Raw genomic sequence first — 57,671 nt, 5'->3', positions numbered from 1 at the left:
ACGCGCGCGCCCGTGCGCCGTGGGTGGCCCTATTGGTCTTCCGCGAGGGCGAACTGCCGGACGACACCGCGGCCACCGGGGACACCGTGCTGCGCACCGTCGCCAAGCTGATCCGGCCCGACGAGCAGGACGACGTGGTCGGCCCGAAACTCACCGACGGCGGGATCACCCCCGGTGTCGCCGAGAGCAAGTGCACCACCATCGACGTGCCCTGGGAGGTCTTCCGGCGGGTGGCGCCGACCCAGGAGGAGATGTACTACCTCGCCCACGTCCGTGATGTGGTCCGGCCGGTGCGGCGGGCCGACGGGGAGGTGTTGACGGAGGGGAAGTACGCGGTGATCACCGCCAATCGTTTCCCCCGCGACGAGGGCCGCTATGTCGCGCACCTGGTCTCGCTGGAGGGCCACGAGGCCCAGTTGCCGCCGGACGCGGCGCGCGCGGCGCAGCGCGGGGTGCGGCTGGTGTCGCTGTCCTCGTGGTCGTTCACCACGGACCTGACCAACTCCCTCGACATCCCGGACATGCTCCGGCACCTGGTCGAGCCGAGTCGGTCCGGCGGCCCGGAGGACCTGGCGCTGCGGATCAATCCGCCGAAGGGGACGCCCGCCGACGACGCGGAGAAGTACGCGCGGGCCCGGTTGGCGCTCGGCTACGCGTCGGTGCCCTTCCGGACCCTCTCCGGCGAACTCACCTACGCGTGGTATCGGGGACCGGCCACCCCCGTGACCGCCCCGAAAGTCCCCGGCCAGGCCGCCGAGCCGGGGCGGACCACCGCCGATCACGCGCTGATCTACGAGGAGGAGCACGGCCTGTTCGACGTCAGCTATGCCACCGCGTGGACCCTGGGTCGGACTATCGCGCTGGCCGACCCCGACTATGCGGCCGAGGTCACCCGCGCCCGCCGCGAACTGGCCAACCGGGCCGCCACGTTGTGCTCGATGGCCGGCGACCCGGTCCGCGCCCGGACCGACCCCGACACCGGCCGGAACCTCGCCGCGCTGCACGAACTCGCCGCCGACGGAGGCCGATCGCTGGCCGCCGCGCTGCGTGGCCCGGTCGAGTCGACGCCCGCGCCGAAGGTGGCCGGCCGCCGCCGACTGAGCCGGGTCGAGGGCCGCGCGCTGCTCGCCGAGGAGCGGTCGGTATCGCTGCTGCGTACCGTGGCCGTGCGCAACACCGGCGACATGCCGAACTGGCTGGACGAGTTGGGCCTGCTGCGCGGCATCCCGTTCTGCTACCTGGTACCGGATCCGAGGATGTTGCCGCCCGAGTCGATGCGACTGTTTCGGATCGACCCGTACTGGCTGGATGCCGTCCTGGCCGGGGCGAGCGACATCGGCGTGCACACCACGCAGGACCGCGACCTGGATACGCACCTGCGCGCCGTGGTCGGCCGCGCCCGCCGGACCGATCTGCTGCCCGGCGCGGGCCTGCTGATCAACTCCGAACTGGTCCGGGCCTGGCCGGACTTCCCGCTCGTCGCGAAGACCGCCGGCGGCGCTTCGATCGCCGAACTGCGTCAGGACCGACTGTCCCCGAACGTGATCCTGTACCTGTTCCGCGATGTCCCGGACCTGATCGAGATCCGCGAACCGGGCCAGGGCATCCACTTCGGCATCGACGAGGGCGACCGGATCGGCCTGCGCAGCCTGGGCGGCGAACCGGATTACGAACTGGGCGAATCCAACGGGAAGTTCTTCCCCGACCCGGAAAGCGCGCCCGGGGACACCGTGTTCACCAAGTACCTGCGCGATCGGCCGGACAACGGCACCCGCGACGTGCTGCGCCTGTTCGGCGCCGGTGGCCTGGTGCCGGACCTGGCCGGTGCGTTCGGGAAGGACGACCTCACCCCGTCCCAGTTCGCCATCCAACTGATCAACTCGCCCGTGCTCCAGTCCCTGGTGCCCAAACCGCCCTCCTTTCCGACCGGCAGCACCGATACCGCCACCGCCGCCACCGCCGCCACCACCATCACCACCGGGAGCTCGCGATGACGGACCTCGACCCCGACCTGATCGTCCCCGTCCGGCTGCACGCCCTGGTGGTCAACGACACCGTCAAGGAGGGCAGCGCCTTCATGCGGTGGCAGCCCAACTTCGACGCGATGCTCAAGACCAGGCAGGCCGCCGAACCCGAGCCGGGCAAGGACATCAAAGGCGTTGCGTACGGCGTGCACCTGCAATGGCAACTGCCCGAGGCACTCACCTCCGGGCAGTACGACCCGGACACCGGCGAGACCACCTTCCCGCTGGTGCCCAACCGCTGGCTGGTGGTGCGCCACCACACCGTGCCTTCGCCGCGTCCCGGCGCCGGGCAGACCCGGGCCGCGGCGTGGCTGATCCACAGCGACTACCTGCAACGCACCAACGGCATCCCCGGCAAGCAGGGCTCGTCCCCGTTCCTGAGCGAACACCCGGACACCGGCGCACTGCGCGAGGACTTCATCGGCCGTGCACACGATCTGCGCACCGGCGGCTGGACCGAACCCGCGCCGGTGGAGCCGTTCCTGACCGCGATCGGCCCCGGCCTGCCCGCGTTCGCCGGTTTCCAGCCCTACCACCAGAACGTGTTCTCCTTCCACGACACGCTCGACGACCTCAAGGGCAGCGGACACAACGTGCCCGCGCCCACCACGCTGAGCTACTTCGCGCTGGGCTGGTACGCCGACGACACCGCCGAGTTCCTCCGCCGCGCCGCCACCATCCCCGGCCTGCTGCCGCCGGGCAGGACGGGCACCGACGATGTCATGCGCGCGCTGGGCTGGGCCCTGCCCGGGTACACCGACCTGCCCGAGGAGGTGACCCCGCCGGCCGGCCTGCGCCGCTCGGTGTACAGCGGCGCCGCGCTCGGCATCCCGTGGACGTACTACGACTGGTTCCCCGACTCCGACATCCCCGAGCAGCCGCAGGATCTCCCGGTCACCGTCGGGCACAGCATCGGCGACGCGCTCGGCGACATCACCGCGCGTGTGTCCAGCGACGCGCGGACCGGGGAACTGGTCAAGGCGCTGTTCCACGGCACCATCGACGGCTTCGACCAGGCCGACGGGGACCGCGACCTGGACGAGGTCACCCGCCGCGCCTGGTTCTCCGCGTCCGCGTCCGGCTACACATGGCAGATCGTGCCCCGACCCACCGAAGGCCCCGAACCCGCGCGGGCCGGGCCCGGCCGGACGCCGGCCTGGCTGGACAAACTCAACCGCGACCAGCGCCGCTACGACGCAGCCGGACGCGAACTGGCGCACGTGCAGGAGCGGTTGCGCACGCTGTGGTGGCTCAAGGGCCTGCCCGGTGACCATCCCGAGGGCTTCGACGCCGCCGCGGCGAACCTGCTCGACCCGAACCGCGCCGGCAGCCCCGCCGCGCGCGCCGACACGCTGCTCGCCGAACTGACCGGGCTGCGCGAGGACATCCCGCAGGGCACCACGTCCGAAGAGGTCCAGAAGGACATCGACCGCTTCGCCGCCGAACAGCACCTACCCGCCCACCTCGAACTGCGCCGGGTCGCCGAACCGCCCTTCCATCGCACCAGCGACCCGGTGGTCCTGATCGCCGACGGGGGCGTCACCGAGCCGCTGACCCGCGACCCGGAGCAACCACTGCCCTGCCGCACCGGGTCCGGGCTGCTCACCGCACTGCGGGTGAACGGCCAATGGGACGACACCACTACCGCCCCGCCACCGCTCGACAAACCCGAACCCGGCCCGATCGACGTGCCCAACCTGCCGGCGCCCGGACCCGCGCTGCTCGCCGAGTTCGCCCTGCTCGACCGCGCCGCCCGCACGGCGGCCACCGACGACCCGGACCGGCGCAGCGCGCTCGCGGTGGCCCTGGCCGCGCCGGAGCAGCACACCCGAGGGGTCCTTGCCGAATACACGGCGGTGTGGCGGCAACCGTGGTTGCCGATGTACCTGCAATGGGACCTGCGCTACCACCCCATTCCGTACCAGGAGGAGGGCGGCAGGCGGAACTGGACGTTCACCAAGGCGGGCGACTACCGGTGGGAGGGCACCGGCGCACGCCCCGGCAACGGCCAGGACGGTCCGGAGTGGATCCCGTTCACCGCGCGTGCCTTCCTCACTCCGAGCGCGTCGTACGTGCTGATGCGGCAGATCGATCGGCTGATCGACACCTACGCCGACGACCCCGTCGAGGTCGAACGGCTGCGCAGGTTGCGCGAGACCTACGCCGATCTGGACATCCTGACCCAGACCCTGGACGGCTTCAACGACGCCCTGCTGATGCGCGACATCGGCGCCCGGAACGCGACCCCGGCGGCCGAGGTGCGATTGCTCGGCGAGGCCGGGCACGTCGCCGCGCCCGGAGTGCCCGGCGACGACGTCGAGTTCAGCTTCCAGCCGGTGCGCGCGGGCCAGTTCTACTTCCGCGACCTGCGGATCATCGACCGGTTCGGGCGGTCCGCGGTGATCGCCAACACGGATGGCGACGGGCACCTGCAACTGCACCTGCTGACCCCGGACAGCACCCGGCCCAGCGCGCCGCTGGCCCCGGACATCGAGGCGCCCGAGCGCTTTGCGCAACTGCCGCCGCGGCTGCTCCAGGACGCCCGGGTACGGATGCGGACGGTCTCCGGGCGCACCGAGGTCGAGCCGCCGGCGGGCCGGGCGGTGCGGGTGGGCGATCCCGACAGTCCGCTGGTCGGCTGGGTGTTGATCAACCGCTTGGACGACAACCTGCTGGTGTACGGGCCGGCCGGCGAGGCGTTCGGCGAACTGCGGATCATTCGCACCGCCGGGAGCACCCGCGAGACCAGGTGGACGCCGCTGCCTTCGTCCCCGTACGCCGACGCGAACGACGAGCGGTTCGGCCGCGAACACCCGAACCTGGCCGGTTTCGTCCGTGCCCTGGTCGGCCCGATCGGTCCGTACTCCGCGCTCCTGGCCACCATCGATCAGGGCGTGGAGGGGATCACCGACACCGCCGCCCGGGACGACCGCGCGCCCGCGCGACTGGTCGGCCGTCCGGTCGCCCTGTTCCGGATGCGGCTGGACGTCGAACTGCGCGGCGATCCGCTGAGCAACCCCGGCTGGAAGTACGCCCTCGGCACGTCGGACGAGCGGTATCCGCACTACCGGTGGCCGATCCGGCTGGGCGATCCGGAGCAGCTCACCGATGGGCTCCTGGGGTATTACGCCAGTGCCACCGGGCCGGGCGGGCGTACCGACTACACACGTCTGCATGTGGGCGAGCGCGCGGCGGACGATCCCTACCTGGTCGAGATCGGCAACGGCGCGGGCCTGGAACTGCCCGCCAGGCCGGACGGCCCGGAGTCGGTCTCGCACCATCTGACCGTCCTGGCCGATCCGCACAACCCGATCCACGCGACCACGGACATCCTGCCGGTCACGAATGTCGAGTTGCCCGCCGATCTGGTGCATCAGGCGCTGCTGCGGATCCGCGCCGCGTTCCGGCTCAACCCGCTGCTCGCGCCGACCCGGATCCCGCCGACCGACCCCGCCCGGCGCAACGGCGGCGGATATGTGCGGATCGGTACCTTCGGCGACGAACAGCCGCTGCCCGAGGAGATGTTGGTGATGGTTCGACCCGCCGCCTGGCACGGGACCTGGACCTGGGCCGAGCCGCGCTCGGCGGCGGACGGGGACTGGCAGGAGCGGGCGCTGCTGGCCGCCGATGGCGATGTGCACTCCGACGACCCGGTCCCGCACGCGCGCGCCGGCTATCTGCTCCTGCAACCGGCTCAGAGCGCCGCAGAGGAGGAACTCGCGTGATCATGCACTCGGCGGAGGGTGACACGGTACTCGGCTACACGCTGACCCCGGTGCCCCGACTGGTCAACGTCAGCACACCGCAAAAGCCCGAACTGCTGCGCCTGGAACTGACCATCAAGGGCAGCGCGGACACCCCGGTCTATCTGAAGCGGGTCGACATCGCCCTCCCGCACGGCACCGGCGAGACCGACCTGACCCCGACCGCCGTCACGTCGATCAAACCCATCTGGGACCACGAGACGCCACCGGACCAGAAGTGGGCCACGGAGGCGAAGATGGTCGACGGCAAGGCCGTCGTCTCCTTCGACAGCAGTCGGCAACCGGTCTGGGCGGACGGCGAGTTCACGGTCACCCTGATCCTTTGGGACTTCTACGTCAACGAGACGGTCGGCACCGCCGACATCGTGATCACCGAATGGACCTCGCCCGACGAGGACTCCGCACCCACGTCGAAGACGACGAACTTCTCGCTGGACAAGTGGCCGGCCGAGTTCACCTTCGCCAACTTCCGCCCGAACAAGGTCACGGTTGCCAACGGAGAGGAGGTCACGCTGCGTTGGGAGCGTAGCCGAGGTCCGCAGTACACGATGTACTGGGAGGGCGGCTCCCAACGGGTCGACAACCTCAGCTCGTGGCCGTCCGGGCCGCTCGATCACACCGTGGGCTTCATGCTGGTCGCCGTGGACGGCAGCGGTCCGACCAGGCGGACGTATGCGCTGACCACCGCCGTCACGGTGACCGAACCGAACCTGCTCGTCGGCAACCTCGATGTCAACGGGATCACCCAACTTCAGGGTCCGCGACAGGAGTTCCCGCTCCCCGGAAGCGGCAACTCGCAGTACTACAAGGCGGCCACGGACGGCATGCTCGTCGGCTACCTCTCCGGGCGCAGTGGTGCGCCGGGCTCGACACTGGCCGCCACGGTGTACCGGGCCGGGAACAACGAGTACACGATGCGCTTCACCTCGGAGAACCCGGCGTCGGCGCCACCCAAGGAGACCCCGATCAGCGTGCCGGTGCCGCAGGACGCCGAGGTGCTGCTGTACTTCGGTGGGCAGAGCGGCGACACCCTCGACCTGGTCTGGTTGCCGCAGGGCACCGGGAAGTTCGAGGTGATGCCGCGATGACGCCGGGGGCCGAGCCGTTGCTCGCATACTCGCTGACCACCGACCCTGATCCGCCCCGGATCGGCGCCTCGGCCACGCTGCGGCTGGTGGTGCGTGGCGGTGCGCGGCCCGCGTACTGCCGGCGGATCACACTGAGCGTGCCCACCGGTACGGGGGCCGCGGCGCTGACCAACAACCCGGCGGCGATCCGGGATGCGCCGGTCCAGGGCGGCAATCACCAGGACCAGGGCGGCGGTTGGACCATTGCGCGGTCTACGCCGAGCGGGCGGGCCGAGTTCACCGCGACGCCGCGCGCGGCACGGGGTTGGTTGCCGGGGGTCACCCCGCTGACCCTGGAGTTGGGCGACATCGCGGTCAACGCGGCGATCGGCGGCGCGACGTTGACCGTCACCGAGGAGAGCAGCGCCGACGGGACGACGTGGGCCACGCGTAGCACTTCGCTCCCGGTGCCCAAGTTCGCCGCCGGCTTCGTCTTTCGGGGCTTCGCCCCGGACCGGATCCACGTGGACAACGGCGAGTCGGTCCGGCTCACCTGGGAGGGCTCGACCGCGTCGTATGTGATGCGGTGGGGGCATCTGGGCGTCGACGACGTGAGCAACGTCAAGGAGTGGGTCTCGCCGCCGCTGCACGACACGACGACATTCCGGCTGGCCGCATTCGTCCCGGGCAGCGGCGCCGAGAAGGTGCTGACCACGACCGTCACGGTCTTTCGCCCGCACCTGTTCGTGGGGGATCTCCGGGCCCGGCGCAACGTCCGGCTGATCGGCGCCGACCAGCGGCTGAACCCGGTGCCCGGCGGCGCTGCGCTGCGGCTGCGGGCGCCGACCGATGGCACCCTGGTCGGCCATGTGAAGGCCAAGGTCGGTGCGGCGCCGGCCACGGTTCGGGTCGCGGCGGACGAGTATGTGCAGGTCTTCACGTCGGACAATCGGGACGCGTCGCGGGTGCCGGCGGAGACCCCGTTCCACGTCCCGATCCGCCGGGGCGCCACCGTGGCGATCAGCGCCACGGGGACCGCGGCCGACGACTTCGGGCTCACCTGGTTGCCGAAGGGGACCGGCCTGCTTACGCCCGTCGACTGATCGGCCGGTTGGTGGCCGCCGGGACCTGCCGCTCGCGCAGTAGCAGGCCGGCGGTCACCGCGACGAAGACGGCGGTGAGGCCGTGGATCCCGAGCGCCTTGGCGGCCGAGCCGTCGTGGCTCAGCACGATCACCATGTCGCCGGCCGGGATGAAGGTGACGGCGAGCAGGGCCCACCCGAGGGCCCGGCGGTAGCCGGTGAGCAGGAGGGCGAAGACGACCAGGCCGGTGCCGAGGTCGCGGACGCCCTTGACGGCGAGGAACGCGGTGCCCTCGTGCTCGGGCCAACTCGGCAGGCCGAAGCCGGACGCGGTGGATTGTGGGGCGATCAGGTAGGCCAGGCCGATGTAGATGATGAAGAGGCCGCCGAGTGCGGCCAGGGTGGTGGTGAGGGTCTTGAGGTTCATGGTGCTTGCTCTCCCCGTGTCGTTTCGGTCTCGTTGATGGGAAGCGCCGTGCGTTTCCCTGGGAGAACACTCGCCCGGGGCTCCTGGAAGGCGCATGGAAGCGACTTGGAGCGGGTGGGGTGGGTTGACGGAGAAGTAGTTAGCTGCCATATTAGTTGATGTGGAACACGAACCGATGCCTGAGGAAACCCCCACGCTCGACCAGGCGGCGTACCAGATCCGGCGCTATGGGCTCGATGTCGACCCGCAGGCCGTGCTGGTCGCCGTCCGGCTGATGGCGGCGGGGGCGCGGCTCGGCCAGGCGGTCGAGGTGCACTTCGCCCGGTTCGGGCTGTCCGCCGGGCGCTATCGCCTGTTGGCCGCGCTGGAGGACGCCGATGGGGAGATGACCCCGTCGGGCCTTGCGGACGTGCTCGGGGTGACCCGGGCCACGGTGACCGGACTGCTCGGCGGTCTGGAACGGGAGGGGCTGGTGCTGCGCCGGCCCTCCGCCGAGGACGGGCGCTCCGCGGTGGTCGTGCTGACCGCTCGTGGGGCGACGAAGATGCGGGAGCTGGCTCCCGAGCACTTCGGTCGCCTGCAGGAGATGGTGGGCGCGCTCGAACCCGAAGAGCGCACCGTCTTCCTCGAGTTGCTGGGCCGCCTGGTCCGGGGCTTTCCGGCCCTGACGCAGGAGTAGCGGTCCCGGATCGTACACAGCCGTCCCGGCGTCGCCGGGCCGGCTTTCGCTTGACCATATAGTTAGGGAGCTAACTAGATGTCCGAAACGGAGACCGAACCCCGTATGCGACAAGGCCGTTCGTCAGCCCGGGGCTCCGGCCCGCCACCCTTCACGCTGTGGCGGGAGGTGCTCGTCGCGTACCTGGCACCCGCCCTGATGGCGGGCGCCGGGGGAGTGATCGGCGGGCAGCAGGACCTGACCATCGCCGCCTGTACGTCGATCGCCGGCACCTCGGCGCTCGTTGCCACACTGGTCGGCAGCCGGCTGCAACGCCGGGCCGGGCGGCGGTCGTGGCTGACCTCGTGGCCTCGGATCGTGCCGACGCTCGTCCTGGCCATCGGGGTGACGGCCTTCGCCGCCCTGGTCGGCTGGTTCGTCGGCGGCCACGTGCCCGAGGCGATCATCCCGCACAGCGGCCCGTGGCCCGGCCGACTGCGCCTGGACCTGCCGATCTCGGCGGCCCTGGCCACCACCATCATCACCTGGCGCTGGCGCGGATCCCTGCGCTCCGCCGGGTAGGCCGCACCACCTGCCCCAATCCCCTGCAATCCTCGGCAATCCTCGAAAGGCATGTACACACATGATCGTCGTCATGGGCGCGACCGGAGCCACCGGAAGTGCCGTACTGGACCGCCTCGTCACCCTCGGCATACCGAGCCGGGCGCTGAGCCGCGACCCGGCCGGCCTGCGGGCCGGGCTGAGCGCCGAGGCCTGCGCCCTGGTCCAGACCCACGCCGCCGACGCGGCCGATCCCCAGTCGCTGCGTGCGGCGTTTGTCGGGGCTAGCCAACTCTTCCTCGCGATGGCCAACAGCCCGGCGCAGGTGGCGCACGAGACCGCCGCCATCGCGGTCGCCGCCGAGTGCGGCGTCCGACACATCGTCAAACTCTCCGCCCCGGCCGCGACGCCGGACTCCCCGGTGGCCTTCTCCCGCTGGCATCACGAGATCGAACAGGCGCTGGACGCAAGCGGGTTGCCGCACACCGTGCTGCGGCCGTACGCGTTCATGCAGAAGCTGGTCACCCTCGCGCCGCCGATCCTGGCCGAGGGGGTCGTCCTGGGCGCGCTGGGCGCCGCCGCGTGCAACTACGTGGACTGCCGCGACATCGGCGATGCCGCCGTCGAGGTGCTGACCCGACCGGACCTGGTGGGCGAAACGTACACCCTCACCGGGAGCCGTACCTTCACCTATCCCGAACTGGTCGACCTGCTGAGCCTGGTCCTCGACCGCCCGATCCGCTACCTCGACCTGCCCCCGCAGGCAATGTACGAACACCTGGTCCGCCGCGCCGGCCTCCCGGACTGGCTCGCCGCCCACGTCGTGGAAATCCAGCAACTGGCCGTACACCGCCCGGAATCCCCCACGGACACGGTCGAGAAGCTCCTCGGCCGCGCCCCGCGCACCGTGGAAGCCTTCCTCTCCGAGAACATCCACCAATTCCGTTAGGAGACAGGCGGGTTGAAGCGGGAGTAGTCCGGCTCGCTCCAGCGCAGCGGGACCGCGTCGGGGATTTCCACCACGTCGGTGACGGTGAACTCGACGAGCCGTTGGGCGCCGGGGAAGCGGGCGATCTCGTCCGGGTCCCAGATGGTGCGGGCCGAGCCGGACAGGTGGAGCGTCGTGCCGGTGTCCCAGTCGGGGACCAACAGCCCGGCGGATGAGTTGAGTTCGAGGTTGCCCAGGGTCAGGAACATGGCGTTGCCGGCGTAGTCCGGCCAGCGCAGCACGGTCGGCGACAGGACCTGGATGAAGCCCGGATTGCCGCCGCGATGCGAGGCGTCGGTGTTGCCGAGTTCGTCCGAGGTGGCCACGAAGAACGTGTCCGCAGTGCTCAGGGTGAGCTGCTGCTTCATGGTGAGGGCGGTGCCTCGGGTGACCGTGCGGGTTGCGTCGCGGGTGGCGGCCTGCTGCGCGGGCTCGGCGTCGTTCGGGTCGCGCAGGATCCGAAAATTGCGCCTCTGGATGTACTTGGGGCAGTTGGAGATCACCTGGTCGGGCTCGACGCGCAGGCCGCCGGCCATCGGGGTCGCTCGGCCGTTGATCCGCATCCGCCGCCGGGACGCGGGCTCGATGGCGATCATGCCGACCAGGGCCGGGCCGCCGCCGAGGACCTCGGCCAGCGGGTCGTCGGCGAGGGGGAGTGCGTCGACGGTGAGCGTGTGCGGGTCCGGGACGCTCAGGAAGCCGGGATCGCCGGTCAGTTGCGATGCCCAGATCCGGCCGGCGGCATCGGTCCCGCCCACGATGATCATCGGCTGCTCGGCGAGGAATGCCGCGGCGACCGGCGGGATGACCGCCTTGATGACGGCGAGTGTGTGCGCGGCCTGGCGGGTCAGCTCCGCGCGATCCTGGACCGCGCGTTCCCCGCGGTGGTACTGGGTTGCCACGGCATTCCCTCCGAATGTGGAGTTACGGGTTTCGGTGCGCCGGGTCTAGAAGAAGCCGCAGCTCGGCGCGCCGGCGGTGGGTGCGTCGGCCGGGTCGGCGCCGGTCGGGGCGTAGATCTCCAGGCGGATCCCGTCCGGGTCGGTGAAGAAGATGCCACCGGAGGTGCCGTGCTCGCCGTGCGGCACGACCCCGTCGTACTTGAACGGCGCGTCCAGCCCGCGCAGCACCTGCTCGGCCGCCTTCACTTCCTCGACCGTGTCCACCTGGAACGACAGGTGGTGCAACCCCGGGTCGGCCGTGCGGAATTCCCCTTCGCTCTGCTGCCACAGGGTGACCAGGAGCCGCCCGTCCCGCCCGAGGAAGGCGAACCGCCGATCCACCTCGGTGCCCTCGGCCACCACGTCGAACTCGAACACGGCCCGGTAGAAGGCCACGGAACGATCCAGATCGGTGACGTTCAGCCCGACATGCCCGGCCTGAAGTGTCTTGAGGTTGCCCATCGTTGCTCCCTTGGTCGGGTGGATCACCGGAAATGTGCGTGCGCAGGCCGGGAGGTGGCCGCTCGGCGACCCCAACTACTCTACTAATGATTACACAGCGATCGATCCATTAGAAGTAGCGGGTGTGTCAATTTTCCCTACTCGGAGATCGGCTCGGACGCGTTTCCCGACGGCCGGCAGGTCCGTTCCCCAGCGGCCACCGGACAGTTCGTTCACCATGTGCAAACCCCGTCCCGTCTCGGCATCGCGATCCGCGGCGCGCAGCAGCGGCACCGCGTCCGAGTGGTCCGCGACGGCGATCCGTACCCGGCGGGTTGTCGGCCTGTGGCAGATGCTCACCCGAATCGGGCCCCGGTCGACGTGCGTGACGGCGTTGGCCACCAGCTCGGTGACGACGAGGCCCGCCGCGTTGTCGAGGTCGACGTCGTCGAGCCGCCAGGCACGCAGCGCATCGGATACGAACCGGCGGGCGATTGCCGCGGATTGTGGTTCCCTCGGCAGTTCCTGCGCGTACCCGTGTCCCTCGCATGCCGCGTGGCCCGTCAGTGGGAGCACGCCGATCGGGCTACGCATCGGGACGACCCCCGTTGCCGTGGGCCCGCGCGCGCCCCAACACGACGAAGGCGGTGAGCCGTTCGGGCGAGCAGAGCACACCCGGACCGGCGAGCGGCGCGACCCACCACGGCCCGTCCTCGCTCGGCTCGTACCGCCCGGGCGCGGGCACCAGGATCATGTCCGACTGCGGGTGCACCCACGCGCCCGGCGCCCGCCACGACCCGTGCACCGTCGTCGGGAGCAGTGCCGTGTAGGTGGCCTCGTCCCCGCGCCCTCGCGGGTGGTGGACGACCGGGCCCCTCAGCGCCTCGGCAAGCGGCCCGGCGCACTCGACCGGGCTCCGCCCGCCGGCCGCCGCGTGCACGACGTCGACCGCCAGGTCCACGGCCGCGAAGTGTTGCCCCGGGCGCAGCCAGGCCGCCCCCGACTCGAACCACTCCGTCACGGCCTGCGGCACGGACGGCGCGGCCTCCAGCAACCAGGCACCCGACGCCACCAACGTCTCGGCCCGGGTCCGGCCCGCCGCCGGCGCCGGTGAACTCGGATATCTTGCCGCACTGTTCATGATTGCCCCCAAGCGGTACTTCTTCGCATTGCGACGTGTCAGGTAATGGAACCGGCGCTACGGTGATCGGGTCACCACGGAATCGGGACACAACCGCTTAATGCGCTTAACGCCCTGCTTGGGAGGGTGTACTCACCGTGAACAACCCGCGCGTACGCAACGAGTTCCATCGAGCCGTCCAAGAGACCGGCCTCACCTACGCCCAACTCGCCGCCGACATCCGCCGCACCGCCGCCGAGGGCGGAATGACCCTGCGCACGAACAGCTCCGCCATCACGCACTGGGTGAACGGCAAATCACCCGCACCGGAAACCGCCGTCCACATCGCCGAGGTCCTCTCCCGCCGCCTCGGACGGCACATCACCCCCGTCGATCTGGGCTGGACCACCGGCACTTCGGACCGGACCGATACCTCGCTCGGGACGACCATCGGGCCCGACCCGATCGAAGTAGTACGACGCATCGGCGAAGCCGACATCAACCGACGCCAGGTCTTCACCGCCGCCGCGTACAGCGTCGCCGCCGCAGCCCTGCCCCTCGGCCTCGGACAAACCGCCGAAGCCGCCGAAGCCCGGCAACGCACCGCAACGGGCGGGCGGTTCGGTCGATCCGACATCGCCGCCGTCCGCGCCATGCTCCAGGCGTACACGAGCATCGACGAGCGCCAAGGGGGACAGCACGGCCGGTCGGCCGTCGTGCAGTATCTCCGCTCCGACGTTGCCGATCTCACGCATGGTCGCTTCGCCGGCGAGGCCGACCATCGCGACGCGCTCACCACGGCCGCCGCCGTTACCTATCTCGCCGGTTGGAAAAGCTACGACGCCGGCGAACACGGGCTTGCCCAGCGCTACTACCTCCAAGCGTTCGCCCTCACGCGTGCGGCCGACGACCCGTTGCACACCGCGTGGATCCTGCGGACCATGGCCAACGGGGCGATGGACATCGGTCGACACGAGCACACTCTCGACCTGGCCGACGCCGCGCTTTCCCTCGTCGCAGGCCGTTCCGAGCCCGGGCTGTTGTCGCTCTTCGTCAGCACGCGCGCCCAGGCCCTGGCGACCGTCGGACGTGGCCCCGAGGCTGTTGCCGAGATCCGGCGGGCCCAAGACCTCACGTTTCGGGGCGAGGACGAGGAACTACCGTTCTGGGCCGGGATCTGGTGCTCGCATCGGGGCACCGTCGCAAGCACCGGCGCGAACTGCTTTCGCAGCCTGCGAGACCATGCGAACGCGGAGAAGCAGTACGCGGGAGCGGCGAGCAGCTTCGACGTGGCCACCGGCAAGGCCCGGGTCACTGCCCTCACGCTCTCCTACCTCGGCAGGGAGCAGGCCGCGCAAGGTCACCTCGAACAGGCATGTGGTACCTGGGGCCGCGCCCTGGACTACTTCGGCGGCGTCCACTCCGACCGAGCCGCGCAACAGGTCTCGGGTATTCGCCGACAACTCGCCGTCTTCGAACGCCGAGGCGTCGGCCCGGCCGCCCACCTCGACCAGCGCGCCCGCCACTGGCAACTTGCCCACGCCTGACGGGGATTCCGGCTGCCGCGGTGGTCGCGGTCGCGTGGCTTCGAGGGACCGGCCCCTACCCCAGTACGCGCCACCACCACACGATCGACGGGACCTCCGGCGGTGGGCGTAGGCCGGGGTCGGTCGGGGTGTCCGTCCAGCGCGGGCCCGGTGCGGGTGTCGCGTCGGCCGTTGTGTAGCGCGGTACGGCTGCGCCCCATTCGGCGTTGCCGCGGATCGTGTGGGCCAGGCCGTCGAGGTAGGCGCGGCCGGCCGGCCCGAGGTCGGGGCGGGCCCGGTCGCGCAGGCGCAGGAATACGGACAGGGCGCCGTCGCGCAGCCGGGTGGCCCGGTCGACGGCCTCGGCCGCGGTCAGGCCGTGGCGGACTCGCAGGACGCCGTACACGTTCTGGTCGCCCTGGCCGTCGTTCGTCTCACGGGCCGCCGACTGCCGGTCGTTGTCCAGCGCGGCGGCCAGGATCGCCGCCTCGGTCGCCGCCCGGACCGCCGGCGCGCCGGCCTCGGCCTCGGACATCGGCTCGCCGTGCGCGTACTCCAGGAGCGCGCAGGTCGGCCCGCCGCCCGCCGAGTGCAGCCGCATCGCCACGTAAGAATCGAGGTCGGGTACGTATCCTTGCGCACGGTTGGTGATTTGTTCGGCCACGCCGCCCAGCCAGGCCCGATTGGCGTGGGCGAACCGCCGGGTGAGGAGTGCGTCCGGGTCCGCGCCCGCGCGCAGTCGGCGGCCGATGTCGGCCACCGCCGTCTCGAACCGGTCGGCATCGGGCTCGGCCGACCCCCGGACCAGGGCGCGCTGGGCCCGGTCGGCGGCGACCAGGAATCCGGCGGGGTCGCTGCTCAGCGGGCCGTTGTCACAGCGCGCGTCGTCGAAGGCGAACCCCCAGTAGGTCCACAACACGCACGGCAGCAGCCGCTCGGCGCTCGCGTGCGGCGCGCATCGGGCGAAGAACTCCGCGGCCCGGGTACCCGCCAGGCGGGCCCGGGACCGGGCGTCGGCGGTCAGCCCGATCTCGTCCGCCCAGGCCAACGCCTGTCTCTCCACGTCGAGTACGGCCGGATTCAGCGCACCGGGCAGGGGACAGAACACGGGCGGGGCCACCGGGCTCGAGTCCGTCGGAACCCGACCGTGATCACGGATGTCGCGCATGGACCGTTGGACCACCCTTCGCCGAGGGCCCGTCGGAGCTTCCCCGACGGTTGCCCGCTGCGACGACGCTTTCCCAACGAACGGCACGCGGAACCCGCCGGCTCGCGAAGGTCATCCGGGCGGAGGCAGCGGATCCCCCCGACCCGCGTCCGGGTCGTGCAGGGCGGCGAACCGCACATCGCGGTCCAACGCGTGGAAGGCGTGGGTGAGTTGCTCGTAGTGTTCACGTTGCTCTTCGAGCTGCGGGGTGACCTGTACCGTGCCCGGCCGGCGACTCGAATCGACTCCGGACGCGGGGGCCGGGGCCGGGTCCGCGAACAACATCGTGGTGTAGGTGGTCCCGGGTTCCCGGGGATCGCCGGAGCGTGGGAAGACGATGAAGTCCCACGACTGGGCGCCGGCCGTGGCCGTGCCCGGATCGCGCAGCAGCAGGGCGTACGCCGGGGGTTGTCGCCACACCTGGAGCGGGGCGAGTACGGCGAGGCGGGTGCCCACCGCGCGCCACTGCGGCGCCGGGCGGCCGATGTGGTGCAGGTCGGAGAACAGTTCCCGGCGCAGCTTGACATAGCGCGGGGCGACCGTGGCCAGGCCCTCGACCGCCGCGGCCACGTCCATCCGGCTGTCGCAGTGGCCGATGCTGCCCTCCCGGTTTTCCAACTCGCGGCGTACCCACGCGCGCAGCACCGGGTCGAGTGCGCCGAGGCGGTATGCGTCCTCGGCACACTCGACGGTGAACAGCGCCGCCGCGTACAGGCCCCGATACTGCGCCCACAGATCCACGTTCCCGTTCTCCCCACGCTCGGTCGCACCACCGCCCGGTCAGGATAAGGCGGTTGCCGTGCGATCAGTGGCAGTACGGGGACTCGGTTTCGACACCGGGGCCGACCCCAACACCCACGCCGGCTCAGGCGATTCGCTTGTAGTAGAAGCTGCCGTCGCGCAGCGCGCCGGCCGGGTCGGTCGCGTACTCCGGTACCACGCCGTAGTGGGTCCAACCGGACGCGCGGTACATGTGGTCGGCGGTGCTCTCGGCCTCGGTGTCGAGCAGCAGCAGGGTGGAGCCGGCTTGCGCGGCGGCCTGTTCGGCGGTGGTGAGCAGGGCCCGGCCCAGGCCCTGCCCGCGCGCGTTGCGGTGCACCATCAGCTTGACCACCTCGGCCCGATGCCGGCTGTTCGGCCTGTGGTCGAGGGCGAGACCGACGGTGCCGGCCAGGCCGTTCGGGCCGCGGGCGATCCAGACCCGGCGGCTGCCGTCGGCCACGGCGGGCTCCAGGGAGCGCCACCAGGCCGCCGCCGCGGCGTGGTCGAGGGGGGCCAGGAAGCCGACGGAGGAGCCGCCGGTGACGACGTCCACGAGGAGGTCGGCGAGGTCCGCGGTGGTGCTGCGGAAGTCTTCGGCGGTGAGTGGGGTGATGGTCATGGTGTGCAACGCGGGCCTCCGTTACGGCAGGACGAGGATCGGATCGGGGACTTGGCTTACGGCAGGACGATCAGCAGCGCGTATCGCACGGGGTCGGGCCCGGGGCAGCGGAAGCGTGATCGGGACCACGAGCGAAAGCGCAGGCAGTCCCCGGTGCGCACCTCGTGCACCCGTGCGCCCGTGGTGATCTCCAGGACGCCGTCCAGCACCCAGATGTGGTGTTCGAGGCCCGGGATGGACGGCCCGTCGTAGGCGATGTCCGCGCCGGCGCGCAGCGTGCCCTCGACGACCTCGCCGCGCAGTCCCGGGTGCGGTGGGGAGACCGAGCGGCGGGTGAAGCCCGAGGTCCGGTCCTGCCATACGTCCTGCCGGTCGGCCCGCACCAGTTGCGGCGGCTCCGACTCGACCTCGGCGAGCAGCTGCGACATGGTCCGTTCGTACACCGCGCACAACCGGCCGAGCAGCGCCGCCGTCGGGCTGATCTCGGCGCGCTCCAGGCGGGACAGGGTCGACCGGCTCACGTCCGTACGGCGGGCCAACTCGTCCAGTGACCAACCGTGTTCGGTGCGCAGCTCGGCGAGGCGATCGGCCAGGCGGGCCTCGATCGGATCGGTGTCTCTCATATTTGGGACTGTATCCCAGATATGAGACGAGCAGATCAGCGGCCCCGGTGTCGCCCCCGGGATGATGCCTGCGCGGGGACCGTGGCGGGCGTGGCCTTCGCGGATTTCCCAGGCTTCGCGGCCTTCACGGTCTTCGCGGGATTCCCGTTCCCGTGATCGGCCGCTGCCAGGACCGCCGCCAGCGCCGTGGTGACCGGGACCGAGGCGACCAGGCCGATGCTGCCGACCAGGGTGCGGGCGATCTCCTCGGCGACGATCTCGCTGGTGGCCACGTCCAGGACGTCCCGGCGGGCGATCGAGAACAACAACATCAGCGGCAGGGCGGCGCCCGCGTAGGCCATGACCAGCGTGTTGACCGTCGACGCGATGTGGTCCCGGCCGATCCGGATGCCCGCGCGGTAGAGCCGACGGGCCGTCATGGTCGGGTCGGCCTGCTTGAGTTCCCACACCGCCGAGGTCTGGGTGACCGTCACATCGTCGAGTACGCCGAGCGATCCGATGATGAATCCGGCCAACAGCAGGCCGTGCAGCTCGATGTCGGGATACAGCACGTGTACCAGGCCGGTCTCGTCCGAGGTGTTGCCGGTCAGGTGTGCCCAGCCGATGAAGAGTTTGCCCAACACCCCGATCAGGGACAACGATACGAGCGTGCCGACCACCGCGACCGAGGTGCGGGTGGAGATGCCGTGACACAGGTAGAGCGCGACGAACATGATCGCCCCGCCGCCGACCACGGCGACCAGCAGCGGATCGGAGCCGTGCAGGATGGCCGGGAGGATGAAGAAGGACAACACCGCGAAACTGATCGCCAGTGCGATCAGCGCGGTCACCCCGCGCAGTCGGCCGACCACGATCACCGCGAGCGCGAACAGCCCGGCGAGCAGCAACATCGGTGGGCCGCGCCGGACGTCGATCACCGAGTAGCGCAGGTCCTCGGGTGCGCCGGGGGCGTAGGAGAGCACGACGTCCTGGCCGACCGAGTAGTGGCGCACCTGGCCGGGGTGGACCACCTCGTTGAACCTGCGGCCCTTGTCCGCGCCGGAGGTGACCTCGATGCCGACCCGGCGGCAGTCGGCGGCGGGGCCGGACGCGCCGGGCGCGCCGAGGGTGGGCGGGGGCCAGGGGACACCGCCTGGGGTGGCGCCGGCGTCGGGCGGGGCTTTGCTTCCGGATCCGGTTCCGGCTCCGGTTCCGGAAGGGTCGCCGCCCGTGAAGGCTTCCGCGTCGGCCTGGCCGCAAGGCAGCGCCTCGATCCTGGTGACCCGGCCGTCGCGGGTCTCCTGGTCGAAGCCGACGCCGGTCCGGGGGTGCGCCGGTGTGCCGTTGGGCCAGAGCAGCACCAGGCCGACCACGATGGCGGCGGCGAAGGGGATCAGTACGGCGATCACCAGGCGGCGCAGCCGGATCGAGACGGGGGTGGCCGGGCCGTGCGCATGGCTGTGGCCGTGGCCGTGGCCGTGCCCGTGGTCGTCCCCGTGGCCATGCGCGGCACCGTGTCCGCGTCCGGGGCCGCGCGTGTGCTCGTGCTCGTGCTTGCGCGTATGGGCCGGTGGATCCGGTGGTCCGTGGCCGGCCGGCTCGGCGGTCTCGTCCGTACCGCCGTCGTCCCCGCGTGTCCTGCCCATCGTGCCGCCCCTCCCGATCCGGTCGACGCGTCATCGTGCCGGGATCTCGGCGGGAAGCGTATCGGGCCGGCCGAGCCGACCCGGGGGATCCGAGGCGGTTGGTCCGCGCGTACCGATCCGCCGAGAGCCGGCGCAAGCAACTTGCGGCGGATCGCCTGCAAGGCGCAAGATTCTTGCCTGCCGGTCAGCCGTTGGCCCGGTGTTCTTGCGTGGGCAGCGCCGAGAAGTGGAGGCCGGGCAATGGCCGAGATCGACAGCATCGACCACAACATCCTGCGCATGTTGCGCGAGGACGGGCGGCGGACGTTCTCCGAGATGGCGGGTCAGATCGGGTTGTCCGTCGCGGCGGTCAAACGGCGGGTGGACCGGCTCCGCGAGGAGGGCGTGATCACCGGCTTCACGGTGCAGATCGACCACGCCAAACTCGGCTGGGGGGTCGAGGCGTTCACCGAGCTGCGCTACCCCGGGAGCATGCCGGTCAGCGAGATCGTCCGGACCGCCACCGATACGCCCGAGGTGCAGGCGGTGTATACGATCGCCGGCGATCCGGATGCGCTGATCCACGTTCGGGTGCGCGACATCACCCATCTCCAGCAGGTGATCGACCATCTGCGCCGCAACGGCAACGTGACCGGCACCAAGACGCTGATGGTGCTGGGGTCGTGGACGAAGGAGGGCTGAGCTCCTCCGGTAATTCGGTTGAGTCCCGGCCTAGGGTTTGCTCATGAGCGAACGCACTTTCCGAGTCATGGTCCGGGGCGCCTTCGACGGGTTGACCGAGGAGCAGCGGGCGGAGCTGCTGGCGCGGGCCGCCGAGCACGACGTGTTGCGGGCCGAGTTCACCGCCGAGGGGCACCTGACCTACGACCTGGCGGCGCGGCCCTTCTTCACCTTCCGCTTCCTGGACGCGGGCGAGGCCGAGGAGGACATCGTCCCGGCGACCGCCCGGGCGCTGGCGGCGGCGGAAAGCTGGCTGACCGAGCACGGCTACGGCTACAAGAACCTGAAGACCCAGGCCGAGGACCTCTCCCAGGCCGCCCTGTCCAAGCGCCAACGCAAGGCACGGGCAGCGGGTTAGTGCGGCGCCCGGCGACGTTCACCCCGTCGACGGCGGTGGCGGGCGGCAGTCGGGGCGCCGGCGCAGGACCCACGTGTCCCGCCTGCCCCACGCGCCCCGCCGGGACCTACCGGGCCGCGAACGGGAACGCGTCGCGGATTGCCCAGTCGCCGTCCTCGTTGCCGACCACCAGGTGCAGTTCGTCGACTCGGGCGGTCAGCGGCAGTCGGGCGGCCACCTTGTCGGCCAGGGCGCGCAGTTCGTCCGCTCCCTGGCCGAGGGCGACGGTCAGGTGTGGGCCGACGTCGTCCGGATCGTCCAGGTACGCGCCGCCGTAGGGCAGGAAATCCGGCCAGCGTGTGGTCACCGCCTCGGTCAGGCTGGACACCGGCTCGGCCGGCTCGGGGGCCAGCCACAGACCTCGGTGGAACTGGCCGACCCGCGCGAAGACCAGGTCGAGTGCGGGCCGCGCGGCGGCGATCGCGGCCAGCGCGGTCAGGTCGTCGGGGCCGATCTCGGCCGGTGGCAACCACGGGTAGAGGACCGTGACATGCGCGGGGATCTCGTCCGCGGCGCGCGGATCGTAGCGTTCGCGCCAGGGCTCGACGGCCTGTTCGACGTCGGGAACCAGCAACACCAGGGCACTTGTCGCGTACCGTTCGGCCATCCCCGCAGTGTACGGTCCGCGCCCGGGCATGCCGCCGGATGATCGGATCCGCGCGTCGAAGTGTGCCGAAGTGTGTCGAGGTGTGCCCCCGGCGGCCAAATGTTTGCCGATCCGAAACCGGCGGGACCCAAGCGCCGGGCAAGCCGGACACGATAGACCTGGATTCGCCGAAGGCAGGCCGCCGTACCGGTTCACTCTCCTCGACCGGATCGGCAGTCCTCCCACCGGCTGCTTTCGGCCAACCCGAAGTCGTCGGGGAAAGATGCTAGGCACAGTCAATGCTTTCCTCCACGATCTCCACCGGAAGCACATCGTCTGCGTCGCCGACCACGAGTCGGCATGAGGACACTTCAGGAGAGTCGAGTCGATGAGTCCAACCGCTTTCCCCGCACTCTTCCCCGCACTGGATCCGGCCGCATCCCTGGCCGATCTGGTCGATGACCGGATCGTGCACGCACCCGCGTCGATCGCCCTGGTCGCCGGCGAACACCGAATTTCCTACCGCGAGTTGGGCGAGCTGGCCGACCTGGTCGGCGCGCGCCTGGCCGCCGCCGGGGTGGCCAAGGGCGCCCTGGTCGGCGTCTGCCTGCCGCGCACCCCGCACCTGGTCGCCACGCTGTTGGCGGTGTTGCGGGCCGGCGCGGCGTACGTACCGCTGGACCCCGAATACCCACGCGACCGACTGGAGTGGGTGATCGAGAGCTCCCAGGCACCGTTGGTGGTCACCGACCGCGCGCACGAGCACCTGCTCGCCGACTCCTCGGCGACACTCGTGTACATCGACGCGCCGCCGCCCGCCGACCCCGTCCCCGCCCGGGCCCGGACCGGCCCGGAGGACCTCGCCTACGTGCTCTACACGTCCGGATCCACCGGACGCCCCAAGGGAGTTCGGATCGAGCACCGGGGCGTCGTGGCGATGTTGCGCTGGGCGGCCGACACCTACCGGCCGGACCAGGCCCGCGGGATGTTGTTCTCCACCTCGGTGTGCTTCGACATCTCGGTCTACGAGCTGTTCTTCCCGCTCGCCGTGGGTGCGACGGTGATCCTGGTGGAGAACGTCCTGGCCCTCGCCGACGCGCCCGCGCGCGACGAGGTGACCCTGATCAACACCGTGCCCAGCGCGATCGCCGCGCTGTTACGCGGACCCGGACTGCCGAGCGGGGTGCGGACGATCAACCTGGTGGGCGAGGCGCTGTCCCGCCGGGTGGCGGACCAGGTCTACGCCTGCCCGCAGGTCGAGCAGTTGTACAACCTGTACGGGCCCACCGAGGACACCGTCTACTCGACGTGGGCCGTGGTGGACCGCGACGACCGGGCGGAGCCGCTGATCGGCGTCCCGGTCCCGGGTACGACGGTGCATGTACACGACGAGCAGGGGCAGTTGGCGGCGCCCGGCGAGCTGGGCGAGCTGTATCTCGGGGGTGTGGGCCTGGCCCAGGGCTATCACGGCCGTCCCGACCTGACCGCCGAGCGTTTCGTCACCGTGGCGGGCGAGCGCCGGTATCGCACCGGCGACCTGGTCCGGATGCGCGACGACGGCGCGTTGGAGTATCACGGCCGGGTCGACCACCAGGTCAAGCTGCGCGGCTTCCGGATCGAACTGGGCGAGATCGAGGCGGTGTTGACCGGCCATCCGGCGGTGCAGTCGGCCGCCGTGGTGCTGCGGGAGGACGCGGCCGGTCCCTACCTCGCGGCGTTCGTGCAGTGCGTCGCCGGGGCCGGCCAACAAACTTCGACGCAGCCGAGTCCTGTCGAGCTGCGGGCGCACTGCCTGACCCGGCTGCCCGCCTACATGCTGCCCGACGCGGTGGCGTTCCTGACCGAGCTGCCGCTGAACATCAACGGCAAGATCGACCGCAAGGTGTTGCCCGACGCGTCCCGATCCCGGGCGGTGACCGTCGAGTTCGTGGCGCCGCGCACCCCGACCGAGACCCGGATCGCCGAACTGTTCGGCGACCTGCTGGGCGCGTCCCGGATCGGCGTGCACGATCCGTTCCTGGACGCCGGCGGCAACTCGCTGCTCGCGGTGGGATTGCTGGCCCGGATCGAACGGACCTGCGGGGTACGGATCCCGCTCACCGACTTCTTCGCCGTACCCACCGTGGCGGCCGTGGCCGAGCGGGTGGACCTCGCGGAACGGTCGGGCGACGCGCTCGCGCCGGCCGTGCTCCCGCCGCATCGCGAGCCGGACGCACCGGTCCTGGTAGGCACGGTGCAGCGGGAGTTCGTGATGCACGAGCTGGTCCTGCCGGGCAGCGGACTGTACAACGTGCCGCTGCGCTTTCGGGCCACCGGCGCGCTTGACCTGACCGCACTCGGTCGGGCGTTGACCGAACTTGTGCGCCGACACGAGGTGTTGCGCACCGCGCTGGGCCACCGGGCCGGTGAGTTGGTGGCCGAGATTCGACCGCCGTACCCGGTCGAGGTGGAACTGATCGAACTCCCGGACGCGGACGAGGACCGGGTGTACGCGGCGCTGCGCGCGGAGGGCTCTCGGCCGCTGGACCGGTCGGGTGGCCGGCTGCTGCGCGCGGTCGCCGTCCGGGTCCGCCCGGATCTGCACGAACTGCTCTTCGTGGTCCACCACATCGCGATCGACGGTTGGTCGATCGGGGTGTTCCTGAACGACCTGGCGCAGGCATACCGGGGACTCCCGCTCGCCGAACCGGCCCTGCAGTACCGCGATGTGGCGCGCTGGGAGCGGCGCTACGCGGACGCCAAGCAGGACGAGGCGCGCCGCTGGTCCGGCCGGCTGCGCGAGCTGGAGGGCGAACGTTGCCTGCCCGGGGACCGGACCCACGCCGACCCGTACGACCCGAGCGGGGCCCGGCTGGCCCGCCGCCTGGACGCCGAACTCGTGCGTACCGCCGAGGAGTGGGCGGCGGGCGAGGGGGTCAGCCTGTACATGACGCTGCTGGCCGCGCTCGGCGTGCTGGTGCACCGCTATACCGGCCATACCGACCAGGTCGTGCTGTCTCCCTTCGCGGTCCGGCCGTTGCCCGAACTCGAAGGTGTGCTCGGGCCGTTGCTGAACACGGTGCCGGTGCGCTTCCGGGTCGAGGGTGGTGACACGTTCCGCGAACTGGTGCAGCGGGTACGTCCGGTGGTGCTCGACGCGCTCGACCACAGTGCGCTGCCCTACCTGGAGCAGCTGCGCTTCGTGGGCGTCTCCGACGCGGAGCGGGCCAGTCCGATCTCGCAGATCCTGCTCGCGGTGCAGAACCACCCCGGCGCGGCGGTGGAACTGCCGGACCTGACCCTGGAGTTTCTGGAGGAGGTGGACAACGGCGGGGCCAAGACCGACCTGTCGATGTTCGTCGAGTTCCCGGCCGCCGGACCGCTGCTGTCCATCGAGTACCGCACCACCCGCTACGCGGCGGCCTCGATCGACACGCTGATCGACCACCTGCTCGGCATCCTGGCCGAGGCGATGGCCGCGCCGGACCGGCCGATCGCAGAAACGATCATGCTCGATCGTGCCGAACACACCCACCTGGTCGAGGCGGGCAACCCCGCTCCGACCGTACAACCCGACCTACGGCTCCCGGAACTGGTCGCGGCCCAGATCGCCCGAACTCCGGACACGATCGCCGTCTCGGCCCCCGAAGGCACCCTCACCTACGCCGAACTCGACGCGCTGGCCCAGCGATTGGCGCACGTGCTGCGCAGCCGCGGGGCCGAACGCGGCACGCTCGTCGCGGTCGCCATGCCGCGCTCCCACCGGCTCCCGGCCGCGCTGCTCGGCGTACTGCGCACCGGCGCCGCCTACCTGCCGATCGACACCGACCAGCCGCCCGCCCGCACCCGGGCCCTGTTGGCGGACGCCAAGGTCACCCTGATCGTCAGCGCCACCGGCAGCCCGTTGCCGGCCGATCCCGGCTACGACGTGGTCCTCGTGGACGGCGCCGAGGTCGGTACGGCCCCGACCACCGCCCTGACCGGACCTCGGGCCGAGGCGGAGGACCCGGCCTACCTGATCCACACCTCCGGCTCGACCGGGCGGCCCAAGGCGGTGATGGTGCCGCATCGGGCGATCGTCAACTTCCTGCTCTCGATGGCCGACGAGCCGGGTCTGACCGCCGCCGACACGATGGCCGCGATCACCACGCTCACCTTCGACATCGCCGCACTGGAGTTGTGGCTGCCGCTGGTGGTCGGCGCCCGGGTCGAGATCGCCGACCGGGACACCGCCACCGACGGCCGCAAACTCGCCGACTGGCTCGACCGCCGAGGGGTGACGGTGGCTCAGGCGACCCCGGCCACCTGGCGGATGTTGCTCGACGCACACTGGCCCGGCCGCCCCGGGCTGGTCGCGCTCTCCGGTGGCGAGGCACTCACCGGCGACCTGGCCGGCGCCCTGCTCGACCGCTGCGCGAAGGTGTGGAACATGTACGGCCCGACCGAGACGACGGTGTGGTCCACCCTGCTCCCGGTGGACCGTACCCACGCCCGGCTGCGGGTGGTGCCGATCGGCTGGCCGATCGCCAACACCCGGGTCTACGTCCTGGATCCGGCCGGTCGACCGACACCCGTCAACGCCCCCGGCGAGTTGTGCATCGCGGGCGCGGGCGTCGCGCTCGGCTACCTGGACCACGCCGGGCAGACCGCCGAACGATTCGTGCACGATCCGCTGGGCGCGCCCGGAACGCTGATGTACCGCACCGGCGACATCGCCTGCCGGCGGCGCGACGGCACCCTCGAATACCACGGCCGGGCCGACCACCAGGTCAAGTTGCGCGGCTTCCGGATCGAACTGGGCGAGGTGGAGGCGGGATTGACCGCGCTGCCCGGGGTCACCGGCGCGGTGGCCACCTTGTGGAACGGGCCGGCCGGACCGGCCCTGGTCGGCTACGTGGTCACCGACGAGCCGCTCGTGGCCGACGAGTTGACCGCCGCGCTGGCCGAACGGCTGCCCCGGCAGCTGATCCCCGGCCTGCTGATCCCGCTGGACGCCCTGCCGCTGACCCCGGCGGGCAAGGTCGACCGGGCCGCGCTGCCCAAGCCGCGCCCCGGCGGCAGCGGCGCGCCACCGCAGGGGGACTGCGAGGAGATCCTGGCCGAGATCTGGCGGGACCTGCTCGGCGCCGAACGCATCGGCCGCGAGGACCGGTTCCTCGCCCTGGGCGGCAACTCGCTGCTCGCCCTGCGGCTGATGATGCTGATCAGCGAGCGCTTCGAGATCGACTTCCCGCTGCGGGCCGTCTTCGAGTCGCCGACGATCGCCGCGATGGCACGACGGGTCGAGGACCTGCTGCTGGCCGACCTGGACGAGCTGGACGGGTTGCCCGGGTTGGCGGCTCTGGACGCGCTGGACATGTTGGACGGACCGGACGGGCTGGACGGGCTCGACGGGCTGGACGGGTTTGCCGATCCGAATGGGCGGGACGTGGGATGACCGACTCCGAGGAAATCCTGACCACACGCCCCGAACCGGACCCGGAACAGGCCCGGCGCGAGGCGCTCCGCCGCCGGCTGGCCCGAGCCCGAGTGGCCACGCCGCGCGCCGAGTTGTCGCCGAGGCCCGCCGACGTACCCATGCCGCTGTCCGCGGCCCAGCGTCGGATGTGGTTCCTGGCCCAGTACGAACCGGACGGCGCCGCGTACAACATGCCGCTCGTCCTGCGCCTGACCGGGCGACCGGACGAGGCCGCCCTGGCCGCCGCGTTGACCGACGTGGTGGCGCGGCACGATGTGCTGCGCACGGTGTATCCCAGCGTGGACGGCCATGTCCTGCCCACCGTGCAGGACGTGGACCGGTTCCGGGTGAACGTGCTCGACCTGGCCGAGGCCGAGGTGGCGGCGGTGCTGACCGCCGAGGGTCGTCGACCGTTCGACCTGGCGAGCGAACTACCCATCCGGGTGACGCTGTTGCGCTCGGACGACCGGTATGTGTTGAGCCTGATCCTGCATCACATCGCGGCCGACGGCTCGTCGATGGGCGTGCTGTTTCGCGAGCTGACCGCCGCGTACACCGCGCGGCTGGCCGGACGGGCGCCCGAACTGCCGCCGCTGCCCGTGCAATACGCGGACATCGCCTATCGGCAGCAGACCACGCTGGCCGCCGAACTCGACCGGCAGGAGGCCTGGTGGCGGACCCGGCTGCACGGGGTGTCCGGGACGGCCACGGTGCCGGTGGACCGACCGAGACCGGCGGTCGCGGATACCCGTGGTGAGCGAATACGGGTCGCGTTCGGCGCCGAGCGCTCGCGGCGGATCCGCGGGTTGGCCGAACGCACCGGCAGTACCACGTACATGGTGTTGCTGAGTGCCCTGCAAATCGTGCTCGGCCGCTACAGCGGGGTCTCGGACGTCACGGTGGGCAGTCCGGTCGCCGGTCGCACCCATCGCAGCACCGACGCCCTGATCGGCTGCTTCGTCAACACGCTCGTGATGCGTACCGACCTGTCGGGTGAGCCGACGGTGCGCGAACTCCTGGCCCGGGTCCGGGAGGACACGCTGGCGGCGTTCGGGCGGCAGGAGTTGCCGTTCGATCGGCTGGTCGACGCGCTCAAGCTGGATCGCGAACTGGCCTATACACCGCTGTTCCAGGTGTTGTTGAACGTGCACAACCAGGCGCCGACCCAGCCGACGCTCCCCGGCGTCGAGGTCGAGTTTCGCGATACACACACCGGTGCGGCCAAGTTCGACCTGTCGATCGCCGTGCTGGATACCGCGCCCACCGACGAACTGCACGCCGATCTGATCTGGCGCAGCGCGCTCTACGACGAGGCGACCATCCGGCGCACGTTCGGCCATCTGACCACCGTGCTGGACGCGATGGCGGCCGAACCGAACCGGGCGGTGGCCGAGTTGCCGCTGCTGACGGCCGGTGAGGAGCGCGCGCTGGCCGGGTGGAACGACACCGCCCGGGAGTGGGATTCGATCGGCACGCTGCACGGTCTGATCGAGGAGCAGGCCCGCGAGACTCCGGACGCCCCCGCCGTCCGGAGTGCCGACGGGGTGCTCAGCTACGCTGAACTCGACGCCAGGGCCGCCACGTTGGCCGGTCGACTGACCGCGCTCGGAGTGGGCCCGGATCGGGTCGTGGGCCTGTTCGTGGAGCGGTCGACCGCGCTGATCGTGGGGATGCTGGGCATCCTCAAGGCGGGCGGCGCGTATCTGCCGTTGGACCCGCTGTATCCGGACGAACGGGTGCGTGGGCTGCTTGCCGCCGCCGATGCGGTCGCGGTGGTGGCGACCGACGACCTGCGGGCGCGGGTGGGCGACGTGCTGCCGGTGGTCGGGCCGGACTGGGTGGATCGGCCTTCGGATCGGGCTTTGGACTCGGACTCGGGTTCGGCTTCGGACTCGGGTTCGGCTGCGCCGGTGGCAGCGGCGGTGCGGCCGGAACACCTTTGCTATGTGCTCTTCACGTCCGGATCCACCGGTGCGCCGAAGGCGGTTGCGGTCGAGCATCGTAACTATCGGAACTACCTGTACGGCCTGCGGGAGCGGGTGGGGGCGGGGCGGGCGGCGGACGGGCGGCCGTGGAACTGGGCGCTGGTCTCGACGTTCGCCGCCGATCTGGGCACCACCAATGTGTTCGGGGCACTCACCTCGGGCGGCTGCCTGCATGTGCCGACGCGGGATCAGGCCACCGATCCGGACGCGTTCGCCGGCTATCTGACGGCGCATCGGATCGACGCGATGAAGCTGGTGCCCAGTCACCTGGAAGGGCTGACCGCGCACGGCGACCCGGATGCTCGGTCGGCTCGCCTCGCCGAGGTACTGCCGCGCGAGTTGCTGATCTGCGCGGGCGAACCGCTGCGGCCCGATCTGGTGGAGCGGATCCGGGCGGCCCGACCGCAGTTGGCGCTGCACAACCACTACGGGCCGACCGAGACGACCGTGTCGATGCTCGGGGCACCGGTGGATGTGCTGCCCGCCGGTGCGGCGAGCGCGCCGTTGGGCCTGCCGTTCGGCAACGTCGGGGCGCATGTGCTGGACGCGAGCCGGCGGGCGCTGCCGGTGGGCGTGCCGGGCGAGTTGTACGTCACCGGGGCGGGGGTGGCCCGGGGATATCTGGGTCGGCCGGACCTGACCGAGGAGCGTTTCGTCGAGCTGGCGGGCGAACGGGCGTACCGCACCGGCGACTTGGTTCGGCGACGGGCGGACGGGTTGCTCGAATTCCTCGGCCGGGCCGACCAGCAGGTCAAGATCCGTGGTTTCCGGGTCGAGATCGGCGAGGTCGAGGCGGAACTGACCGCGCTGCCGGGGGTCCGGGAGGCGGTCGTGGTGGCACGCGGGGAGGGGGCCGCGCGCAAGCTGGTCGGCTATGTGGTCGCCGATCACGGTGCCGGCGCTCCGGACGGTGCGGCGATTCGGGCGGCCACCCGATCCCGGCTGCCGGATTACATGGTGCCGTCGGCGGTGGTGGTGCTTGACGCGCTGCCGCTGACGGGGAACGGCAAGGTGGACCGGGCCGCGCTCCCGGAGCCGGACCTGCGTCCGGTGGAGGGCGGTTGGGTGGCGCCCCGAACCGACACCGAGCGGGCGGTGGCGGCGGCGTTCGCCGAGGTGTTGGGTGCGGCGGTCGGTACGCCGGCGGGTGCGTCGGGCGCTGCCTCGGGCGCGGCGTCGGTGGGTGAGGTCGGTGCGGGTGACGACTTCTTCGCGCTCGGCGGCGACAGCTTTTCCGCGGTGCGGGCGGTGCGCACGATCGGGCGGGGACTGTCGATCATCGACCTGTTCCAGCAGCCGACCGTGGGTGAACTGGCCGCGCTGCTCGACGAACGCGCGGCGGCTGCCGGGGCGGGCGTGGCCACACCACCGCGCACGCTGCTGCACCGGCTCACCCGCGCGGCCGGGCCGACCACGTTGAACCTGGTCTGCGTACCCTATGGCGGCGGGAGTCCGATCACCTTCCAGCCGCTGGCCGATGCGCTGCCGGCCGGACTCGGCCTGTACGCGGTGGAGTTGCCCGGTCACGATCCGAGTCGGCCGGACGACGAACCCGAGGAACTGGAGGCGCTGGCCGACCGGTTGACCGCGCAGATCACCGGGACGATCCATGGTCCGATCCTGCTCTACGGCCACTGCCTGGGCGGTGCGCTGGCGACGGCCCTGGGCGCCCGCCTGGAGGCGGCCGGGGCCGAACTGCGGGGCGTGGCGCTTGGCGGGACGTTCCCGGCGGCGCGGCTGCCGGGGCGGTTCGCGGAGTGGCTGGCGCGGCGGTTGCCGGGTGATCGGCTGCTGTCGGACCGGGCGTATCTGGACTACCTGCGGGCGATGGGCGGCTTCACCGACGTCTACGACGAGGCCGAACAACGCTTCCTGATCCGGGCGTTGCGGCACGACGTACGACAGGCCGAGGACTTCTACACGCGCGCCTACGGCGACGAGCGACCCACGCCGATGGTCGCGCCGATCCTGTGTGTGGTGGGGGACAAGGACCGGGCGACGCTGCTGTACGAGGAACGCTACGCGGAGTGGGAGCACTTCGGGCCGCGCGTCGAGTTGGCGGTGATCCCTCGGGCCGGGCACTACTTCCTCAAGCATCAGGCGGCCGAACTGGCGCGGGTGTTGAGCGGGTGGGCGGCCGGTACGGGGGCTGCGGCGGATCGGCCGAGTGCGCGCCCGGCGGCGGCGCGGCCCAGTCTGGCGACCTTCGCGAAGGTGGCCGGCGGGCAGTTCGTGTCGATGATCGGGACCGCGCTGTCGACGTTCGCCCTGGGGGTGTGGGTCTACCTGCAGACCGGCTCGGCGGTCGACTTCGCGTTGATCTCGGTGGCGGCGGTGTTGCCCGCGGTGTTGTTGCTACCGATCGCGGGTGCCGTGGCGGACCGGTTGGATCGCCGGCGGATCATGATCGCCACGGATACCGTGGCGGCGGCGGGCATGTTGTCGCTGGGTGTGCTGTTGTGGACCGGGCAACTACACCTGTGGCATGTGTACGTGGTCGCGTGTGTCGGTTCGATCTGCAACGCGTTCCAACGGCCCGCCTATCTGGCCGCGATCACCCAGTTGGTGCCCAAGCGCTATCTGGGCCAGGCCAACGGACTCGCCCAACTGGGCGCCGGATCCGGGGACATGCTCGCCGCGCTGGCGGGCGGTGTGCTGGTCGCGGCGGTCGGGCTGCACGGCGTGGTGTTGTTCGACATGGCGACCTTCCTGGTCGGGGTGAGTGTGCTGTTGCGGGTGCGTTTCCCGGACACGTTGTTCGAGAAGCGCGAGGAGCCGCTGCTGCGCGAAGTGGTCACCGGATGGCGGTACATCGTGCGCAGGCGCGGGCTGGTCGCGATGGTGCTGTTCTTCGTGGTGTTCAACTACCTGTTCGCGGTGGCCACGGTGCTGGTCACGCCGATGGTGCTGGCCGACGGCTCGGCGGTGACGCTGGGCGTGGTGACGGCGTTCGGCGGGGTCGGCGCGGTGCTCGGCGCGCTGGTGATGGCGCTGTGGGGCGGGACCACGCGGAGGGCCACCGGGATGATCGGCTTCACCTCGGTGGTGGGGGTGGCCGCCGTCCTGGCGGGCAGTCGACCGGAGCCGATCTTCGTCGGGATCGGGCTGTTCGTGTTGTGGGCCGCGATGATGATCCTGAACTCGCACTGGATGGCGCTGATCCAGACCAAGGTCGGGATGGAGTTGCAGGGCCGGGTGCTGGCGACGAACCAGATGCTGGCGATGTCGATGATGCCACTGGGCTTCCTGACCGCCGGCCCACTGGCGGACCGGGTCTTCGAGCCTCTGCTCCTCCCGGACGGCGCACTGGCGGGCTCGATCGGCGTGGTCCTGGGCACCGGCCCCGGGCGCGGCACGGGCCTGCTGCTGGTCCTGGTCGGGGTGGTACTGGCCGGCTGGGGCCTACTCGGCCTGCTGTACCGCCCGCTGAGCCGGCTGGAGGACGCCCTGCCGGACGCCATCCCGGACGTCGAAATCGGCGACAAGGACGCCATCCAGGCGGCGGCGGACCGGCAGTTGGCGGAGGTGGTCGGGGGCAGCTGACCGGTTGAACGCACGGTGCCGGGCGACGAGTTCGAATCGCCCGGCACCGTTCGGCCGTCGGGGCGAGGTGGCGTTGGTCGCGGGGAGCGGCGGCCCTCGGCGCGAGTCGGGCCGTGGTCGCTGAATGGTGACCCCGCTGTCGGAGAAGGGCCCGAGACCGGCGGGATGCTGTTCGTATCAGCGTCCCGGCGAGGTTCGGGCCCACCTCGCGCAGGTCCACGGCTACCCGATCAGACTCCAGTACGCGAACGAACCGTCGGCGTTCTCCGTGCTGAGGAACACCTGACCGCCCGGGCCGAGGGTCAGCAGCGCGATCCTGCCGTCCCGGCTCACTCCGGCCGCCGGCGGGCCGACCAGCAGGCCGCCGCGGTCCGTCCACGGGCCGAACGGCTGATCGGGTCCGGCCTGGCGAGAAAAGCTCACCCCTCCCCCGCGATTTCGGACCATCGCGACGATGCGGCCGCCGCTGGTGGCCGCCGCAGGCTCGGCGAGGCCGGGACCGCCGGGGATCGCTGCGGGGCCGAGCCAACCACCGTCCGGCTGGGCTTGATAAAGGGTCATCAACTCGGCGCTCTCGGGCTGACGGAAGAACAACTCGATCCGACCCGACGCGTTGACCCCGCTCGAAAGACCGCTCGCGGCCACGATGTTCGGGAATGTGGAGTCGACTACCAGCGGTGCGTTCGGAGCCGGTTGGTACCAGTGCAGGACGTTGCCCCGCGTCGGTGCGAACAGTTCGATCCGACCACTGTTGGTCCGTACCGCCTCGGGCGGGCCCTGGATGTCCGAACCGCCCATGTCCGCCCAACCGTTCCACTCGCCGTTGGGCCGGGCCTGCCAGCGGGTGCTGATGCCGCCGCCCCGATTGCGCACGAAGACCTGGAGCCGACCGTCACCGTTGGGCACCACGACGGGGCTGCTCACCCTGAGCGAGTCGAAGTCGGGCTTGCCGATGGCATTGGGTGAGCCGAGCGTGCCCCAACCCCATCCGCCGCCCACGCCCTGGAAGCGCGAGACGATCTCCCCCGTGTCACGACGCCGGGCGAACACCTCCAGACGACCGTCCGCGTTGTTGGCGACGCTCAGCCCGACGTCCAGGGCAGCACCGTTGTTGCCGTGGGTGTACGGCCCGTGCCAGTTCAAGGCGCCGTCCTGGGACCACTCGAACAGGCTGCCGTTCTCCACCACGAAGGCATGCAGAAGCCCGGCGGAGTCGCGGCCGACCCATCGTGTCCCCCGGGGCGTGCGCGAGTACTCACGAGGACCCCATTCCGCGTCGTAGCCCGGGCCGGTGACTTCGTCCTTCGGGCGGTACTTCTCGAACGTGTCGTGCTTCTCCGCCACCTGTTCGGGCATGAGGTTCACCGGCATCGCACTGATGTTGTAGTCGCGATAGTGCTCCAGAAGTACCCGGGCGTTGGTGACTGCCCCGTAGGACGTCACGGCGTCGTCCGCGAGGCGCGATGCCGCGATGTGGGCTCCGTGGTCGCCCAGGGGGTAGGCGTCCGTGGCCGGCATCGGATCCGCCGCCGAGTCCTGCGCGCGCACCGTGGTGGCCTGGTAGTAGGTCAACAACTGCTGGATGAAGCCGACCAGACCGGCTCGGGTATACGTCCGCGGCCAGGGACCGTTGTTCGGGTCTCCATCCATGTCCAGTGTGGTGGCCGTCGGTGCCGATCCGTTCTCCAGATCGGCCAGTGAAACCGGCTTCGACGTCTCGGGCAGGTCGAGGAACACCAGTTGCAGATTCGACCGGCCGACCAGCGTGAACTCCTCGACCAGACCTCCCCCGGAGAACGCGCGCTCGACCAGAGACCAGCATCCTCCCGGTCCCGCCGCCTCCGTCCTGCAGTCGTTGTCGCTCAGACCCGCCATCTGTGCGTAGGCGGCCAAGGCACCCGCTTGGCGCCGCCTGACATAGTCGACGCCCTTGTCGGCTTCGCCGGCGGTCAGATAGATCGTCGTCGTTGCAACACCTGCGGTAATTCCCCCGGCCACGTCCGGATTCATGAACAACAAGTCGTCGTCCTCGTGTGCCACGACCTGCACGAAGTGCGACGCGAGCGGAGCCGCCGACACGCTCGGCGCCACCAACCCCTGAACACCGATCAGACCGGCCGCGACCAGCGCAACCACCCTCCGGCAACGTCCCATCGAACTTCCCCCACTCATTTGGCAGTTCCGCGCTCGGGCACGGCCCATCCGACACCGACCCTATGGCCGGGCTCGAACGCCCGGGCTCGGGAGGTTGTCCCTGCCTGGGCCGGAGGGCCTTTGCTGAATGCCCGACCGCGCCGACGGCGCGGTCAGCGGACGCGGGCGAAGCGGTGGGCTGCGATGGTGAGGGTGAGGGTGGCGAGGGCGGTCAGCGTGGCGAGTTCGAGGCCGATGGGGAGGGGATGGCCGGCCCACCTGGGGCCGGTGCCGGGGTCGAGGGTGGTTACGTGGGCGGCGATGGCGCGGCGCAGTGGGTCGATCGCGTACGTCATCGGGTTGAGGAGGGCCGCCGGGGCGAGCCAGGTGGGGAGCGCGGTGATCGGGAACATCGCGCCGGAGAACATGAACATCGGCATCAGGCCGATGCCGAGGGTGGCGTTGAACGTGGCGGTACGGGTCACGGTCACCGCGGCGACGGTGACCAGTGCGGTGAACGCCAGTGCGGCCAGGGCGGTTTCGGCCAGCAGGGTGGCGAGCAGGGCGGGGTGGTAGGGGATGTGCGCGGCGCCCGCGAGGGCGAGGACCAGGGCGCCCTGGCAGGTGGCGACGGTGGCGCCGCCGAGGCATTTGCCGAGCAGGAGGCTCGCGCGGTGGACGGGGGCGACGAGCATCTCGCGCAGGAGGCCGGCCTCGCGGTCCCAGGGGATGGACGCGCCGGTGGCGACGGCGGTGCCCTGCACGGTCATGATCAGGACGCCGGGGAACAGGAAGGCGTTGTACCCGGTCCGGCCGGGGGCGAGGGAGGCCAGTCCCGGGCCCATCACCAGCAGGTAGAGGATGGGTTGGGCGAGGGTGACGGCCAGTTGCACCCGGGCGCGGCGGAAGCGGATCAACTCGCGGTGCCAGACCACCCGGACCGCGCGTGCCTCGTTGGCGAACGTGCTTCTTCGGGTGCGCTCGGATCGGTCGGGCGGGGCCTGTTCGCTGGTGGGCGTGGGGGCCGTGGTGGTCATCGCGTCACGTCCGGGTCGTGGGCCGGGGCAGGGCAGGGGGCTGAGCCGGTTCGGTGGCGTGCAGGTCGCGGCCGGTGTGATGCAGGAATACGTCGTCGAGGCTGGGCCGGGCCGTGGTGGCCGCCAGTACGGTGACGCCGAGTTCGGTGCACAACCTCGGGAGGATGGCGGGCCCGTCGGGCACGTGTACGCGCAGCCCGGCGGGCCCGACCGTGGCCGGCCGGCCGAATCGTTCGGCCAGCGCGCGTCGGGCGGCCTCGTCGTCGGTGGTGCGCAGGGTGACGGTGTCGTGGCCGATGGCGGTCTTGAGCGCGGTGGGGGTGTCCTGCGCGACGATCCGACCGTGGTCGATGATCGCGATGCGGTCGCACTGGTCGGCCTCGTCGAGGTAGTGCGTGGTCAGGAAGACGGTGGTGCGGCGTTCCTGCCGGACCCGGTGCAGGTGTTCCCACAGCTGATTGCGGGCGTACGGGTCCAGGCCGAGGGTGGGTTCGTCGAGGAAGAGTACGTCGGGGGTGTGCAGGAGACCCCGGGCGATCTCCAGGCGGCGTTTCATCCCGCCGGAGAAGGTGCGGATCGTGCGCTGTTGTTGCTCGGCGGCGAGACCGACGAGTTCGAGCATGTCGGCGATCCGGGCGCGGGTTTCGCGGCGTGGGACGCCGTGCAGTTCGGCATGGAAGCGCAGATTTTCCCATGCGGTCAGATCGTGGTCGAGGGTGGTCTCCTGGAACACCACCCCGAGGTGCCGGCGGGCCCGTGCGGGATCGCGGACCACATCGACGCCCGCGACGAACGCCCGCCCGCCGGTGGGCCGGGCGAGCGTGGTCAACAGGGCGATGGTGGTGGACTTGCCCGCGCCGTTGGGACCGAGGAACCCGAAGCTCTCCCCGGCCTCGACCCGCAGATCGACACCGGCGACCGCCTCGACGGCGCCGTAGGTTTTGCGCAGACCCTCGGCCGACACGGCCGGCGGCCCCGACGCGGTCACCGCTGCGCCGCGGTGCCGGGCTCGGCCGCATGGCCGTCGGGTAACACCACGAACCACGACCGAGCCTGCATCCCGAACACCACTCTCACCGAGAAGTACCGCGGACGGACGCGGTGCCCGTCGGGCGAGGGCATGCCCAAGTGCGCGGATTTAATCCAAATCGCCAAAAAGAATGACAAACGGATCGCCTGAACCCGGGCGATGCCGTGTGGCCCGGCGGGCACGGGAGCCGGCCTCCGGCCTGGTGTCCTCAAACGCCGGACGGGCTGGTTGGGTTGGCTCGGGCTGGGTGGCTTGGCCCGGGCAGGGTGGGTGCGTGGTCCTTGGGCTGGATCGGCCTGAGGTGCCTGGAGCGTTGCGGGGGCCGGCCTCGGGCCTGGTGTCCTCAAGCGCCGGACGGGCTGGTTGGGTTGGCTCGGACTGGGTGGGTCGGTCCGGGCTGGTTGGTTTGGCTCGGGCTGGGTGGGTCGGTCCGGGCTGGTTGGTTTGGCTCGGGCTGGGTGGGTCGACCCGGGCTGGTTGGTTTGGCTCGGGCTGGGTGGGTTGGCCCGGGCAGGGTGGGTGTGTGGTCCTTGGGCCGGATCGGCCTGAGGTGCCTGGAGCGTTGCGGTGGCCGGCCTCCGGCCCGGTGTCCTCAAACGCCGGACGGGCTGGATTTGGTTGCCCGGGTGGGATGGCTTGGGAGATCGGTCGGCGCCCCGGTGCTCTCCAGGAACGTGCGCCGAGCCGACCCACCCGTCAGCCCGTCCGGCGTTTGAGGACCCTGGCCGGAGGCCGGCCGACGGTGCGAACCTGGTAGGTCAGGCCCGGATGTTCAGGGTTGCCGTCAAGGGGAGGTCCGCGCTGGACGGGCCTACGTGGAGGACGTAGGTGCCGGGTTCGGTTTGGGGGCCTTCCGGGGTCCAGTGTTGGAATGCCTTTGCCGGGATGTGTATGCGGGTGGTGACTTCCTTTCCCGGGAGGGCGGAGACCGTGGTGTGGGCGGCCAGCCGGATGATCGGGCGCTCGATGGTGCCGTCCCGTCGGCTCAGGTAGGCCTGGAGGACTTGGCGGCCGGGGCGCTCGCCGGTGTTCCGTACCGTTACGTCGGCGATGAAGTCCCCGCCTGCGGCGGCGGTTTCGAGGGCGGGATAGTCCCACGTGGTCCAGCCCAGGCCGTGCCCGAACGGGTAGGCCGGGGTGCTGCCGGCGCGGAGCCAGCCGCGATGGCCGATGTGGATGCCCTCGGTGTAGTCGAGGCGGCCGGCGACCGGGACGGTGGACAGTATCGCCGGGTCGGATTCGGTGGCGGGCCAGGTCATCGGCAGCCGGCCGCCGGGTTCGACTTCCCCGAGGAGTACGTCCGCCAGGGCCGCGCCGAATTCCTGGCCCGGGAACCAGCTCACCAGGATTGCGGCTACCTCGTCGCGCCAGGGGAGGAGGACGGGGGAGCCGCTGTTGACGACGACGACGGTGTTGGGGTTGGCGGCCGCGACGCGGTGGATCAGTTCGTCCTGGCGGCCCGGGAGGGACAGGGTTTCGCGGTCTCGGCCCTCGCTGTCGGATTCCTCGGTGCTGCCGACCACCACGACGGCCACCTCGGACTGCGCCGCCAGGGCGACGGCCCGGGCCAGTTCGTCGTCCTCGGCGCCCATCGGCCGGTCCACGCCGAGGACGAAGCCGGTGCCCGGGCGGTCGGCCGCGAAGTCGTGGCGTAGGTGCAGGTCGAGCCGCTGATCGGCCTTGAGGTCGAGTACGGCCCAGCCCTCGGGCGGGGTCAGGATGCCGCCCAGGGGGTCGTCGGTGGCCAGGTCGTCGTCCACCACCGGGATACCGTCGGCGAGCAGCCGGAAGCGGCCCACGCCCGCCACGCCGATCCGGTGCGGGCCGTCCTCGCGGACCGCCAGCACACCGCTCGCCTCGATCGCCGTGGCCCGCGCGACGATCGGATCGTCCAACCACAACAGCCGTCCGCCGCCCCGCAGTTCCTCGTGCAGGACCGAGCCGTCCGGGCCGAGGAAGCGCACCCGCAGGCCCGGCTCGCCGGTCTTCGGGTCGCATACGTCCGCCGCCGTCACCGGAGGCAGCCGGTGTCGGATCCGCGCGCCGACGGCGTGCGTGACCTCCACCTGTGGCCCGAGTGCCGCCCGCAGCCCGGCCAGTGGGCTGATCGCGTACGGCGGGATCACCGTCGCACTGCCGCCGCCCTGGATCCGGGGCGCGTCCGCGTTGGGCCCGAGGACCGCGACCCGGCGCAGCGTCCCCGGGTCCAGGGGCAGGGCCGTCCCGGTGTCGCGCAGCAGTACGGTCCCGGCCGCCGCCGCCTCGCGCAGCAGCGCGGCGGGGTCCGGCCCGGCACCCACCGGCCCGGCGGGCGCCGGCAGCACCCCCGGCAGCGCGCCGACCCGGGCCGCGAGCAGCAGCAGGTGCCGGACCTTGCGGTCCACCGCCTCCTCCGGGACCCGGCCCGCCCGGACCGCCGCGACCAGCGCCGCGCCCCACGGTGCGTCCGGCCCCGGGCCCGGCATGGCCAGGTCCAACCCGGCCCGCCCGGCGCCCTCCGTCGACCGGGTGGCGAACCAGTCCGAGACCACCAGTCCGTCGAAGCCCCACTCGGTCCGCAACGGCGTTTCCAGGAGCGGGTGTTCGGTCATCGTGACGCCGTCGACCGAGTTGTAGGCGGCCATCAGCGCCCAGGCACCCCCCGCCCGGACGATTTCCTCGAACGGCGCCAGGTGGACCTCGTGCAGCGCCCGCTCGGACATCCGTACGTCGACCGAATAACGTTCGGTCTCCGAGTCGTTGGCGGTGTAGTGCTTGACCGTGGCGGCCACGCCGCCCGCCTGGATGCCGCGCACCAGGGCCGCGCCGATCCGGCCGGCGAGCAGCGGGTCCTCCGAGTAGCACTCGAAGTGCCGCCCGGCATACGGGCTGCGTTGCAGGTTGACGGTGGGACCGAGGACGACGTCCACGCCCTTGGCGCGCGCCTCGGCGGCGAGCAGTGCGCCCAGTCGTTCGACCAGGTCCTCGTCCCAGGACGCGGCCAGCGCGGTCGGGCAGGGCAGTGACGCGGACGGTTCGCGCTCGTCGAAGCGCTCGCCGCGGACGCCCGCCGGGCCGTCGCACAGCACCATTTCGCGCAACCCGATCGCCGGTTCGGCGGCGGTCCGCCAGAATCCCGAACCGGTGAGCAGGCGCACTTTCTGTTCGAGGTCGAGGCGGGCCAGGGCCGTCTCGATGCGTTCGAGCGCCCGGGTGAGCGCGAAGGCGCGGGCGCGGACCCGGGTGTGGGCAAGGGCGTCCGGCGCCCTGGGATCCGGCATGTGGGTGGTTTCCAGCAGGTGGGTTTCGGACGGCTCGGAGGCGCCGGACGCCTCTTCGGCCGAGGACAGGGGAAAGGTGCGGTCATCATGACCGTTGGCCTGCGACACGCGGGGCAGACTACATTCAATACATTCCAGGTGGAATGCTTTCACGAAGGGAGCCGAACGGATGTCGGATCGCACGGGGGCGCGGGGCCCGTACGCGCGTGGGGTCGCACGGCGGCAGGAGATCGTGCACGCGGCGCTCGAGGTCTTCGCCACGCGCGGGTACGACGCCGTGTCGCTGCGTGAGATCGCCGCCCAGGTCGGCCTGTCGCACACCGGGCTGCGGCACCACTTCGCGTCCAAGGAGGAGCTGCTCACGGCCGTACTGCGGTACAAGGACGAGCTGACCCTGATCCCGGACGAGCCGGTGGACGTCTCCGGCATCGCCTGGGTGCGCGCGAGTCGGGACGTGGTCGCGCTCAACGCCCGGCAGCCGCTGCTGATCCGGCTGTTCGCGACGTTGTCCGTGCAGGCCACCGATCCCGCGCATCCGGCGCACGCCTACTTCGTCGAGCGTTATCGGATCGCCCGGGAGATCGCCGCCGGGCATCTCGCGCAGGCCCGGGACGACGGCGACATCGCCGCCGACGTGGACGCGGAGCACTGCGCCGAGCTGATGCTGGCGGCGATGGACGGCCTCCAGGTGCAGTGGTTGTTGGAGCCCGATCGGGTGGACATGGTGGCCGCGTACGGGCAGTTCCTGGACCGGTTCCTGGCCGTGCTCGCCGTTCCGCTGCCCGAGGGAGGCGGAACGGCGAAGCGGTGACCGGATGGTGACGCCGGGTCGGCCCGGCCACGACGGCAGGTCGGCCAGGTGGTGACGCCGGGTCAGCCCGCCCGATCGATGGTGTGCCGACCCGCCGGGTAGGGCCGACCGGCGTGTACGAACGGCACCGGGCTGTCCACGCGCAGTTCGCCCGGCGTCACCACCACGCCGATCAGGCCGGCCGGGCACGGCACCGCGCCGGACGCCTCGGCCAGTTCGCCGAGCGCCGGTTCGATCCGGGCCACCGTGAAGCCCGGTTCGGCCGGCTCGACGCCCAACACGCGTGTCATCAGATCGCGCGTGGGTGTCGAGGACCAGCCGTGGCTGATCGTGCCGCCGTACCAGGTCTCGCTCCAGGACGTGTCGCTGCGCCCGAACAGCGCGACCCAGTCCAGACACAGGCCCGCGATCAGGTCGGCGCGGCCCGCCCGGGCCAACGCGTCGTGCACGACGTAGCGGAAGAACGGCTGGGCGCGCACCACCTGCCGGTCGGTGTCCCACCACGGCTTGGGCGGCCCGGCGCGCAGATGCGCGCCGCCGACCTCGGTGTCCGAGCCGGGCTCGGCGGGGCCGTCCGGGGCGCTGAACGCGGCGTGTACCAGGTCGTGTTCGTCGGTCAGCACGCGTACCAACCGGTCGATCCGGCCCGGCGGCACCAGGCCGCCCACGATCGCCGCGGCCTGCCCATGCTGCGAGGCCATCGGGCGCCGCTCGCCGTCCGCGATCGAGTCGGCGTAGCGTTCCCGCTCGGAATCCCACAGCCGCTCGAAGCCCACCACCAGGCGGGCGTGCGCGGCCCGCGCCCACTCGGCCCGGCCCCGATCGCCGAGCCAGGAGGCCAGTTCGGCGAATTCCAGGAGCGCCCGCCCCCACAGGCCGCACAGCGCGGCCGAGACGCCCTCGGTGTGCACCGCCGACCAGTCGATGATCACCCAGCCGAACACGTCGGTGGGCAGCCCGGATTCGTCCAGGAACGGTTCGAACCAGCGCAACACCCGCTCGGCCACCGGGAGCAGCTCGGCGATCTCGTCCCGGTCGCCGACGTAGCGGTACAGGTTCCACACCGAATGCACCCAGTGCAGCGCCCAGTCCGGGATGACGGTGAAGTCGGCCCATTCGGCGTCACCGGCCACCGCCATCGGCAACATGCCGTCCGAGCGTGGCGACGCGGCCAGTCGGGGATGCCAGCGGGCCAGCCGCCAGTCGGAGTTGGTGGTCAGGTCGACCATCTGGTGGACCACCGCGTCGCCGGTCCAGGCGCGCTGCTCGCGGGTGGGGCAGTCGAGGTAGGCGTCCGCCGAGCACAACGTCACCGTGCGTCGCCCGATCCGCCAGATCTGTTCCAGGCGCGGATCCGAGCAGGCGAACCAGGCGTCGCCGGTGACCGGGTAGGTGCGTTCGCGGACCGACACGCGGTGCACGGTGACCCCGTCCGGGGCCTCGACGAGCGCGCCGCGCAGCCCGTACGTGTCGAGCGATTCGAGGGTGCGGCGGGTGCCGTCGGTGGTCACCGCGAGGCTCGCGTCGTGCTCCCCGGGCGCGGGTCGGCCGGCCGGGTCGGCGAACTCGGCGGCATGGACGATCACTTCGGCGCCGGGCGGGCCGTCGGCGTCGACGATCAGGGTGCCGGAGAGCACCTGGGACGCGGTGTACGCGCCGCCCTGACTCGGCGTCAGGATCGTTTCGCGCGGCGGTGACCAGCTGATCGGTCGGCCGCCGAACGGGCCGCCCGGGTAGCTGGGCGGTTCGGGCCGGCCCGGCTCGCCGGTGGTCATCGCGCGCCGGAGCACCGCCGCGGGCCAGCCCGGATCGTGGTCCGGGTGTTGCCAATCGGCGGGCAGCGCCCGGGCGTCGAGCAGTTCGCGACCGCGCCCGGAGACACTGCCCCCGCCGGCGGTGGCACTCCAGCCGTCAAGCACCTGGGCCTGCCAGCGCTCGTCGGTGACGAACCACACGTCCGGGCCGAGTCGGGCCTCCAGGACGAAGGCGCCGTGGACCAGGTCGTTGGCGAACGGGGACGGCGGCAACCACCACGGCGTGGGCCCCTCGTACATCCACCCGAGCGCCGTCACCACGTTGCCCCCGGGGCGCAGGTGCGGGGCCAGGTCGAGGTCGTCGTACGGGCGCATCCTGGGGTTCGCCCGGACCGGGCCGCGCGCGACCTCGACGCCGTTCACGGACAGCGCGTACCCGGCCAGCGCCACCACGCGGGTGGGCACCCGGTCGGGGACCGCGTCCAGGGTGAGGGTGCCGCGCAGGGCGACGGTGTGCCGTCCGGGCGCGTGGCCGCCCGGTCCGTCGAGCGGTTCGGCCCAGATCCAGCGGGCCCGCCACCGGCCGGGCGGGAAATCGGCATTGGCGATCACGCGGTCGCTCCTTCGAGTCGGGGGAGGCGGGAGAGGTGGGTGCTACCGGGTCAGGTGGGCCCGGACCGCGGCGAGCCAGGCGTCCGGTCGTTCGGTCTGCGGGCTGTGCTTGGCGCCCGCGATGACCCGGAGTTCGGCGCCCGGGATGCGGTCGGCGAACAGGTCGGCCGCGCCGCGCAGACCCTTGTCGTGCTCGCCCACCACGATGGTGACCGGGCAGGTCAACTCGCCGAGCCGGTCGACCAGCGAGGGGTACGTGCCGAGCGCCTCGCCGCAGCCGACGAACGCGGCCGGGTCCATCCCGGTGAACGCGCGGGTCTGCCGTTCGATCCGGGCCAGGTCCTCGGGCGAGGCGTCCTTCGGGGTGCGGGTGAGCGGCTTGAGCAGGGTGGTCAGCGGGGTCAGGCCCCAGCGGCCGACCACCGCGTTCATCCCCTTGGCCAGCACCCGGAGCACCGGGGTCGAGGTGGGTTCGGCGGCGGTGTCCATCAGCACCAGCGAACGCACCCGGTCCGGGTGGGCCAGCGTGTACCGCAGAGCGAGCACGCCGCCCATCGAGTGGCCGAGCAGGTCGAACGGCTCGGGCAACATACGCTCGACGAACGTGTCCAGGTCGGCCGAGAGATGGTCGAACGTATAGGCGGATCGCACGCCGAATCGGCCGCTGTCGCCATGGCCGCGATGGTCGTACGCGAGCACCCGCCGATCAGCCGCCAGGAGTGGTGCGACGCCGTCCCAGTCGGCCACGCTGCCCGCGAATCCGTGCAGGAGAAGCAGCGGCGGTGTACCTGTTTCGGGGGTTGCGGAAGGTAGGTCGCAGTACCGCAGATCGGCCGCCGACCTGGGCGGATGGGGGGTGTCGGGGGGCTGTGCTCGGTCCTCGGCCAGGGTGTCGCCGGCGAGGAGTCGGGATGATGCCGTCCATGAAAGCCTTCCATCTGGCATGTATTCGATGTTAGCGTCCCGCCGTCGTGATGTGACACACAAATCCCCCCGGATTCGCCGGGGCCAGGGCCTCCCGGCCGCCATTTCCCACCCCGGATCCGCTACTGGGCGTCGGTGCCCCGGTGCTTCCGCCACTCCTCTTCGCCACCCTCCACCCCATCGCTGCACCCCCCATCGCCCCACCCCATTTACTGCCGACTCGCGGTGTCACCCCGGTTCCGCGAGCCGTACCACCCGAGATCCACTGCTTCCTTGAAGGACAGGTGAGCCGTTGTGTTGCTCCGAGGAGACGGACCCGCTCCCGCGCGACGTATCGCCGTCGGCGTCCTGCTCGCCGCATTCGGCCTGAGTGCCGCGGTCGGCTGCTCGGTCGAGAAGACGGCCGACAAGAAGCCCGCCGGCCCGGCCGCCGCACCGAGCGGCCCGGCCCGCGGTGTCACCGACACCGTCGTCAAGCTCGGCGTCGCCGCCACCGACCCGACCCAGCTCAGGGCGCTGGGCGTGCCGAGCGAGGGCCCGGCGAGCAAGGACCTGTACACCGCCTGGATCGCCGCGCAGAACAAGCGCGGCGGCGTCCAGGGCCGCACCATCGAACTCGCCTTCCGGCCGTTCCTGCCCACCGGCCCGGCCGAGGCCCAGGCCGCGTGCGTGGAACTGAGCGAGGACAAGAAGGTGTTCCTGGCCATCGGGATCCTCACCGGCGACACGCCGCTGTGCTTCACCGAGACGCACGGCACGCCGTACCTGGGCCAGTGGGGCCAGTCCGCCGAACGCGACCGCCGCTCCAAGGCACCCTTCGTCGCCCTGGAGATGGCCGACGACCGGCAACGGGCCGCTGCCGTCAAGGCGCTGCTCGACCAGAAGTTGCTCCAGGGCAAGAAGGTCGCGCTGTACTGGGAGGCCCAGGACGCGGCGGTCACCAAGAACACCGTCAAGCCGCTCCTGGACGCGGCCGGGGTCAATGTGGTCGTGCAGACCCCGCTGGACGACTACGGCACCGATCAGGCGGCCGGCGACCAGGCGTTGGACACCCTGGTGCAGAAGATGCGCTCGGCGGGCGCGGACACGATCCTCAACACGTCCAACTTCTCCAACCTGATGATCGCGCTGCAACGCGCCGACTGGCTGCCCGAGCAGGTGTACGCCACCTCGGCCCAGGCGCTCAGCCCGGCGGTGGTCAAGACCACCGGGATCAAGCCCACGACGATGCAGCGGGTGACGGTGGCCGCGCCGTACATCCCGACCAAGGCCGAACTGCTGGCCGATCCGGCGCTGACGGCGTGTGTGGAGGAGTACAACGCGGGCGGCGTCGGCGAGCGGTTCGACGCGGCGGCGGCGAGCCGGGAGGCGCTCAGCGCGGTGGCCAACTCGTGCGCCTCGTTCCGGCTGTTCGTGCAGGCCACCGACGCCGCCGGACGCGAGCTGAACGTGGCGTCCTGGCAGCGCGGCGCCGAGTCGCTGACCAAGCTCACGCTGCCCGGCATGCCGCTGGCCTCGCTGGCCCCCGGCAAGCACAGCGCCGGCGACGCGGTGGGCGTGTACCGCTGGGACGCGGCGCAGAGCCAGATGCTCCCGGCCGGGCCGCCGATCTCCGCCGTGAAGTGACGGTCCGGGCACGCCCGTACGGCACACGGTGACGGTCCGGGCAAGCCGGTGCGACACGAAGTGACAGTCCGGGCACCCCGGTTACGGCACGCGGTGACGGTCCGGGCACCCCGGTACGACACGAAGTGACAGTCCGGGCAACCCCGTACGGCACGCGGTGACGGACCGGGCGCCTCGGTTACGGCACGCGGTGACGGACCGGCCAACCCGGTACGGCACGCGGTGACGGACCGGGCAACCCCGTACGCCACGCAGTGACCGCACGCGAACCACGAGAAAGGCCGATCACAGATGGACGGCGACACCGCCGCACCCCAGCGGGACACCACCGGAGGCAAGCCCGGCAGGCTGGCCGACCTCGCCGGTGCGGTCCTGGACGAACCACCTCGGGCGGGGTCGTCGGCAACTCCCCACAGCCCCGCCGCCGACGCCGAAACCGCCGTCCCCGGCGTCGGCGGCGGCCCCACCAAGGCCACCGGCAAACCGCCCGCCGAGAACCTGACGCTGCGCCAGGGGCTGCGCCGCGGCGGCACATCCGTGTTCACCGTGTTGCTGATCCTGACCGCGCTCGACGAACTCGAGGGCGCCGCACTGGCGGTGCTCGCCCCCGACATCCGGGACAGCCTGGGGGTTGGCAACGGCACGATCGTCTTTCTCGGCGTCGCCGCCGGCGCGTTCACGGTGCTTGGCGCGGTGCCGATGGGCTGGATCGCGGACCGCTTCCGACGCGGGCCGGTGATCGGGATCTCCACGGCGTTCTTCGCGCTGATGGTGTTCCTGTCCGGCTTTGCGATGAACGCGTTCATGTTCTTCTGGACCCGCTTCGGCGCGGGTGTCGCCAAGTCCAACAGCGGTCCCGTGCAGGGGTCGCTGTTGGCGGACACCTACCCGATCGGGATCCGCGGCCGACTCGGCGCCTCGATCGGCGTGGGCGGCCGGTTGTGCGCGGTGCTCAGCCCGCTGGTGGTCGGCGGGATCGCGGCGGCGGTCGGTGGCCCGGACGGCTGGCGCTGGGCGTACTACCTGCTCGGCCTGCCGGTGCTGATCTTCGCCGCGTTCGCCTTCTTCCTGCCGGAACCCCCGCGCGGGCAGTGGGAGAAGGCCGACGTGCTCGGCGAGGTGATCGAGGACGAGAACCCGCCGCCGATCTCGATCGAGGCGGCGTTCGCCCGGCTGGGCCGGATCCGCACGCTCAAGACGGTGATCCTGGCCTTCGCCGCGATGGGCTTCGGCCTGTTCACCACACCCGTCCTCGGCAATCTCTTCCTGGAACAGGAGTACGGGCTCGACGCGTTCCACCGCGGCCTGGTCGGCACCGCCGGTGGGATCGGCGGGCTGCTCGTGCTGCCCTTCATCGGCCGCTACTACGACCGGCGCTTTCGTGAGGACCCCGCCTCGGCGCTGCGGCTGATCGGGATGTTGATCGTGCCCTCGGCGGTGTTCGCGCCGCTTCAGTACTTCTCGCCGAACCCGGTGTTGTACACGCTCTTCGGCATCCCGCAGATCGTGTTGTTGTCGTGCGCCTTCGCGCTGATGGGTCCGCTGATGCAGACCATCGTGCCGTATCGGCTGCGCGGTCTGGGCAGTGCGATGGCCTCGATCTATGTGTTCTTCATCGGTGCCACCGGCGGCGGGCTGGTCTCCGCGCCGCTGATCGACGGGTTCGGGCCGCGGATCGCGGTGCTGATCACGCTGGTTCCGGCCACCGTGATCGGCGGGTTGTTGATCATGCGCGGGGCCGACTTCGTCCGGGACGATCTGGCGCTGATCGTCGCCGAGTTGCACGAGGAGCAGGAGGAACACGCGCGTCGGCAGGCGCATCCGGATCAGGTCCCGGTACTCCAGCTCAACCACGTGGACTTCTCCTACGGGCAGGTGCAGGTCCTCTTCGACGTCCGCTTCGAGGTGCGGCGCGGCGAGGTGTTGGCCCTGCTCGGTACGAACGGTGCGGGCAAGTCGACCATCCTGCGGCTGATCGCCGGTCTGGCCACGCCGGAGCGTGGGGTGATCCGCCTCGACGGACGCACCATCACGTTTGTGGCCGCCGAGCAGCGGATTCGGCTCGGGGTGGTGTCGCTGGCCGGTGGTGCGGGGGTGTTCCCGGGGATGAGTGTGCGGGAGAACCTGGAGATGGGCGCGTATGTGCACCGCGCCGACCCCGAACTGGTGCGGGCCCGGATCGACCGATCGTTGGCGCTGTTCCCGCAGTTGGTCGAGCGAGCGGGGGAGCCGGCCTCGGCGCTGTCGGGTGGGCAGCAGCAGATGCTCGCCCTGGCGATGGCGCTGCTGCACGACCCCGAGGTGTTGCTGATCGACGAACTCTCGCTCGGCCTGGCGCCGGCGATGGTGGCCGAACTGCTCGCGGTGATCGAGCGACTCCGGGCCGAGGGACTGGCGATGATCGTGGTCGAACAGTCCCTGAACGTGGCCATGTCGATCGCCGACCGGGCGATCTTCCTGGAGAAGGGCCGGATCCGGTTCGAGGGCGCGGCGGCCGACCTGGCCGAACGCGACTTCGTCCGGGCGGTGTTCCTGGGCGGCGACGCGGAGTCGGACGATGCCGGGCCGGACGATGCCGAGCCGGGCGACCCGGCGGCGGCCTCGGCCGCGCCGGCCTCGGGCGCCGGCGCCGCCGGCACCGGAAAGGGCGTCGACCATGGCTGACCTGATGACCCGCCAGATCGCCTTCGACGGCCTGGTCAACGGCCTGGCGATCGGCCTGATCGCGCTCGGCATCGTGCTGGTGTACCGCAGCAGCCGGGTGATCAACTTCGCGGTGGGCAACCTCGGCGTGATCGGCGCCGCACTGCTCCCGCTCGCGGTGATCAACTACGGCGTGCCGTTCTGGGCCGCGCTGCTCGGTGCGCTCCTGGTCGGCACGCTGGCCGGCGCCATCGTCGAACTCGCGGTGATCCGACGGCTGTTCCACTCCGCCCGGGTCACCGTACTGATCGCCACGATCGGCGTCGCCCAGGCGTGTGTGGCGGCGGTACGCGCGCTGCCGGACGTGGACGGCGCGGTCCGGGCGAGCTACCCGGTGGCGATCACCGCCCAGTGGCAGATCGCCGGCGTACGGGTGACCGGCGCCCAGGTATGCGTCCTGATCGTGGTCCCCATCGTGGCCGGCGCGCTGACCTGGTTCCTGGGCCGGACCACCCAGGGGCGCGCGGTCACCGCGTCCGCGGAGAACCCGAACCTGGCCCGTACGGTCGGGATCAGCCCCAAGATCGTGTCCACCGTGGTGTGGACCCTGGCCGGCCTGCTCTCCACGCTCGCCATGATCCTGATCGCCGGCCAGTCCGGCCGGGTCTCGGCCACCGCCGACCTCGGCCCGAACACGATGGTGCGGGCGATGGCCGCCGCGGTCATCGCGGGGCTGACCTCGTTCCGCTGGTCGATGCTGGCCGGCGTGCTGATCGGGGTGCTCCAGGCGGCCGTTCGGTTCAACTTCGTCGAACAGACCGGCCTGGTCGACTTCCTGCTGTTGTGCGCCGTGGTCACCGCGGTATGGATCCGCGCCCGGCGCGACGCGCGCACCGACAACCGCGGCGACAACCGCACATTCGCCACCGGGCCGCGCCCGGCACCGATCCCGGAGCGGTTGCGCGGTGTGTGGTGGGTCCGGCACCTGAACCGACTCGCTCTGCTGGTACCGCTGTTGGTGGCCGTCGTGCTTCCGTTGGTGGTCACCCAGGCGTCCCGACACCTCCTCTACGGCACGATCCTGGCCTTCGCGATCTGTGCCTGCTCGCTCACCGTGCTCACCGGGTGGGCCGGGCAACTCTCGCTCGGGCAGATGGCGTTCGCCGGCCTCGGTGCGCTGCTCACCGCCGCGCTCACCCGGGGCCTGTCGATCGACATCGGCGCCGATCGCACCATCGCCTTCCAGGCACTGCCGTTCGTGCTGTCCGCGCTGCTCGCCGCACTGGTCACCGCGGCCCTCGCGGCGATCGTCGGCGCGGGCGCCCTGCGGGTGGACGGCATGCTGCTCGCGGTCAGTACCTTCGCGCTCGGTGTGGCCGCCGCCGGCTACCTCTACCGGCGGCCGTTCCTCACCGACGGCAACGCCGCCTCGGTGCCGCTGCCCAGGGGCGAGCTGCTCGGGCTGGATCTGGCCGACGAACGCACCTACTACTACGTGCTGTTGGTCGTGCTGATCGTCGTCCTCGCGCTGATCGCCCGACTGCGGGCGCACGGCACCGGGCGGCGCACCATCGCGGTCCGGGACAACCCTGAGGCCGCCGCCGCCTGTACCGTCCCGCCGCTGCGCACCAAGGTCACCGCCTTCGCCCTCTCCGGCGCGATCGCCGGACTCGGCGGCGCGTTGCTCGCGGGCAGCGTGCAGAGCGTGCCGCTGACCGAACGGTTCTTCCAGGTCTCGGATTCGCTGACCCTGGTGGCCATCGTGGTGATCGGCGGAGTCGGCTCCACGGTCGGCCCGGTGATCGGCGCGGTGTGGGTGGTCGGATTGCCCGCGTTCTTCCCCGGCAACTCACTGGTACCGATCTTCGCGTCCAGTATCGGACTGCTGGTCCTGCTCCTGTACTTCCCCGGCGGGCTGACCCAGATCGCCAACGCGGCCCGGACGGCGCTGCTGCGCTGGGCCGAGGGGCGGCTGCCCGAGGAGACCGCGGCGCCGACGGCTGCCCCGAAACCGGAACGTCCCGTGCGAGTTCGCGAGCGGACCGAGGCGGTGCCGACCGACGCGCCGGTGCTCGTCACGCACAACGTGTCGGTGCGCTACGGCGGGAACACCGCCGTCGACTCGGTGTCCATCCAGCTGCGCCCCGGCGAGATCCTCGGACTGATCGGCACCAACGGCGCCGGCAAGTCCACGCTCCTCAACGCGATCGGCGGATTCGCCCCCGCCACCGGGACGGTCGAGCTGCTCGGCCGCGATGTCTCCCGGCTCGCCCCGGCCCGGCGTGCCGCGCTCGGCCTGGGCCGGACCTTCCAGGCGGCCCGGTTGTTCCCCGAACTCACGGTGAACGAAACGGTGTTGGTCGCCCTGGAGGCGCGCAAACGATCCGGCCTGATCGGCACCGCGCTGCTCCTGCCCGCCGCCACGCGGGCCGAGCGGCAGCGGCGGGCCGAGGCCGCCGATCTGATCGACCTGGTCGGATTGGGCCGCTACGCGGACACCCCGGTGGCCCAACTGTCCACCGGCACCCGGCGGATCGTCGAACTGGCCAACCTGATCGCACTGGACGCCCGGGTGTTGTGCCTGGACGAGCCGACCGCCGGCGTCGCGCAACGTGAGACCGAGGCGCTCGGCCCGTTGTTGCTGCGGCTGCGCGAGGAGTTGTCCGCCGCGCTGATCGTGATCGAGCACGACATGCCGTTCATGATGTCGATCAGCGACCGGCTGTACTGCCTGGCCGCCGGCCGGGTGATCAGCGAGGGCACCCCGGCCGAGGTGCGCGCCGATCCGGCCGTGATCGCCGGCTACCTGGGCACCGACGCGCGTGCCATCGATCGATCCGGGACCGCGGCGCCGTCCGCCGACCCGGAACGTGTTCCCGCCCTGCTGCACCCCGTGCCCGACCACCCCGCGATGGAGAGCTGACCATGCCCCTGGACCCGCCGATTCAGCGCATCATCGACCTGCTCGCCGGGCACCGCGATCCCAACGAGCCGCCGGGGACCCTGGCCGAGCGCCGGAAGCTGGCCAACGCGACGATGTTGCTGGCGTTCACCGGCCGACCGGACGACGTCACCGCGACCGACCACCGAATCCCGGTCTCCGGCGGCGAGATCACCATGCGCCTGCTGCGCCCGGCCGGACTGCCCGCCGTCGCGCCGGTGTTCTACTTCATCCACGGCGGCGGCTGGTTCCAGGGCGATCTGGACACCGCCGAGGTCGAGCTGGGGCCGATCACCGCCCAGGTGCCGTGCGCGGTCGCGCTGATCGACTACCGGCTCGCACCCGAACACCCGTACCCCGTACCGCTGGAGGACTGCGTCGCGGGTTACGCCTGGCTGCTGGCCCAGCACGCCGAACTCGGCCTGGACCCGGACCGGATCGCGGTCGGCGGGTGCAGCGCGGGCGGCAATCTGGCCGCCGCGCTGTGTCTGGTCGCCCGGGATCGCGGACTGCCCATGCCGTGCGCCCAGTTGCTCGACGTACCGGGCCTGGAGTTGGTCCGGATGGATGTCGAGGGCGACGACGATCCAAACTTCGGCGGGCTGACCGCCGAGGCGTGCAACGAGTTCTTCGACCTCTACCTGCCGGCCGACGTCGATCCGCGCGACCCCCGGGTGTCCCCGTTGTGCGAGCCGGATCTGCGCGGGCTGCCACCGACGGTGATCACCGTGGCCGAATACGACCCGCTCCGTGGTCAGGGCGAACGCTACCTGACCCGGCTGCACGAGGCGGGCGTGCCCGCCGCCGCCTTCCGGGTGCTGGCCCACCTGCACGGCGGCTGGGTCATCCCCGGCACCGTCACCCACAACCTCGTCGGCGACCTGCGCGCGGCCTCCGTCCGCCGGGCCCTCACCGGGACCCTCGCGCCCTGACGGATCGGCCATAACCGCCGACGAAGTCCCATCCCTCCCAGTGCACTTCGCGCCACCGTCCCCATCGTTTCGTGCGACCTTCGGAGGTCAGGGTGTCCGTCCACATCCCCCGGCAACGAGCATCACGCAGCGCACCACACAGAACACCAAACAGAACACCAGGCATAACGGCACAACGAGCGGCCCGCCGACGCGTCGGAATCGCGCTCGGCTCGATCCTGGCCCTCGTCGCCGCGCTGTTCGGCGCGGTGCCGGCGACCGCAACCCCCGCCGCGACGCCGCTCGTGCAGGGCAGCATCGCGCAGTACGGCGTGTCCAAGCAGCAGAACGTCCCCGTCACGATGCCCGACGGAACCGTGTTGCGCGTCGACGTCTACACGCCGACCGACACCGGCACCACCACCCCCGCGACCGGGACCTTCCCGGTGCTGCTCACCCAGACCCCGTACGGCCGGGGCTCGACCGAGACCGAGCTGTCCTGGTTCGTGCAGCGCGGCTACCTCGCGGTGTCCGCCGACGTACGCGGCACCGGCACCTCCGCCGGCTCCTGGTCGCCGTGGGCGCCGATCGAGGGCCAGGACGGCGCCGCACTGGTCGCCTGGGCGGCCCAACTGCCCCACGCGAACGGGAAGGTGGGCCTCAACGGCGGCTCCTACGCGGGCATCAACCAGATCATGACCGCCGCCTCCGTCGGCCCGAACTCCGCGGTCAAGGCGATCTTCCCGCTGGTGGCCGGCAACGACCTCTACCGTGAACTGGCCACCATGGGCGGCATCCCGGACGCCGAGTTCATGTCCTTCTGGCTGACCTACACCGGCATCGCGCACCTGAGCGCACCGCTCGCCGAGGCGCTGCGTCAGGGCTCGACGCAGAACATCCTGGACACCCTGGCCCTGGAACTCCAGCACCTCGGTGGGGTCGCCTCGGCCAACCTGCCGATCCTGACCGGCCTGCTCGGCGGCGGCGAACAGGCCTACGACGGCGCCTTCTGGCAGCAGCGCCGGCCCGCCGACATGCTCGCGAGCGTGGTGGCCAACGGCGTACCCGCCTTCCTCCTCGGCGGCTGGTACGACCTGTTCCAGCGCGGTGCGTTGATGAACTACGCCGGCCTGCAGAACGCGTGGGCGGGCCGTCCGGTCGGCGCGCCGATGGTGGCCGGCCAGCCGGTCACCGACCGCTACCAACTGCTGATGGGCCCGTGGTACCACGACCCGCGCCAGGACCCGACGTTGGACCTGTCCGGCCTGCAACTGCGCTGGTACGACAAGTGGCTGAAGGGGATCGACACCGGCATCACCGGCGCTGCCAACCCGAACCCGCTGCACGTGAAGGAACTGGGCAGCAGCCGCTGGCTGGACACCCGCAACTACCCGTTCACCGGCGCCGACCCCACCCGCCTCTACCTCGACCAGGGCCGCACCGGCAGTGCCCCGGCGTCCACGAACGACGGTCTGCTCACCACCACCGCGCCCACCGGCAACGGCAGCGAGTGGATCAGCTGGACCGCCAACAACAGCCCGTGTACCCGCTCGTCGGCGCAGTGGCTCGGCGGGTTCCTCAAGGACCCGGCCTGTACGGACAACAACACGGCGCGCGAGACCGGTCCGGGCTCGCTCGTCTACACCACCGCCCCGATGACCGAGACCAAGGTGCTCGCCGGCCCGATCGGCGCGACGTTGTACGCCCAGTCCAACACCCCGGAGACGCACTGGGTGGTGACCGTCACCGACGTCGCCCCCGACGGCTCCTCGGTGCCGCTCAGCTCCGGCGCGCTGGCCGGTTCGCATCGTGCGCTCGACCCGGCCCGCACCTGGTACGCCCCCGACGGTACGACGCTGATGCCGTACCACCCGTCCACCCGGACCACCACCACCTCCGTCCAGCCGAACCAGGTCACCCGCTACGACGTCGAGGTCTTCCCGACCTTCGCCTCGATCGCCCCCGGTCACCGGATCCGGGTCAACGTGACCACCGCCGACACCCCGCACCTGTCCGCCACCCTGACCCAGACCCCGGGCCTGCTCGCCGGGATCTGGCAGCTCAAGTCCGGGCCGGCCAACCCGTCCTCGGTGACCATCCCGCTCGCCCCGGCCGGCGCGTTCGGCACGCCCTGCACGAGCGTGTGCCCATGATCCGTTGATCATCGGGTGATTCGTACGGGCGCCCGGCCGGGGATTCGCATCCCCGGCCGGGCGCCCGTACGTTTGCTCCACCCCGACGACCCGGTGCGGTGGCTCCGGAATCCCGGTCGAACGCGCCGTGCTGCCCGACCTGTTGCTCCGGGTTCGGCATCGACTCGGCTGACCTCGGATGGCACGTGATTCCGCATATGCAAGAGGATTTGATGAGATGGCTCGCAAATGCAAGTCGGTTCGGCGAATCTGCTTGCAGATGTAAATTGTGTTCGAGCCGCTCCGGTTGGGCATGATCCGGAGCAGTGGCCGGACGGACGATCACGCGATCGGAAGGGGATGTCAGTGAGCGATCGCGGGATCCGGGAGTTCGGGCTCGATCGGGAGTTGACTCTGGTCGCGGGCCTGGAGGTTCGGCTCGTCGTGGACGGCATCGCGAGCTGGGGCATCGAGTGGGACGACGGCCCGACGGTGGACCGGATGCGTGGCTACGTGGCGGCCGTACGGACCCGACGACGCCGCGCCGCGCCGCCCGACCATCGGCTCGACTACCGCCGCCGGCAGAGCCCTCGGGCGTGGGCCGCGCGGGCCATCGCCCTGATGCGGGACGGGAGTTCGGCCCGGGCGATCGCGGTCGGCGCGGCCCGGCGGCGCAACCATCCGGCGGCCCAGGGGTGGTGTGCGGGGGCATTGACCCCCGAGGACCATGCGCTGCTCGACCTGGTCCAGCGGTCCTACGAGGCGGTGGCCAACCCGGAACGCGTGGATCGCCCCGAGGACGAGGCGTTGATCGCCCGGCTGTTGGTCGAGGGCAACGCCTCGCGCGAGGCGATGTGTCGGATCCTCAACGACCCGGACTCCGGCCAACTTACGCCCGGCCGCCCGGTGTTGCGTCTGGTGCCGGGAGATCCCGGGCACTGACCGCGCCGCACCACACCTCTCGGATGCGCCGACGGTGGCTGGAGGCAGGCACGGACGCAGACGCGCAGGGCCGCCGGCGCGCACCGGCCCCCGGCCCCGGCCCCCGCCGACCGAAGCACAGCAACTCCGGATCGTGGGCGGCGTCGGCGGCGTCGCAGATCGGGTCCGAGCCGATGCCCAGAGTGATGTGACCAGGGTCTCGTTTGTTCGAGCAACTGTCTTCAAGCGCCGGGGAGTTCGCGGCGTTTTACTCCTTTCATGGCAACCGTGAGCAGGCCCGAACCCAGGCCCGAACCCAGGCCCGAACCCAGGCCCGAAACCAGACCCGAGCCCATGCCCGAGCCCATGCCCGAGCCCGGATCCGAGGAGCCGGTACGGCCGGATCAGCCGGGGCCCTTCCAGGTCGGCACGATCGAATTCCCGTTCTGGACCGGCGGACCCGGCTTCACGCTGGCCAAGATCAGTTACCCGGCGCAGCACGACGGGTGGTTGGCCCCGGCCGACCGGTCGGCGGGGCGCTATCCGTCGATCGTGGTCGCGCCGGCCACCTGGACCGGGCCGAATCTGTACGAGTGGTTCACCGACTATGTGGTGCGCCACGGCTACATCGTCTTTCGCTACTTCCCGGAGAACATCCTCGCGCTGGATCCGCACATGCACGCGGACACCGTCTGCGACGCGATCGACAAGCTGATCGACATCGACGACGACCGGTTCAACCCGCTGCGCGGCCTGATCGACCACGATGCGTTCGCGGCGCTCGGGGTCTCGCTCGGCGGCGCGGGCGCGCTGCTCGCGGCGGCCCGGGACCGGCGGATCCGGGCGGTGATCGGGCTGGCCCCCGGGCGCGACGCCAAGGAGCCCGAGCTGTACGCGCGGATCGACACCGAGGTGCGCAACGTGGTCGCGCCGACGTTGATCATGTCCGGGCAGAACGACGGGATCTGCCCCGGTTCGGGGGTGCACTATCTGGACCTGGTGCCGCGGGGCTACAAGACCTACCTGGAGATCGCCGGCGGAAACCATGTCCAGTTCCTCGATCCGAGCGAGGTGGACATCCACCTGCCGGGGTTGCCCCGGGACGGGGAGCCGGGGATCACCTTCGCCGAGCAGCATGCGATCGCCAACGTCTACGCGACCGCGTTCCTGCACGCCGCGCTGAAGGGGGACGGCTACTGCGAGGTACAGGTACTCGGCGCGGACGCGGTGCGCGCGGTGCGCGACGGGCGGCTCTCCGACCTGCGTTCGGAGGCGGGCCCGCTGCCGCTGCCGTTCCCGGCCGCGACCGCCGGGGTGCGCAGCGCGGCGGCTGCGGCGGTGCCGGTCGCCACGTCCGGCGACCTGATCGGTGCGGCGGGCACGGTCGCCTCGGCCCTGCTGCTCCGGGTCAACGGCCTGGTCCGGGACCTGGCGAGGGGCGTGGAGCGGGCCACGGCGGAGATGGAGAAGCGGATCCTCGGGTGACGATCGTGGGTCACCTCGACGTCGTGCGGGCCGAGATCGCGGCGGGTGAGAAGGTGGCTCGGGACACCGGGTTCGATTCCTGACCGGGCGAGCGCATGCCCGGGGCGGGCTTCGACCGGCCCGGGCGGTGGGTACGGTGGGCGTCCGGGCCCGAGTCCCGGATACCGAGTCCCGGTTTCGGACCAGGAGGGGCAGCAGCATGGATACGCGAGTGGCCGACAACCCGGCGAAGTCCCGCTACGAGATATTCACCACCGCGGAGCCCGCCCCGGCGGGCCCGGGCGGGCAGCTCGCGCCGCCCATCCGGGCCACCGAACTCGCGGGCTTCGCGGAGTACTTCGTCAGCGGCGACGAGGTCGCGTTCACGCACACCGAGATCGACCCGAGGTTCGGCGGGCAGGGGCTCGGCGGCCGGCTGGCCCGCGCGGCGCTCGACGCGGTCCGGGAGCGTGGCCTGGCGGTGCTCCCGTACTGCTCGTTCATCCGCGACTGGATCGCCAAGCACCCCGAATACGTCGACCTGGTCCCCGAGGACCGCCGGGACGCCTTCAAGTTGTAGGTGCGGCCGGGTGCGGCGGGATGCGGCGGGGGCCTACGACTCCACCGCCATCCGGATGCCGAGCGCGACCATCACCCCGCCGGAGGTCTGCTCCAGCCGGCGGCGGACCTTGGCCCGGCTCAGCACGGTGCGCATCCGGCCGACGAACCAGACGTAGAGCCCGTACCAGCCGATCTCGAACGTCGCCCAGATCGCGGCCAGCCCCACCATGGTGGGCAGTTGCGGCGCACCGCTGGGGACGAACTGCGGCAGGAACGACATCGCGAACACGGCGGCCTTGGGGTTGGCCAGGTTCAGCGTCAACGCGGACCGATAGGCCCGTCGGCCGGTGCCGGGGACCCGCTCGCCGCCCGCTGCCGCGTCGTTCGCGCCCTCGGTGGCCGCGGTGAACCCGGTCAGCCCGTCGCGCCGGGCCGCCCGGATGGCCTGCACCCCGAAGCCGACCAGGACCACCGCGCCGACGATGCGCATGATGTCGTAGGCGAGTTGGGATGCGGCCAACAGCCCGGTCAGCCCGAAGGCGGCGGCCAGCCCCCAGATGAACACGCCGGACTCGTTGCCGAGCACGGCCAGGAAGCCGGACCGACGACTGTGCAACGAGTGCCGAATGATCAGGACCGAACTCGGTCCGGGGCTGGCCGCGATGAGAGCACAGGCGCCGAGGAACGCCAAAAGCGTATGAGTCATTCCGGCATCCTCGCCCCGCCCCGAGCCGAAACGCCATCAATTTGCCCCACAGGCAACCGGGTGGACACGGCGATTCAGCCGGCGGCGGCCAGTCGGGGGGCG

40 protein-coding genes (2 of these 40 running past the window's edge) are annotated in these 57,671 nt (G+C 71.5%); 21 read left to right on the top strand and 19 right to left on the bottom strand.

Annotated elements, in window-relative coordinates; translation table 11 throughout:
• The 4 genes in view from ABIA38_RS24830 to ABIA38_RS24815 are tightly spaced (each overlapping or abutting the next) and all read left to right on the top strand, a layout consistent with a single transcriptional unit that may run on beyond the window.
• Positions 1 to 1,994, top strand: the 3' portion of a protein-coding gene (locus ABIA38_RS24830) for a hypothetical protein (protein ID WP_424641015.1). 307 nt of this gene lie to the left of the window's left edge; the window shows 1,994 of its 2,301 coding nt (coding positions 308-2,301); its start codon lies off the left edge, out of view; the stop codon is at positions 1,992 to 1,994.
• Positions 1,991 to 5,749 (top strand): hypothetical protein, encoded by a 3,759-nt coding sequence (locus ABIA38_RS24825; protein ID WP_424641014.1) that lies wholly within the window; start codon positions 1,991 to 1,993, stop codon positions 5,747 to 5,749. The genes ABIA38_RS24830 and ABIA38_RS24825 overlap by 4 nt, the downstream gene beginning before the upstream one ends.
• A complete protein-coding gene (locus ABIA38_RS24820; protein WP_424641013.1) occupies positions 5,746 to 6,876 on the top strand; it encodes a hypothetical protein in 1,131 nt (376 codons plus the stop codon). The genes ABIA38_RS24825 and ABIA38_RS24820 overlap by 4 nt, the downstream gene beginning before the upstream one ends.
• Complete coding sequence (locus ABIA38_RS24815) at positions 6,873 to 7,958, top strand: hypothetical protein (RefSeq protein ID WP_424641012.1); 1,086 nt, start codon at positions 6,873 to 6,875, stop codon at positions 7,956 to 7,958. Before ABIA38_RS24820 ends, ABIA38_RS24815 begins: the two co-directional genes overlap by 4 nt.
• On the opposite strand, the gene ABIA38_RS24810 is transcribed toward ABIA38_RS24815, so the two are convergent.
• Positions 7,942 to 8,364: a DUF4267 domain-containing protein gene (locus ABIA38_RS24810; protein WP_424641011.1), complete on the bottom strand. Its 423-nt coding sequence runs from the start codon at positions 8,362 to 8,364 to the stop codon at positions 7,942 to 7,944. The genes ABIA38_RS24815 and ABIA38_RS24810 overlap by 17 nt on opposite strands.
• A gap of 175 nt (positions 8,365 to 8,539) precedes the next feature.
• Between ABIA38_RS24810 and ABIA38_RS24805 the strand changes: the two genes are divergently transcribed.
• The 3 genes from ABIA38_RS24805 to ABIA38_RS24795 all read left to right on the top strand — a co-directional run bounded on the left by ABIA38_RS24805 (position 8,540) and on the right by ABIA38_RS24795 (position 10,532).
• Positions 8,540 to 9,043 (top strand): MarR family winged helix-turn-helix transcriptional regulator, encoded by a 504-nt coding sequence (locus ABIA38_RS24805; RefSeq protein WP_424641010.1) that lies wholly within the window; start codon positions 8,540 to 8,542, stop codon positions 9,041 to 9,043.
• Between the two features lie 78 nt (positions 9,044 to 9,121).
• Entirely contained in the window at positions 9,122 to 9,604 is a 483-nt protein-coding gene (locus ABIA38_RS24800; protein WP_424641009.1) for a hypothetical protein, read from the top strand.
• A 73-nt stretch (positions 9,605 to 9,677) separates the two neighbouring features.
• A complete protein-coding gene (locus tag ABIA38_RS24795) occupies positions 9,678 to 10,532 on the top strand; it encodes an NmrA family NAD(P)-binding protein (protein WP_424641008.1) in 855 nt (284 codons plus the stop codon).
• On the opposite strand, the gene ABIA38_RS24790 is transcribed toward ABIA38_RS24795, so the two are convergent.
• From ABIA38_RS24790 to ABIA38_RS24775, 4 genes are all read right to left on the bottom strand, one after another.
• Positions 10,529 to 11,473, bottom strand: coding sequence for a pyridoxamine 5'-phosphate oxidase family protein (locus tag ABIA38_RS24790; protein WP_424641007.1), 945 nt, complete (start codon positions 11,471 to 11,473; stop codon positions 10,529 to 10,531). The genes ABIA38_RS24795 and ABIA38_RS24790 overlap by 4 nt on opposite strands.
• A 45-nt stretch (positions 11,474 to 11,518) precedes the next feature.
• Positions 11,519 to 11,974, bottom strand: coding sequence for a VOC family protein (locus tag ABIA38_RS24785; protein ID WP_424641006.1), 456 nt, complete (start codon positions 11,972 to 11,974; stop codon positions 11,519 to 11,521).
• A 90-nt stretch (positions 11,975 to 12,064) separates the two neighbouring features.
• Complete coding sequence (locus tag ABIA38_RS24780) at positions 12,065 to 12,529, bottom strand: ATP-binding protein (RefSeq protein ID WP_424641005.1); 465 nt, start codon at positions 12,527 to 12,529, stop codon at positions 12,065 to 12,067.
• Positions 12,530 to 12,539: 10 nt separating this feature from the next.
• On the bottom strand, positions 12,540 to 13,106 hold the full coding sequence (locus ABIA38_RS24775) for a hypothetical protein (protein ID WP_424641004.1): 567 nt from the start codon (positions 13,104 to 13,106) through the stop codon (positions 12,540 to 12,542).
• A gap of 125 nt (positions 13,107 to 13,231) precedes the next feature.
• On the opposite strand from ABIA38_RS24775, the gene ABIA38_RS24770 reads away from it, so the two are divergent.
• A complete protein-coding gene (locus ABIA38_RS24770) occupies positions 13,232 to 14,620 on the top strand; it encodes a hypothetical protein (protein ID WP_424641003.1) in 1,389 nt (462 codons plus the stop codon).
• 55 nt (positions 14,621 to 14,675) lie between these two features.
• Here the strand turns inward: ABIA38_RS24770 and ABIA38_RS24765 are convergent, their stop codons facing one another.
• The 5 genes from ABIA38_RS24765 to ABIA38_RS24745 all read right to left on the bottom strand — a co-directional run bounded on the left by ABIA38_RS24765 (position 14,676) and on the right by ABIA38_RS24745 (position 19,435).
• Entirely contained in the window at positions 14,676 to 15,707 is a 1,032-nt protein-coding gene (locus tag ABIA38_RS24765; RefSeq protein ID WP_424641002.1) for a terpene synthase family protein, read from the bottom strand.
• Positions 15,708 to 15,878: 171 nt separating this feature from the next.
• Positions 15,879 to 16,547: a hypothetical protein gene (locus tag ABIA38_RS24760; protein WP_424641001.1), complete on the bottom strand. Its 669-nt coding sequence runs from the start codon at positions 16,545 to 16,547 to the stop codon at positions 15,879 to 15,881.
• 124 nt (positions 16,548 to 16,671) lie between these two features.
• Positions 16,672 to 17,187 carry an N-acetyltransferase family protein gene (locus ABIA38_RS24755; RefSeq protein WP_424641000.1) on the bottom strand — a complete coding sequence of 172 codons (516 nt, stop codon included), beginning with the start codon at positions 17,185 to 17,187 and terminating at the stop codon, positions 16,672 to 16,674.
• Positions 17,188 to 17,243: 56 nt separating this feature from the next.
• The gene (locus tag ABIA38_RS24750) at positions 17,244 to 17,810 is read right to left on the bottom strand and encodes a helix-turn-helix domain-containing protein (RefSeq protein ID WP_424640999.1); all 567 of its coding nucleotides are present in this window, start codon (positions 17,808 to 17,810) and stop codon (positions 17,244 to 17,246) included.
• Positions 17,811 to 17,845: 35 nt separating this feature from the next.
• Positions 17,846 to 19,435 (bottom strand): YibE/F family protein, encoded by a 1,590-nt coding sequence (locus ABIA38_RS24745; protein ID WP_424640998.1) that lies wholly within the window; start codon positions 19,433 to 19,435, stop codon positions 17,846 to 17,848.
• Between the two features lie 240 nt (positions 19,436 to 19,675).
• Between ABIA38_RS24745 and ABIA38_RS24740 the strand changes: the two genes are divergently transcribed.
• Both ABIA38_RS24740 and ABIA38_RS24735 read left to right on the top strand, forming a co-directional pair.
• Positions 19,676 to 20,116 (top strand): Lrp/AsnC family transcriptional regulator, encoded by a 441-nt coding sequence (locus ABIA38_RS24740; RefSeq protein ID WP_424640997.1) that lies wholly within the window; start codon positions 19,676 to 19,678, stop codon positions 20,114 to 20,116.
• Positions 20,117 to 20,159: 43 nt separating this feature from the next.
• Entirely contained in the window at positions 20,160 to 20,513 is a 354-nt protein-coding gene (locus ABIA38_RS24735) for a DUF6204 family protein (protein WP_424640996.1), read from the top strand.
• Positions 20,514 to 20,619: 106 nt separating this feature from the next.
• On the opposite strand, the gene ABIA38_RS24730 is transcribed toward ABIA38_RS24735, so the two are convergent.
• Positions 20,620 to 21,159, bottom strand: a complete 540-nt coding sequence (locus ABIA38_RS24730) for a 2'-5' RNA ligase family protein (RefSeq protein ID WP_424640995.1) — start codon at positions 21,157 to 21,159, stop codon at positions 20,620 to 20,622.
• A 367-nt stretch (positions 21,160 to 21,526) separates the two neighbouring features.
• Here ABIA38_RS24730 and ABIA38_RS24725 point away from each other — a divergent pair, with 367 nt between their 5' ends.
• Positions 21,527 to 26,554: an amino acid adenylation domain-containing protein gene (locus ABIA38_RS24725; RefSeq protein WP_424640994.1), complete on the top strand. Its 5,028-nt coding sequence runs from the start codon at positions 21,527 to 21,529 to the stop codon at positions 26,552 to 26,554.
• Entirely contained in the window at positions 26,551 to 32,103 is a 5,553-nt protein-coding gene (locus tag ABIA38_RS24720) for an amino acid adenylation domain-containing protein (RefSeq protein WP_424640993.1), read from the top strand. Before ABIA38_RS24725 ends, ABIA38_RS24720 begins: the two co-directional genes overlap by 4 nt.
• 222 nt (positions 32,104 to 32,325) lie before the next feature.
• Here the strand turns inward: ABIA38_RS24720 and ABIA38_RS24715 are convergent, their stop codons facing one another.
• The 4 genes from ABIA38_RS24715 to ABIA38_RS24700 form a co-directional block, all read right to left on the bottom strand.
• On the bottom strand, positions 32,326 to 34,239 hold the full coding sequence (locus ABIA38_RS24715; RefSeq protein WP_424640992.1) for a hypothetical protein: 1,914 nt from the start codon (positions 34,237 to 34,239) through the stop codon (positions 32,326 to 32,328).
• 170 nt (positions 34,240 to 34,409) lie between these two features.
• A complete protein-coding gene (locus ABIA38_RS24710) occupies positions 34,410 to 35,273 on the bottom strand; it encodes an ABC transporter permease (protein WP_424640991.1) in 864 nt (287 codons plus the stop codon).
• A 4-nt stretch (positions 35,274 to 35,277) separates the two neighbouring features.
• Positions 35,278 to 36,261 (bottom strand): ATP-binding cassette domain-containing protein, encoded by a 984-nt coding sequence (locus ABIA38_RS24705; protein WP_424640990.1) that lies wholly within the window; start codon positions 36,259 to 36,261, stop codon positions 35,278 to 35,280.
• A gap of 800 nt (positions 36,262 to 37,061) precedes the next feature.
• The gene (locus tag ABIA38_RS24700; RefSeq protein WP_424640989.1) at positions 37,062 to 39,671 is read right to left on the bottom strand and encodes a beta-glucosidase family protein; all 2,610 of its coding nucleotides are present in this window, start codon (positions 39,669 to 39,671) and stop codon (positions 37,062 to 37,064) included.
• 61 nt (positions 39,672 to 39,732) lie between these two features.
• On the opposite strand from ABIA38_RS24700, the gene ABIA38_RS24695 reads away from it, so the two are divergent.
• Complete coding sequence (locus ABIA38_RS24695) at positions 39,733 to 40,374, top strand: TetR family transcriptional regulator (RefSeq protein ID WP_424640988.1); 642 nt, start codon at positions 39,733 to 39,735, stop codon at positions 40,372 to 40,374.
• A 62-nt stretch (positions 40,375 to 40,436) separates the two neighbouring features.
• Here the strand turns inward: ABIA38_RS24695 and ABIA38_RS24690 are convergent, their stop codons facing one another.
• Together ABIA38_RS24690 and ABIA38_RS24685 are read right to left on the bottom strand one after the other, a co-directional pair.
• Positions 40,437 to 42,740, bottom strand: coding sequence for a hypothetical protein (locus ABIA38_RS24690; protein ID WP_424640987.1), 2,304 nt, complete (start codon positions 42,738 to 42,740; stop codon positions 40,437 to 40,439).
• A gap of 42 nt (positions 42,741 to 42,782) precedes the next feature.
• Positions 42,783 to 43,685, bottom strand: coding sequence for an alpha/beta fold hydrolase (locus tag ABIA38_RS24685; protein WP_424640986.1), 903 nt, complete (start codon positions 43,683 to 43,685; stop codon positions 42,783 to 42,785).
• 273 nt (positions 43,686 to 43,958) lie between these two features.
• Between ABIA38_RS24685 and ABIA38_RS24680 the strand changes: the two genes are divergently transcribed.
• From ABIA38_RS24680 to ABIA38_RS24645, 8 genes are all read left to right on the top strand, one after another.
• Positions 43,959 to 45,290, top strand: coding sequence for an ABC transporter substrate-binding protein (locus ABIA38_RS24680; RefSeq protein WP_424640985.1), 1,332 nt, complete (start codon positions 43,959 to 43,961; stop codon positions 45,288 to 45,290).
• A 291-nt stretch (positions 45,291 to 45,581) separates the two neighbouring features.
• Positions 45,582 to 47,954 (top strand): ATP-binding protein, encoded by a 2,373-nt coding sequence (locus tag ABIA38_RS24675; RefSeq protein WP_424640984.1) that lies wholly within the window; start codon positions 45,582 to 45,584, stop codon positions 47,952 to 47,954.
• On the top strand, positions 47,947 to 50,856 hold the full coding sequence (locus tag ABIA38_RS24670; protein ID WP_424640983.1) for an ABC transporter permease subunit: 2,910 nt from the start codon (positions 47,947 to 47,949) through the stop codon (positions 50,854 to 50,856). The genes ABIA38_RS24675 and ABIA38_RS24670 overlap by 8 nt, the downstream gene beginning before the upstream one ends.
• A gap of 2 nt (positions 50,857 to 50,858) precedes the next feature.
• On the top strand, positions 50,859 to 51,806 hold the full coding sequence (locus tag ABIA38_RS24665; protein WP_424640982.1) for an alpha/beta hydrolase: 948 nt from the start codon (positions 50,859 to 50,861) through the stop codon (positions 51,804 to 51,806).
• Between the two features lie 248 nt (positions 51,807 to 52,054).
• Positions 52,055 to 53,938, top strand: coding sequence for a CocE/NonD family hydrolase (locus tag ABIA38_RS24660; RefSeq protein ID WP_424640981.1), 1,884 nt, complete (start codon positions 52,055 to 52,057; stop codon positions 53,936 to 53,938).
• Positions 53,939 to 54,283: 345 nt separating this feature from the next.
• Positions 54,284 to 54,859, top strand: coding sequence for a hypothetical protein (locus ABIA38_RS24655; protein ID WP_424640980.1), 576 nt, complete (start codon positions 54,284 to 54,286; stop codon positions 54,857 to 54,859).
• Between the two features lie 333 nt (positions 54,860 to 55,192).
• Complete coding sequence (locus tag ABIA38_RS24650) at positions 55,193 to 56,323, top strand: hypothetical protein (protein ID WP_424640979.1); 1,131 nt, start codon at positions 55,193 to 55,195, stop codon at positions 56,321 to 56,323.
• Between the two features lie 199 nt (positions 56,324 to 56,522).
• The gene (locus ABIA38_RS24645) at positions 56,523 to 56,882 is read left to right on the top strand and encodes a GNAT family N-acetyltransferase (RefSeq protein ID WP_424640978.1); all 360 of its coding nucleotides are present in this window, start codon (positions 56,523 to 56,525) and stop codon (positions 56,880 to 56,882) included.
• A gap of 33 nt (positions 56,883 to 56,915) precedes the next feature.
• Here ABIA38_RS24645 and ABIA38_RS24640 read toward each other — a convergent pair whose 3' ends face one another.
• Positions 56,916 to 57,569: a LysE family translocator gene (locus tag ABIA38_RS24640; RefSeq protein ID WP_424640977.1), complete on the bottom strand. Its 654-nt coding sequence runs from the start codon at positions 57,567 to 57,569 to the stop codon at positions 56,916 to 56,918.
• 74 nt (positions 57,570 to 57,643) lie between these two features.
• A protein-coding gene (locus tag ABIA38_RS24635; protein ID WP_424640976.1) for a MerR family transcriptional regulator crosses the window boundary here: on the bottom strand, positions 57,644 to 57,671 show its final stretch. It continues 356 nt past the right edge of the window; only the last 28 of its 384 coding nucleotides appear in the window; its start codon lies beyond the right edge, outside the window — the gene reads right to left on this strand; it ends in the stop codon at positions 57,644 to 57,646.

This window comes from Embleya sp. AB8, from assembly GCF_049739465.1.
GTDB lineage: Bacteria > Actinomycetota > Actinomycetes > Streptomycetales > Streptomycetaceae > Embleya.
The sequence above is the reverse complement of the archived record's forward strand: the minus strand, read 5'-3'. Positions and strand labels throughout refer to the sequence as shown.

What these genes read in the sequence shown, in the direction of transcription:
- ABIA38_RS24650 (WP_424640979.1), top strand. Translation starts at nt 55,193, where the DNA reads ATGCCCGAGCCCATGCCCGAGCCCGGATCCGAGGAGCCGGTACGGCCG.
- ABIA38_RS24810 (WP_424641011.1), bottom strand. Translation starts at nt 8,364, where the DNA reads ATGAACCTCAAGACCCTCACCACCACCCTGGCCGCACTCGGCGGCCTC.
- ABIA38_RS24815 (WP_424641012.1), top strand. Translation starts at nt 6,873, where the DNA reads ATGACGCCGGGGGCCGAGCCGTTGCTCGCATACTCGCTGACCACCGAC.
- ABIA38_RS24805 (WP_424641010.1), top strand. Translation starts at nt 8,540, where the DNA reads ATGCCTGAGGAAACCCCCACGCTCGACCAGGCGGCGTACCAGATCCGG.
- ABIA38_RS24710 (WP_424640991.1), bottom strand. Translation starts at nt 35,273, where the DNA reads ATGACCACCACGGCCCCCACGCCCACCAGCGAACAGGCCCCGCCCGAC.
- ABIA38_RS24735 (WP_424640996.1), top strand. Translation starts at nt 20,160, where the DNA reads ATGAGCGAACGCACTTTCCGAGTCATGGTCCGGGGCGCCTTCGACGGG.
- ABIA38_RS24695 (WP_424640988.1), top strand. Translation starts at nt 39,733, where the DNA reads ATGTCGGATCGCACGGGGGCGCGGGGCCCGTACGCGCGTGGGGTCGCA.
- ABIA38_RS24665 (WP_424640982.1), top strand. Translation starts at nt 50,859, where the DNA reads ATGCCCCTGGACCCGCCGATTCAGCGCATCATCGACCTGCTCGCCGGG.
- ABIA38_RS24670 (WP_424640983.1), top strand. Translation starts at nt 47,947, where the DNA reads ATGGCTGACCTGATGACCCGCCAGATCGCCTTCGACGGCCTGGTCAAC.
- ABIA38_RS24685 (WP_424640986.1), bottom strand. Translation starts at nt 43,685, where the DNA reads ATGCCAGATGGAAGGCTTTCATGGACGGCATCATCCCGACTCCTCGCC.
- ABIA38_RS24750 (WP_424640999.1), bottom strand. Translation starts at nt 17,810, where the DNA reads ATGAGAGACACCGATCCGATCGAGGCCCGCCTGGCCGATCGCCTCGCC.
- ABIA38_RS24645 (WP_424640978.1), top strand. Translation starts at nt 56,523, where the DNA reads ATGGATACGCGAGTGGCCGACAACCCGGCGAAGTCCCGCTACGAGATA.
- ABIA38_RS24740 (WP_424640997.1), top strand. Translation starts at nt 19,676, where the DNA reads ATGGCCGAGATCGACAGCATCGACCACAACATCCTGCGCATGTTGCGC.
- ABIA38_RS24730 (WP_424640995.1), bottom strand. Translation starts at nt 21,159, where the DNA reads ATGGCCGAACGGTACGCGACAAGTGCCCTGGTGTTGCTGGTTCCCGAC.
- ABIA38_RS24785 (WP_424641006.1), bottom strand. Translation starts at nt 11,974, where the DNA reads ATGGGCAACCTCAAGACACTTCAGGCCGGGCATGTCGGGCTGAACGTC.
- ABIA38_RS24825 (WP_424641014.1), top strand. Translation starts at nt 1,991, where the DNA reads ATGACGGACCTCGACCCCGACCTGATCGTCCCCGTCCGGCTGCACGCC.
- ABIA38_RS24745 (WP_424640998.1), bottom strand. Translation starts at nt 19,435, where the DNA reads ATGGGCAGGACACGCGGGGACGACGGCGGTACGGACGAGACCGCCGAG.
- ABIA38_RS24725 (WP_424640994.1), top strand. Translation starts at nt 21,527, where the DNA reads ATGAGTCCAACCGCTTTCCCCGCACTCTTCCCCGCACTGGATCCGGCC.
- ABIA38_RS24640 (WP_424640977.1), bottom strand. Translation starts at nt 57,569, where the DNA reads ATGACTCATACGCTTTTGGCGTTCCTCGGCGCCTGTGCTCTCATCGCG.
- ABIA38_RS24675 (WP_424640984.1), top strand. Translation starts at nt 45,582, where the DNA reads ATGGACGGCGACACCGCCGCACCCCAGCGGGACACCACCGGAGGCAAG.
- ABIA38_RS24755 (WP_424641000.1), bottom strand. Translation starts at nt 17,187, where the DNA reads ATGACCATCACCCCACTCACCGCCGAAGACTTCCGCAGCACCACCGCG.
- ABIA38_RS24800 (WP_424641009.1), top strand. Translation starts at nt 9,122, where the DNA reads ATGTCCGAAACGGAGACCGAACCCCGTATGCGACAAGGCCGTTCGTCA.
- ABIA38_RS24720 (WP_424640993.1), top strand. Translation starts at nt 26,551, where the DNA reads ATGACCGACTCCGAGGAAATCCTGACCACACGCCCCGAACCGGACCCG.
- ABIA38_RS24795 (WP_424641008.1), top strand. Translation starts at nt 9,678, where the DNA reads ATGGGCGCGACCGGAGCCACCGGAAGTGCCGTACTGGACCGCCTCGTC.